The organism is Amycolatopsis sp. NPDC052450, assembly GCF_044547565.1.
Taxonomy (GTDB): domain Bacteria; phylum Actinomycetota; class Actinomycetes; order Mycobacteriales; family Pseudonocardiaceae; genus Amycolatopsis.
In genome coordinates, this window is sequence record NZ_JBIUAQ010000018.1 from 1 (window position 1) to 55,341 (window position 55,341).

Annotated in this window: 56 protein-coding genes (1 of these 56 only partly in view); 33 read left to right on the top strand and 23 right to left on the bottom strand. The window is 69.1% G+C overall.

Features of this window, described 5'->3' with window-relative positions; all coding sequences use genetic code 11:
* Positions 1-466 precede the first annotated feature (466 nt).
* From ACIHAO_RS26475 to ACIHAO_RS26525, 11 genes are all read left to right on the top strand, one after another.
* Positions 467-1,261, top strand: coding sequence for an ABC transporter permease (locus ACIHAO_RS26475; RefSeq protein ID WP_037311541.1), 795 nt, complete (start codon positions 467-469; stop codon positions 1,259-1,261).
* Positions 1,261-2,115 (top strand): MlaE family ABC transporter permease, encoded by an 855-nt coding sequence (locus tag ACIHAO_RS26480; RefSeq protein ID WP_396562140.1) that lies wholly within the window; start codon positions 1,261-1,263, stop codon positions 2,113-2,115. Before ACIHAO_RS26475 ends, ACIHAO_RS26480 begins: the two co-directional genes overlap by 1 nt.
* The gene (locus ACIHAO_RS26485) at positions 2,112-3,377 is read left to right on the top strand and encodes an MCE family protein (RefSeq protein WP_396562142.1); all 1,266 of its coding nucleotides are present in this window, start codon (positions 2,112-2,114) and stop codon (positions 3,375-3,377) included. Before ACIHAO_RS26480 ends, ACIHAO_RS26485 begins: the two co-directional genes overlap by 4 nt.
* Positions 3,374-4,381 carry an MCE family protein gene (locus ACIHAO_RS26490; protein WP_396562144.1) on the top strand — a complete coding sequence of 336 codons (1,008 nt, stop codon included), beginning with the start codon at positions 3,374-3,376 and terminating at the stop codon, positions 4,379-4,381. Before ACIHAO_RS26485 ends, ACIHAO_RS26490 begins: the two co-directional genes overlap by 4 nt.
* On the top strand, positions 4,378-5,367 hold the full coding sequence (locus tag ACIHAO_RS26495; RefSeq protein ID WP_396562146.1) for an MCE family protein: 990 nt from the start codon (positions 4,378-4,380) through the stop codon (positions 5,365-5,367). The genes ACIHAO_RS26490 and ACIHAO_RS26495 overlap by 4 nt, the downstream gene beginning before the upstream one ends.
* The gene (locus tag ACIHAO_RS26500) at positions 5,364-6,356 is read left to right on the top strand and encodes an MCE family protein (protein WP_396562148.1); all 993 of its coding nucleotides are present in this window, start codon (positions 5,364-5,366) and stop codon (positions 6,354-6,356) included. Before ACIHAO_RS26495 ends, ACIHAO_RS26500 begins: the two co-directional genes overlap by 4 nt.
* The gene (locus ACIHAO_RS26505; RefSeq protein ID WP_396562150.1) at positions 6,356-7,411 is read left to right on the top strand and encodes an MCE family protein; all 1,056 of its coding nucleotides are present in this window, start codon (positions 6,356-6,358) and stop codon (positions 7,409-7,411) included. Before ACIHAO_RS26500 ends, ACIHAO_RS26505 begins: the two co-directional genes overlap by 1 nt.
* A complete protein-coding gene (locus tag ACIHAO_RS26510) occupies positions 7,411-8,604 on the top strand; it encodes an MCE family protein (RefSeq protein ID WP_396562152.1) in 1,194 nt (397 codons plus the stop codon). The genes ACIHAO_RS26505 and ACIHAO_RS26510 overlap by 1 nt, the downstream gene beginning before the upstream one ends.
* Complete coding sequence (locus tag ACIHAO_RS26515; RefSeq protein ID WP_396562154.1) at positions 8,589-9,092, top strand: hypothetical protein; 504 nt, start codon at positions 8,589-8,591, stop codon at positions 9,090-9,092. Before ACIHAO_RS26510 ends, ACIHAO_RS26515 begins: the two co-directional genes overlap by 16 nt.
* Positions 9,089-9,661: a hypothetical protein gene (locus ACIHAO_RS26520; protein ID WP_396562156.1), complete on the top strand. Its 573-nt coding sequence runs from the start codon at positions 9,089-9,091 to the stop codon at positions 9,659-9,661. The genes ACIHAO_RS26515 and ACIHAO_RS26520 overlap by 4 nt, the downstream gene beginning before the upstream one ends.
* A 62-nt stretch (positions 9,662-9,723) precedes the next feature.
* Positions 9,724-10,380 (top strand): hypothetical protein, encoded by a 657-nt coding sequence (locus tag ACIHAO_RS26525; protein ID WP_125792580.1) that lies wholly within the window; start codon positions 9,724-9,726, stop codon positions 10,378-10,380.
* A 200-nt stretch (positions 10,381-10,580) separates the two neighbouring features.
* Here the strand turns inward: ACIHAO_RS26525 and ACIHAO_RS26530 are convergent, their stop codons facing one another.
* Positions 10,581-11,501, bottom strand: a complete 921-nt coding sequence (locus ACIHAO_RS26530) for an RCC1 domain-containing protein (protein ID WP_396562158.1) — start codon at positions 11,499-11,501, stop codon at positions 10,581-10,583.
* A 345-nt stretch (positions 11,502-11,846) separates the two neighbouring features.
* Between ACIHAO_RS26530 and ACIHAO_RS26535 the strand changes: the two genes are divergently transcribed.
* The 4 genes from ACIHAO_RS26535 (at position 11,847) to ACIHAO_RS26550 (ending at position 15,182) form a co-directional block, all read left to right on the top strand.
* Entirely contained in the window at positions 11,847-12,473 is a 627-nt protein-coding gene (locus ACIHAO_RS26535) for a DUF6801 domain-containing protein (RefSeq protein WP_125792578.1), read from the top strand.
* Positions 12,474-12,544: 71 nt separating this feature from the next.
* Positions 12,545-13,159 (top strand): DUF6801 domain-containing protein, encoded by a 615-nt coding sequence (locus ACIHAO_RS26540; RefSeq protein WP_396562161.1) that lies wholly within the window; start codon positions 12,545-12,547, stop codon positions 13,157-13,159.
* Between the two features lie 27 nt (positions 13,160-13,186).
* On the top strand, positions 13,187-13,807 hold the full coding sequence (locus tag ACIHAO_RS26545) for a DUF6801 domain-containing protein (protein WP_396562163.1): 621 nt from the start codon (positions 13,187-13,189) through the stop codon (positions 13,805-13,807).
* A 16-nt stretch (positions 13,808-13,823) separates the two neighbouring features.
* Positions 13,824-15,182, top strand: coding sequence for a DUF6801 domain-containing protein (locus ACIHAO_RS26550; protein ID WP_396562165.1), 1,359 nt, complete (start codon positions 13,824-13,826; stop codon positions 15,180-15,182).
* 76 nt (positions 15,183-15,258) lie between these two features.
* Here the strand turns inward: ACIHAO_RS26550 and ACIHAO_RS26555 are convergent, their stop codons facing one another.
* The 5 genes from ACIHAO_RS26555 to ACIHAO_RS26575 form a co-directional block, all read right to left on the bottom strand.
* Positions 15,259-16,542 (bottom strand): PucR family transcriptional regulator, encoded by a 1,284-nt coding sequence (locus ACIHAO_RS26555; protein WP_396562167.1) that lies wholly within the window; start codon positions 16,540-16,542, stop codon positions 15,259-15,261.
* 220 nt (positions 16,543-16,762) lie between these two features.
* On the bottom strand, positions 16,763-17,557 hold the full coding sequence (locus tag ACIHAO_RS26560) for an arginase family protein (RefSeq protein WP_396562169.1): 795 nt from the start codon (positions 17,555-17,557) through the stop codon (positions 16,763-16,765).
* Between the two features lie 92 nt (positions 17,558-17,649).
* Positions 17,650-21,027 (bottom strand): pyruvate carboxylase, encoded by a 3,378-nt coding sequence (locus tag ACIHAO_RS26565; RefSeq protein WP_396562171.1) that lies wholly within the window; start codon positions 21,025-21,027, stop codon positions 17,650-17,652.
* Positions 21,028-21,115: 88 nt separating this feature from the next.
* Positions 21,116-22,015 carry a S8 family peptidase gene (locus ACIHAO_RS26570; RefSeq protein WP_396562398.1) on the bottom strand — a complete coding sequence of 300 codons (900 nt, stop codon included), beginning with the start codon at positions 22,013-22,015 and terminating at the stop codon, positions 21,116-21,118.
* Positions 22,016-22,084: 69 nt separating this feature from the next.
* A complete protein-coding gene (locus tag ACIHAO_RS26575) occupies positions 22,085-23,245 on the bottom strand; it encodes an erythromycin esterase family protein (protein ID WP_396562173.1) in 1,161 nt (386 codons plus the stop codon).
* Positions 23,246-23,276: 31 nt separating this feature from the next.
* Here ACIHAO_RS26575 and ACIHAO_RS26580 point away from each other — a divergent pair, with 31 nt between their 5' ends.
* The 3 genes from ACIHAO_RS26580 to ACIHAO_RS26590 all read left to right on the top strand — a co-directional run bounded on the left by ACIHAO_RS26580 (position 23,277) and on the right by ACIHAO_RS26590 (position 25,098).
* The gene (locus ACIHAO_RS26580; protein ID WP_396562175.1) at positions 23,277-23,885 is read left to right on the top strand and encodes a TetR/AcrR family transcriptional regulator; all 609 of its coding nucleotides are present in this window, start codon (positions 23,277-23,279) and stop codon (positions 23,883-23,885) included.
* Positions 23,886-23,933: 48 nt separating this feature from the next.
* A complete protein-coding gene (locus tag ACIHAO_RS26585) occupies positions 23,934-24,212 on the top strand; it encodes a hypothetical protein (RefSeq protein ID WP_396562177.1) in 279 nt (92 codons plus the stop codon).
* Between the two features lie 478 nt (positions 24,213-24,690).
* Positions 24,691-25,098, top strand: coding sequence for a hypothetical protein (locus ACIHAO_RS26590; protein ID WP_396562179.1), 408 nt, complete (start codon positions 24,691-24,693; stop codon positions 25,096-25,098).
* Here ACIHAO_RS26590 and ACIHAO_RS26595 read toward each other — a convergent pair.
* From ACIHAO_RS26595 to ACIHAO_RS26615, 5 genes are all read right to left on the bottom strand, one after another.
* Positions 25,088-25,591, bottom strand: coding sequence for a GNAT family N-acetyltransferase (locus tag ACIHAO_RS26595; protein ID WP_396562181.1), 504 nt, complete (start codon positions 25,589-25,591; stop codon positions 25,088-25,090). The genes ACIHAO_RS26590 and ACIHAO_RS26595 overlap by 11 nt on opposite strands.
* Before the next feature lie 2 nt (positions 25,592-25,593).
* The gene (locus tag ACIHAO_RS26600; protein WP_396562183.1) at positions 25,594-27,687 is read right to left on the bottom strand and encodes a caspase family protein; all 2,094 of its coding nucleotides are present in this window, start codon (positions 27,685-27,687) and stop codon (positions 25,594-25,596) included.
* A complete protein-coding gene (locus ACIHAO_RS26605; protein WP_396562185.1) occupies positions 27,684-28,064 on the bottom strand; it encodes a hypothetical protein in 381 nt (126 codons plus the stop codon). The genes ACIHAO_RS26600 and ACIHAO_RS26605 overlap by 4 nt, the downstream gene beginning before the upstream one ends.
* 98 nt (positions 28,065-28,162) lie before the next feature.
* Positions 28,163-30,316 carry an ATP-dependent DNA helicase RecG gene (recG, locus tag ACIHAO_RS26610; RefSeq protein WP_396562187.1) on the bottom strand — a complete coding sequence of 718 codons (2,154 nt, stop codon included), beginning with the start codon at positions 30,314-30,316 and terminating at the stop codon, positions 28,163-28,165.
* A gap of 4 nt (positions 30,317-30,320) precedes the next feature.
* Positions 30,321-31,904, bottom strand: a complete 1,584-nt coding sequence (locus tag ACIHAO_RS26615) for a DAK2 domain-containing protein (protein ID WP_396562189.1) — start codon at positions 31,902-31,904, stop codon at positions 30,321-30,323.
* A 133-nt stretch (positions 31,905-32,037) separates the two neighbouring features.
* Between ACIHAO_RS26615 and rpmB the strand changes: the two genes are divergently transcribed.
* Positions 32,038-32,229: a 50S ribosomal protein L28 gene (gene rpmB / locus ACIHAO_RS26620; protein ID WP_007031450.1), complete on the top strand. Its 192-nt coding sequence runs from the start codon at positions 32,038-32,040 to the stop codon at positions 32,227-32,229.
* Positions 32,230-32,561: 332 nt separating this feature from the next.
* Here the strand turns inward: rpmB and ACIHAO_RS26625 are convergent, their stop codons facing one another.
* On the bottom strand, positions 32,562-33,239 hold the full coding sequence (locus tag ACIHAO_RS26625) for a uracil-DNA glycosylase (protein ID WP_396562191.1): 678 nt from the start codon (positions 33,237-33,239) through the stop codon (positions 32,562-32,564).
* A gap of 290 nt (positions 33,240-33,529) precedes the next feature.
* Here ACIHAO_RS26625 and ACIHAO_RS26630 point away from each other — a divergent pair, with 290 nt between their 5' ends.
* Positions 33,530-33,835, top strand: coding sequence for a hypothetical protein (locus tag ACIHAO_RS26630; protein ID WP_396562193.1), 306 nt, complete (start codon positions 33,530-33,532; stop codon positions 33,833-33,835).
* Here ACIHAO_RS26630 and ACIHAO_RS26635 read toward each other — a convergent pair.
* The gene (locus ACIHAO_RS26635) at positions 33,832-34,368 is read right to left on the bottom strand and encodes a gamma carbonic anhydrase family protein (RefSeq protein WP_396562195.1); all 537 of its coding nucleotides are present in this window, start codon (positions 34,366-34,368) and stop codon (positions 33,832-33,834) included. The two genes, ACIHAO_RS26630 and ACIHAO_RS26635, sit on opposite strands and share 4 nt — an antisense overlap.
* A gap of 8 nt (positions 34,369-34,376) precedes the next feature.
* Complete coding sequence (locus ACIHAO_RS26640; protein WP_396562197.1) at positions 34,377-34,847, bottom strand: GNAT family N-acetyltransferase; 471 nt, start codon at positions 34,845-34,847, stop codon at positions 34,377-34,379.
* Between the two features lie 51 nt (positions 34,848-34,898).
* On the opposite strand from ACIHAO_RS26640, the gene ACIHAO_RS26645 reads away from it, so the two are divergent.
* Positions 34,899-35,645 (top strand): GNAT family N-acetyltransferase, encoded by a 747-nt coding sequence (locus ACIHAO_RS26645; protein ID WP_396562199.1) that lies wholly within the window; start codon positions 34,899-34,901, stop codon positions 35,643-35,645.
* Here the strand turns inward: ACIHAO_RS26645 and ACIHAO_RS26650 are convergent.
* The gene (locus tag ACIHAO_RS26650) at positions 35,642-36,598 is read right to left on the bottom strand and encodes a thiamine-phosphate kinase (protein ID WP_396562201.1); all 957 of its coding nucleotides are present in this window, start codon (positions 36,596-36,598) and stop codon (positions 35,642-35,644) included. The genes ACIHAO_RS26645 and ACIHAO_RS26650 overlap by 4 nt on opposite strands.
* A gap of 133 nt (positions 36,599-36,731) precedes the next feature.
* Here ACIHAO_RS26650 and ACIHAO_RS26655 point away from each other — a divergent pair, with 133 nt between their 5' ends.
* On the top strand, positions 36,732-36,965 hold the full coding sequence (locus ACIHAO_RS26655; RefSeq protein ID WP_005160289.1) for an Lrp/AsnC ligand binding domain-containing protein: 234 nt from the start codon (positions 36,732-36,734) through the stop codon (positions 36,963-36,965).
* A gap of 194 nt (positions 36,966-37,159) precedes the next feature.
* Positions 37,160-37,702: a DUF3515 domain-containing protein gene (locus ACIHAO_RS26660; RefSeq protein WP_396562203.1), complete on the top strand. Its 543-nt coding sequence runs from the start codon at positions 37,160-37,162 to the stop codon at positions 37,700-37,702.
* Between the two features lie 4 nt (positions 37,703-37,706).
* On the opposite strand, the gene ACIHAO_RS26665 is transcribed toward ACIHAO_RS26660, so the two are convergent.
* Together ACIHAO_RS26665 and ACIHAO_RS26670 are read right to left on the bottom strand one after the other, a co-directional pair.
* Positions 37,707-38,675, bottom strand: coding sequence for a zinc-binding dehydrogenase (locus tag ACIHAO_RS26665; protein ID WP_396562205.1), 969 nt, complete (start codon positions 38,673-38,675; stop codon positions 37,707-37,709).
* Positions 38,676-38,708: 33 nt separating this feature from the next.
* Positions 38,709-40,067, bottom strand: coding sequence for a PLP-dependent aminotransferase family protein (locus ACIHAO_RS26670; RefSeq protein ID WP_396562207.1), 1,359 nt, complete (start codon positions 40,065-40,067; stop codon positions 38,709-38,711).
* Between the two features lie 89 nt (positions 40,068-40,156).
* Between ACIHAO_RS26670 and ACIHAO_RS26675 the strand changes: the two genes are divergently transcribed.
* On the top strand, positions 40,157-40,810 hold the full coding sequence (locus ACIHAO_RS26675) for a pyridoxamine 5'-phosphate oxidase family protein (RefSeq protein ID WP_396562209.1): 654 nt from the start codon (positions 40,157-40,159) through the stop codon (positions 40,808-40,810).
* 98 nt (positions 40,811-40,908) lie between these two features.
* Here the strand turns inward: ACIHAO_RS26675 and ACIHAO_RS26680 are convergent, their stop codons facing one another.
* Together ACIHAO_RS26680 and ACIHAO_RS26685 are read right to left on the bottom strand one after the other, a co-directional pair.
* Positions 40,909-42,345 carry a sensor histidine kinase gene (locus tag ACIHAO_RS26680; RefSeq protein WP_396562211.1) on the bottom strand — a complete coding sequence of 479 codons (1,437 nt, stop codon included), beginning with the start codon at positions 42,343-42,345 and terminating at the stop codon, positions 40,909-40,911.
* On the bottom strand, positions 42,342-43,037 hold the full coding sequence (locus ACIHAO_RS26685; protein WP_125792553.1) for a response regulator transcription factor: 696 nt from the start codon (positions 43,035-43,037) through the stop codon (positions 42,342-42,344). The genes ACIHAO_RS26680 and ACIHAO_RS26685 overlap by 4 nt, the downstream gene beginning before the upstream one ends.
* Before the next feature lie 136 nt (positions 43,038-43,173).
* Between ACIHAO_RS26685 and ACIHAO_RS26690 the strand changes: the two genes are divergently transcribed.
* From ACIHAO_RS26690 to ACIHAO_RS26715, 6 genes are all read left to right on the top strand, one after another.
* Complete coding sequence (locus tag ACIHAO_RS26690) at positions 43,174-44,529, top strand: ferric reductase-like transmembrane domain-containing protein (RefSeq protein WP_396562213.1); 1,356 nt, start codon at positions 43,174-43,176, stop codon at positions 44,527-44,529.
* Positions 44,530-44,546: 17 nt separating this feature from the next.
* Complete coding sequence (locus ACIHAO_RS26695) at positions 44,547-44,963, top strand: FMN-binding protein (RefSeq protein ID WP_396562215.1); 417 nt, start codon at positions 44,547-44,549, stop codon at positions 44,961-44,963.
* Positions 44,960-45,697, top strand: a complete 738-nt coding sequence (locus ACIHAO_RS26700; RefSeq protein ID WP_396562217.1) for an FAD:protein FMN transferase — start codon at positions 44,960-44,962, stop codon at positions 45,695-45,697. Before ACIHAO_RS26695 ends, ACIHAO_RS26700 begins: the two co-directional genes overlap by 4 nt.
* Before the next feature lie 42 nt (positions 45,698-45,739).
* The gene (locus ACIHAO_RS26705; protein ID WP_396562219.1) at positions 45,740-46,120 is read left to right on the top strand and encodes a VOC family protein; all 381 of its coding nucleotides are present in this window, start codon (positions 45,740-45,742) and stop codon (positions 46,118-46,120) included.
* A complete protein-coding gene (locus ACIHAO_RS26710; RefSeq protein ID WP_396562221.1) occupies positions 46,117-46,941 on the top strand; it encodes a class I SAM-dependent methyltransferase in 825 nt (274 codons plus the stop codon). Before ACIHAO_RS26705 ends, ACIHAO_RS26710 begins: the two co-directional genes overlap by 4 nt.
* A 99-nt stretch (positions 46,942-47,040) precedes the next feature.
* A complete protein-coding gene (locus ACIHAO_RS26715; RefSeq protein WP_396562223.1) occupies positions 47,041-48,054 on the top strand; it encodes an asparaginase in 1,014 nt (337 codons plus the stop codon).
* Between the two features lie 57 nt (positions 48,055-48,111).
* Here the strand turns inward: ACIHAO_RS26715 and ACIHAO_RS26720 are convergent, their stop codons facing one another.
* The 3 genes from ACIHAO_RS26720 to ACIHAO_RS26730 all read right to left on the bottom strand — a co-directional run bounded on the left by ACIHAO_RS26720 (position 48,112) and on the right by ACIHAO_RS26730 (position 50,610).
* Positions 48,112-48,591, bottom strand: a complete 480-nt coding sequence (locus ACIHAO_RS26720) for a cysteine dioxygenase family protein (RefSeq protein ID WP_125786696.1) — start codon at positions 48,589-48,591, stop codon at positions 48,112-48,114.
* A 262-nt stretch (positions 48,592-48,853) separates the two neighbouring features.
* Positions 48,854-49,867, bottom strand: coding sequence for an NAD(P)H-dependent glycerol-3-phosphate dehydrogenase (locus ACIHAO_RS26725; protein WP_396562226.1), 1,014 nt, complete (start codon positions 49,865-49,867; stop codon positions 48,854-48,856).
* On the bottom strand, positions 49,867-50,610 hold the full coding sequence (locus ACIHAO_RS26730) for a lysophospholipid acyltransferase family protein (RefSeq protein ID WP_396562228.1): 744 nt from the start codon (positions 50,608-50,610) through the stop codon (positions 49,867-49,869). Before ACIHAO_RS26730 ends, ACIHAO_RS26725 begins: the two co-directional genes overlap by 1 nt.
* A gap of 99 nt (positions 50,611-50,709) precedes the next feature.
* Between ACIHAO_RS26730 and cofC the strand changes: the two genes are divergently transcribed.
* The 3 genes from cofC to ACIHAO_RS26745 are packed head-to-tail and all read left to right on the top strand — an operon-like array spanning position 50,710 to position 54,615.
* Positions 50,710-51,315 (top strand): 2-phospho-L-lactate guanylyltransferase, encoded by a 606-nt coding sequence (gene cofC / locus ACIHAO_RS26735; RefSeq protein ID WP_396562401.1) that lies wholly within the window; start codon positions 50,710-50,712, stop codon positions 51,313-51,315.
* 58 nt (positions 51,316-51,373) lie between these two features.
* Positions 51,374-53,683 (top strand): RNA degradosome polyphosphate kinase, encoded by a 2,310-nt coding sequence (locus ACIHAO_RS26740; protein WP_396562230.1) that lies wholly within the window; start codon positions 51,374-51,376, stop codon positions 53,681-53,683.
* Positions 53,680-54,615: an NUDIX domain-containing protein gene (locus ACIHAO_RS26745; RefSeq protein WP_396562232.1), complete on the top strand. Its 936-nt coding sequence runs from the start codon at positions 53,680-53,682 to the stop codon at positions 54,613-54,615. The genes ACIHAO_RS26740 and ACIHAO_RS26745 overlap by 4 nt, the downstream gene beginning before the upstream one ends.
* 522 nt (positions 54,616-55,137) lie before the next feature.
* Here ACIHAO_RS26745 and ACIHAO_RS26750 read toward each other — a convergent pair.
* Positions 55,138-55,341: the 3' portion of an HU family DNA-binding protein gene (locus tag ACIHAO_RS26750; RefSeq protein ID WP_396562234.1), read on the bottom strand. Its footprint extends 465 nt past the window's final position; the window shows 204 of its 669 coding nt (coding positions 466-669); its start codon lies off the right edge, out of view — the gene reads right to left on this strand; it ends in the stop codon at positions 55,138-55,140.

Here is a 55,341-nt window from a genome sequence, read left to right on the forward strand (position 1 = left end):
CGCCATGAAAGGTCCTTTACTTGCAAATTTTGCAAGTAAAGGACCTTTCATGGCGTCCGCAGGCCTGTCGACGGCGCGTCGTGAGGACCTCCCTTGAGGTGGGGAAGGATGCCTTCACGGCCTTGCCCGCCCGGCCGCCGCGACCCCGAGACCCACTCGAGGACCGATCGAGAGCCACCCCCGCGCCACGAATGGACCAACGCGCCGCCGAGCACGAAAGAACGGACAAGATCCCCGTTCGCCTTTGTCAAAAAAGAACAAGAATTCACCGGTTACCAGGACGTGACGTCTTGATCACACCGAAGTTCTTGTCACCAGGCAGGCACGTGATTAGCGTACCGACCAGTAGCAAACAGCACGGTAACACCCCGTTGACCCTATTCAACGATTCCGTTCCGCCATTCGGAGCAAAGGAATTGCGCAAGCTGGGGTGTATTCGCCGTGCCCGGAAAACTGGAGGGTCGGCGTGGGCGTCCGGACTAACGCACCCTCATTCCCCGGCGCGGGTGCGCTCCGGGAGACCGGCAGGCTCTACTCACTCGGTCTCGACGTCGTCCGCCTGACCTTCCGGCGGCCGTTCCAGGCCCGCGAGCTGATCCAGCAGTTCTGGTTCATCGCGAGTGTGTCGATCCTGCCGACGGCGCTGGTCGCGATCCCGTTCGGCGCGGTGATCGCGTTGCACATCGGTTCGCTGACCGCGCAGATCGGCGCGCAGTCCTTCACCGGCGCGGCCAGTGTGCTGGCGATCATCCAGCAGGCCAGCCCGATCGTGACGGCGTTGCTGATCGCGGGCGCCGGCGGGTCGGCGATGTGCGCGGACCTCGGGTCCCGCACGATCCGCGAGGAGATCGACGCGATGGAGGTGCTCGGGGTCTCCCCGATCCAGCGCCTGATCGTGCCGAGGGTGCTCGCCGCGATGGGGGTCGCCGCATTCCTCAACGGAATGGTCAGTGTGGTCGGCGTCCTCGGCGGCTATTTTTTCAACGTCATCATGCAGAACGGGACACCGGGTGCGTATCTGGCCAGTTTCTCCGCTCTCGCGCAACTGCCGGACCTCTGGATCAGCGAGATCAAGGCGGTCATCTTCGGTTTCGTCGCGGCGATCGTCGCCTCTTATCGCGGGCTCAATCCGAAAGGCGGCCCGAAAGGCGTCGGTGACGCGGTGAACCAATCCGTGGTGATCACGTTCCTGCTCCTGTTCCTGTTGAACCTCGTGCTGACGACGCTTTACCTGCAGCTCGTCCCGGCGAAGGGCAGCTGATGGTCACGACGACTTCCCCCAAACGCGCGGAGCGGGTCCGCGAGGCCGTGGACCGCCGGTTCGGGTTCCTGGACACGCTCGGCGACCAGATCCTCTTCTTCCTCAAGGCGCTCGCCTGGGTGCCGCGCGCGGTGCGCCGCTACCTGCGCGAGATCACCCGTCTGCTGGCCGAAGTCAGCTTCGGCAGCGGCGCGCTGGCGGTCATCGGCGGCACGATCGGCGTGATGATCGGGATGACCGTGTTCACCGGCACGGTCGTCGGGCTCCAGGGTTACTCGGCGCTCAACCAGGTCGGCACGTCGGCGTTCGCCGGGTTCGTCTCCGCGTATTTCAACACCCGCGAGATCGCGCCGCTCGTGGCCGGGCTGGCGCTGTCGGCCACCGTGGGCTGCGGCTTCACCGCGCAGCTGGGCGCGATGCGCATCTCCGAGGAGATCGACGCGCTGGAAGTGATGGGCATCCCCAGCGTCCCGTACCTGGTGACCACCCGGATCATCGCGGGGTTCCTCGCGGTCATCCCGTTGTACGCGATCGGCCTGCTGACCTCGTATCTGGCGTCGCGCCAGATCACCGTCTGGTTCTACGGCCAGTCCGCGGGCACCTACGACCACTACTTCCTGCTGTTCCTGCCACCGGGCGACGTGCTCTGGTCGTTCGGCAAGGTGCTGGTGTTCAGTGTCGTGATCGTGCTCGCCCACTGCTATTACGGCTTCCGCGCGAGCGGCGGCCCGGCGGGCGTCGGTGTCGCCGTCGGGCGCGGGGTGCGGACCGCGATCGTGGCGGTCAGCGTGCTGGACTTCTTCCTCAGCCTCGCGATCTGGGGCGCGACCACGACGGTGCAGGTGGCCGGATGAGCCGGCGCGGGCTGCGCAAGGCCGGGGTCAGGACCGCCGGGGTGCTGTTCCTCGTGGTGATGTCCGCCCTCGTGCTGCTGTCGATCAAGATCTACCGGAAGGATTTCGTCGAATCCGTGCCGGTGACGCTGCAGGCGGACCGGGTCGGCAACCAGTTGCGCACGGGCGGTCAGGTCAAGGCACGCGGCGTGGTGGTCGGCGAGATCCGCGACGTCCGCGCGACGCCGGGCGGCGCGGAGATCGACCTGGCCATGGAGCCCGGCAAGGTTTCGCAGCTGCCGAAGAACGTGTCCGCGCTGCTCGTGCCGAAGACCCTGTTCGGTGAGCGGTACGTGCAACTGTCCATTCCGGACGGATCACCCGCCGGACCGTTGAGCGCGGGCGACGTGATCACGCAGGACCGCTCGGCCAACGCGATCGAACTCGAGCGGGTCTTCGACAATCTGTTGCCGCTGCTCAAGGCGGTGCAGCCGCAGAAGCTCGCCACCACGCTGACCACGGTCGCCACCGCGCTGGAGGGTCGCGGCGACCAGGTCGGCGACACGCTCGCCACCGCGGCCGCCTATCTGAAGGACTTCAACCCGAACCTCCCGAAGCTGAACGACAACATCCGTGACCTCGCCACGGTCACGAAGCTGTACGGCGACATCGCGCCGGATCTGCTCGACGCGCTGAGCGCCTCGGCGGTCACCCTCGACACCGTCAAGGAGAAACGTGACGCACTGGCGACGGTGTACCAGCAGGTGACGTCGTCCTCCCAGCACGTCACGACGTTCCTCCTCAACAACCGCGCCAACATCATCGCGCTCGCCGCCGACAGCAGGGCACCGCTGGAGGTCGGCGCGAAGTACTCGCCGAGTTTCGCCTGCACGCTGGACGCGCTCGCGAAGCTCAAGCCGCAGATGGACAAGGTGCTGGGCGCCGGCACGGACGAACCCGGGCTGCACGCGGAGATCATCGTCAGCCGGCCCCGGGGCAAGTACGTGCCGGGCAAGGACGACCCGGTCTACAACGCCACCGGCGAACCGCGCTGCTATCCGTCGAACGGCCTGATGGGCCAAGGGATCGTGGCGACCGGTGAGAAGACCGCGGCGCTCCCCGGCGAGCAGGGCGACCTCGGCCTGGCCAACTCGCCGCAGGAGCGGGAACTGATCTCCACGCTGGTCGCGCCCTCGATCGGTGTCCCGGCAGGCCAGGTCCCCGCGTGGGGCAGCGTGCTCGTCGGGCCGCTCTACCGGGGAACGGAGGTGACCGTGCGATGAGGAACTTCGTGAGCCCGTTGATCAAAGGGCTGATCTTCGTCGTCGTCACGACGCTGGCCACGGTGCTGCTGGCGGTGTCCATCACGAACACCGGCCTCGGCGACACCAAGACCTACAGCGCCAAATTCCTCGACGCGACGTCGCTGAACGTCGGCGACGACGTCCGGATCTCCGGGGTGCGGGTCGGCCAGATCGAGGAACTCGAAATCGCCGACCACAGCCTGGCCCTCGTCCGGTTCTCCCTCGACTCGCAGCGCAGGCTGCCCGCCGACGTGAACGCGGTGATCAAGTACCGCAACATGGTCGGCCAGCGCTACATCGCGCTCGAACGCGGCAAGGGCACCCGCGAACTCCTGGAGCCCGGAGCGGAGATCCCGCTGGAGCGCACGACGCCCGCGCTGGATCTCACGGAACTGTTCAACGGCTTCAAACCACTGTTCCAGGCCCTGTCCCCCAAGGACGTCAACCAGCTCTCCGGCGAGATCGTCCAGGTGCTGCAGGGCGAAGGCGGCACGGTGGAAAGCCTGCTGGCGCACACCGGTTCGCTCACCACCACGCTCGCCGGCCGCGACAAGGTGATCGGCGACGTGATCACGAACTTGGACACCGTGCTGAAGAGCATCAACGGCAAGGGCGACGCACTGTCCACTTTGGTCTCCACGCTGAAGGAGCTGGTGTCCGGCCTCGCCGGTGACCGCACCGAGATCGGGGAGGCCGTCTCCGGGCTCGCGGATCTCACCACCGCCACGGCCGGCCTGCTCGAACAGGGCAGGAAACCGCTCAAGGACAGCATCGAGGGGCTCGGCCTGCTGGCCGGTCAGCTGACGACCGACGAGGCCAAGGCCGAAGTGGACCGCGTCCTGACCGTGCTCCCGGGGAAACTGAACGAACTGGGCCGGATCGGCTCCTACGGATCGTGGATGAACTTCTACCTGTGCTCGTCCGTCCTGCAGACCAAACCTCCGCGCGGGGTCCCGGCGACGGCGGAGAGGTGCACGGCGTGAAACCCTTCAAGGAGCGGAACCCGATCGTCATCGGTGTCGTCGGCAGCGTCATCGCCGCCGGGCTGCTGACCGCGACGCTCAACTACGAGGCCCTGCCGATCATCGGCTCGGGGACCACCTACCAGGCCGAATTCTCCGAAGCGGCCGGCTTGCAAGCCGACGACGAGGTCCGCATCGCCGGGATCAAGGTCGGCACGGTGAGCGACGTCCGGCTCGCCGAAGACCACGTGGTGGTCAGCTTCCGGGTCAAGGACGCCTGGGTCGGCGACAAGACCGCCGCCGAGATCAAGATCAAGACCTTGCTCGGCCGGAAGTTCCTCGCGCTGCGCCCGACCGGTGAGACGGTGCAGAACCCGAAGCAGGTCATCCCGCGCACCCGGACCGTGACGCCTTACGACGTCACCGAGGCGTTCAACGGGCTGGCCGACACCGCGGGCGCGATCGACACGGATCAGCTCGCGGAAAGCTTCACCACCCTCAGCGACACGTTCAAGAACTCGCCCGAGCACATCAAGAAGGCGCTCGAAGGGCTGACGTCGCTGTCGAAGACCGTGTCCTCCAGGGACAACGAGCTCGCCAGCCTGCTGTCGAACGCGCACGGGCTCACCACGACACTCGCGAACTCGAACGACGACTTCGCCAAGCTCCTTTCGGACGGCAACCTGCTGCTGACCGAACTGGACAACCGGCGACAGGCGATCCACGACCTGCTGACCGGCTCGCAGGAGCTCGCCACCCAGCTTTCGGGCCTGGTGAGAGACAACAAGGACCAGCTCGGCGGCGCGCTCGCCCGGCTCGGAGAGGTGACCGACATCCTGCAGCGGCAGAACGACAATCTCGCCAAGAGCCTCGACCTCGCCGCGCCGTACTTCCGTGTGGTGAACAACTCGCTCGGCAACGGACGCTGGGTGGACAGCTACCTGTGCGGGCTGGTCCCGGAGAACCGGGACCCGTGCCTGCCGAAGATCCCGGGAGGTGGCCGGTGACCAGCCGCTTCGTCACCCTCGCGCTGGTACTCGCGCTGGCCGTCGTCGGCGGTCTCTGGTGGATCTTCTCCGGCAACGGGCTCGACCGCGTCACCGTGTACTTCTCGCGGGCCGTCGGTGTCTACAGTGGATCGGACGTGCGGGTGCTCGGCGTCCGGGTCGGCCAGGTCGAATCGGTGACCCCGGAAGGGGAACAGGTCAAGGTCGTCCTGACCGTCGAGGGGTCGACGCCGATCGCCGCCGACACGAACGTGCTGGTCGTGGCGCCGAGCGTGGTGGCCGACCGGTACGTCCAGTTCACCAAGCTCACCCGCGCCGGGAACCGGCTGGACGACGGCGCGGTGATCCCGGTGGAGCGCACCGGCACGCCGGTGGAGCTCGACCAGCTCTACTCCAGCCTCGACACCCTCGCCAAGGCACTCGGCCCCAAGGGCGCGAACGCCGACGGCGCGCTTTCGGAACTGCTGCGCACCGGCGCGAAGAACCTGCAGGGCAACGGCAAGCCGTTCAACGAGTCGGTGCGCAACTTCGCCGACCTCGCGAGGACCTTGTCCGGCAACTCGCAGAACCTGTTCGCCACCGTCGACGAACTGCAGCGGTTCACCTCGATGCTGGCGACCAACGACCGGAACGTCAGCGAGGTCAACAAACAGCTCGCGTCGGTGACCGGCACGCTCGCGCGGAACAAGGACGAACTCGCCCGCGCGCTCAACGGCCTCGGCGGCGCGCTCGCGGAGATCCAGCAGTTCATCCGGGACAACCGCGCGCTGATCAAGTCCAATGTGGACAAGCTGGCGGTGACAACCGGGACGCTGGTCGACAAACGCGCCGCGCTGGCCGAAACCCTCGACACGATCCCGCTGGCGGTGACGAACGTGCTCGGTGCCGTCGACCCGAAGACCGGGAAGCTGCAGAGCCGCGGCAACATGCTCGAATACGCCCCGCTCCCGCTGCCGGTCGCCGGCGACACCTACACCGGGGGGCGCTGATGGCCACGAAACGGTCGATCGCCGTACTCGCCGCGTGTTGTGTCGCGCTCACCGCCTGTTCCTCCGATTTCAAGGGCGTCTACGACCTGCCGCTGCCCGGCGGCGCGGACATCGGCGACCATCCGTACCGGGTGACCGTGCAGTTCGCCGACGTACTCGACCTGGTCCCGCAGGCCGCGGTGAAGGTGGGCGACGTGCCGGTCGGCCGGGTCGAGAAGATCCGGCTCGGCGAGGACGGCTGGACGGCCGAGACCGTCTTGGCCCTCAACGGCGACGTCCACCTGCCCGCCAACGCCATCGCGCGGCTGCGGCAGTCCAGCCTGCTCGGCGAGAAGTTCATCGAGCTCGCCCCGGGCGCGGCGAAGGCCGAAGGCAGGCTGGGCGACGGCGGGATTGTCCCGGTCGCGAGCACGAACCGCAACCCGGAGTTCGAAGAGGTCTTCGGCGCGCTGTCCCTGCTGCTCAACGGCGGCGGGATCGGCCAGTTGCAGACCATCAACCGCGAGCTGTCGAAGGTGATGGACGGCAACGAGGAGGAGATCCGCTCGTTCCTGTCCACTGTGGAACAGCTCGTGTCCAATCTGGACTCGCATCGTTCGGAGATCACCTCGGCGCTCGACGGGCTCAACCAGCTCTCGGCGACACTGGCCAACCGGAAAAAGCAGGTCGAAGGCGCGCTCACCGACCTCACCCCCGGCCTCAAGAGCCTTTCCGACCAGCGCACGCAGCTCGTCTCGATGCTGCAGGCGCTCGACCGGCTTTCCGGGGTCGGCGTCGATGTGATCAAGAAGAGCAAGGCCGACCTCGTCGCGGACCTCACCGCGCTCGCGCCGATCCTCAAGCGGCTGGCCGACGCCGGTGAGAACCTGCCCAAATCGCTGGAGATCCTGCCGACGTTCCCGTTCACCGACGCCGTCCGCGACGGGATCAAGGGCGACTACCTGAACGTCTACGCCTCGATGATCCCCGCACCGGGCGCCGAACTCCCGCCACCGGGCGAAGGCGTCCCGCCGGACCTTCCGACCCTGCCGCTGCCGTCCTCCGGAGGTAGCTGATGCTCACCGCCCGTATCCGGATCCAGGTGATCGCGTTCGTCGTCCTCGCGCTGGCGACGACGGCGTTCGTCGGCGCCAACTACGCGGGGCTCGACCGGCTCTTCGGGGCGAGCGGGTACACCGTGAAGCTCGCGCTGACCGACGGCGGCGGCCTGTTCACCAACGGCGAGGTGACCTATCGCGGCGTCGCCGTCGGCCGGGTCGGCGAACTGCGGCTCACCGCCGGTGGCATGGAAGCGGATCTCCTGATCGACGACGACGCGCCGCGGATCCCGGCGAACTCGCGGGCGGTCGTGGCGAACCGGTCCGCGGTCGGCGAGCAGTTCGTCGACCTGCAGCCGCGGACCGGCGACGGGCCGTTCCTCGCCGAAGGTTCCGTCATCCCGCGTGAGGCGACGAGTGTGCCGCTGCCGGTGCAGCATCTGCTGACCGACCTGGACTCGCTTACCGCGTCCGTGCCGACCGAGGATCTGCGGACCGTGGTCGACGAACTCGACAACGCCCTGCGCGGTTCCGGCGCGAACCTCCAAGTGCTGCTGGATTCCACCACCGACTTCACCAAACAGGCCGCCGATCACCTGCCGCAGACGGAGAGCCTGCTCACCGACGGCTCGACCGTGCTGAAGACCCAGGTGGACTCGTCACAGGCTTGGCGGCAGTTCAGCGGCAACGCCAAGCAGTTCGCCGAACAGCTGGCCCGTTCGGACGGTGACCTGCGACGGCTGATCACGACCGCGCCCGAAGCGGCGACCCAGCTCTCCGGGCTGTTGCGGGACAACGAGCCGGGCCTGCCGATCCTGCTGGCGAACCTGCTCACCACGTCGCAGGTGTTCTCCGCGCGCACCGACGGCCTCCGCCAGCTGCTGATCAACACCCCGAAGGCGGTGTCCGCCGTCGACGCCTCCGTCGACGAGCAGTCCGGGAAGATCGAACTGGTACTGACCTTCTTCGACCCGATGCCCTGCACCAAGGGCTACGGGGGCACGAAGATCCGCAGCAGCGCGGACCTCTCGCCGCTGCCGTTCAACACCGGTGCCGCGTGCACGCTCGACAAGGGCAACCCGAGTTCGGTCCGCGGCTCGCAGAACGCGCCGAAGGGCGGCGTCCCGCCCGCCGCGATCCCCGGCGGCTTCGGCGCCGACGGCCAGCCGACGTCCACCAGCCTCGAGGAGATGTTGTGGCTGCGCAACTGAAGATCGCGATCGCCGTGTTCACCGCGGCCTGCGCGTTCGCGGGATGGGCCGGGTACACCTGGTTCACCGCGACGGGTTCGGCGGCGGTGGCCTACGGGAACTCGCGCGACGAAGCGCTGAAGAGCGGACGTGAACTCGTCGCCCGGCTGACCAGCCTCGATCACCATCGGGTCGACCAGGGCATCGCCGACTGGCTCGCCGCGTCCACCGGCCCGCTGCGCGACCAGCTGGGCAAGACCGACGACGCGACCAAGCAGACGCTCACCAAGGACGCGACGGTCTCGACGGGCAAGGTGCTGGACGCGGCCATCAGCGAACTCGACGACCACGCCGGAACGGCCAAGATGCTGGCATCGGTGGAGATCACGATGGCGAAGGAAGGCGCGGCGCCGACGACGAAGCGCAACCGGTTCGCCGCCGGGCTGACCAGGACCGGCGAGGGCTGGAAGCTCAGCGCGCTCGACCAGCTCCCGGTGGGTGCGCGATGACCGCCACGGCCGACACCGAGACCGAGACCGAACCCGAAGCCGAGGTCGTCACCGAAACGCCGTCCCGCCGGCCCAAGTTGCCGTTGATCCTGCTGGTCGCGGCGGCGGTGCTGGTGGCGGCGGGCGCGTGGTTCACGCTGGAGGCGAGGTCGATCTCGGCGGCGCCGTCGGCGGCCAACACCGCGCTCACCGACGTCGGCGCGACGGCCGAGGTGAACTCCGCGGTGACGGTGGCGCTCAACAAGGTCTTCTCCTATTCCTACGACCGGACCGACGTCACCGAAAAGGCGGCCGCTTCGGCGCTGAGAGGTAAGGCGCTGGAGTCGTACAACCAGCTGTTCGCCCAAGTCCGGGAAAAGGCGCCGGCACAGAAACTCGTCCTCACGACCCGCGTCTCCTCATCCGCCGTCCAGGAACTCGGCGGCGGTAAAGCGAGGCTGCTGGTATTCCTCGATCAAGCGGCGACGAGGGCCGACAACAATTCGTCGACGACGGCTGCCGCACAGCTTTCGGTCACCGCTGAACGCGAAGGCGACAACTGGGTCATCACCGACCTTGTACCCCGGTGACAAACCGGTCATTCCCCCTTTCGTCCGCTTTGTAAAACAGGAGAGAAAACGAGGAGAATCCCATGTTCGGTCGAACGCGCCCGAAAACCGCCCGTCGCCGTCTCGGCACGGTCGTCGCGCTCACTTCCGCGATCGCCGTGGCCGGCAGCCTCGCCGCGTCGCCCGCCCTCGCGGACGACCCGGTGGAGATCCCGGTGTCCTACACCGTCACCGGGAAGACCACGGTCAAGAAGACGGGCGGCACCCTCGACCTCGGCCCCGGCCAGCTCGACGGTGCCCTCGTCATCGACGGTGACAACGTCGGGATCCGGGGAAACCTTTCCCTGCCGCCCTCGACGGCGAACATCTCGCTGGTCTCGGGGGTCTTCAAGATCAAGGCCCGCGTGCGGATCGAGCCGACCGGCCCGGTCACCGGCACCCTCGCCAACGGCGATCTGACCACCCATTCGCAGGCGAACATGCTGATCGACAACATCGTGGTCGGCCTGTTCTGGCCGGTCATCCCGCTCCCGACGGTGCCGAACGCCTGCAAGACCGTCAAGCCGCTGGACCTGACGCTGGTGTCGAAGAACGTCGACCTGTTCGCCCCTTCGATCCCGTCTTCGGGGACGTTCACCATCCCGGAGTTCAAGGACTGCTTCATCAACGACCTCGCGCTGGGAGCGTTGATCTCCGGTCCGGACAACACCATCACCCTGAACATGAAGTCCAACGTCTGAGGCTCAAGTCCGGTCCGTGAAGGCCTCCTTGAGGGACTCTGGGTCCCTCAAGGAGGCCTTCACGGACTCGCGAGAGTGGTCGCTGGCCGTGGGGATGTCGTGAAGGGCTCCTTCCCTACCCTCAAGGTAGGCAAGGAGCCCTTCACGGACCTGCGATCACGACCCACCCGCCGTAGGTACCCAGAACCCACCACGCAGGTTCAGCAGAACTGCGGCGCGGCAGGGTCGACCAACGCGACGCCGGTGCCGTCACCTGCGGAAACGGCGTAGACCGGAGCACAGACACCCGAGAACTTCCACATGTCCATCGGCGGTTCCGAGCTGGTGTCCCGGCTCTCCTGTTTCAGGTTGCTGCCCCAGGCGAAGACACTTCCGTCCGCCTTCAGGGCCACGTTGTGGTTGTAGCCGGCGTCGATGGCGACGACGTCCGATTGCGCCTCGGGCGGCACGGAAGCCTGGCCGTAGGTGTTGTCGCCCCAGGCGAGGACGCCGCCGTTCTTCAGCGCGATGCTGTGGCGGAACCCGCCCGAGATCGCCGTCACCCCGGAGGTCGCCGCCGACGGCACGGTGATCTGGCCCTTCGAGTTGCTGCCCCATCCGATCACGCCGCCGTTCTTGAGCGCGAGGCCGTGGTCGACACCCGCCGAAATCGCGGTGACCCCCGAAGAGACCGTCGCGGGGACGGCGGTCCGCGAACCCCAGCTCAGCACGCTGCCGTTCGTCTTGAGCGCGAGGTTGAAGTAGGCGCTGGTGGAGATGGCCTTGACGCCGGAGGTGGCGGCGGCGGGCACGACGTTCTGGCCGTAGAAACCGTTGCCCCAGGCGATCACACCGCCGTTCTTGAGGGCCAGTTCGTGCGCCCAGCCCGAGGCGATCGCCGACACACCCGACGTGGCCGCGGCCGGAACGGTGGCCTGGCCGTAGTTGTCGTTGCCCCAGGCGACCACACCTCCGTCCTTCAGGGCCAGATGGGTGAGCCCGCCCGCGGAGACCGCGCTCGCGCCGAACGCCGAAGCGGGCACGGTGCCCTGCCCCTGCCCGTAGTCGTTGCTCCCCCACGGCCGCGGTTCGCCGGCGGGCGCGGCGTCGGCGATACCGGAAAGGGAAACCGTGGCGATCATTGCGGCTATCGTGGATGTCGTCACGCGCCGTGTCGTGGATCGTCGATTGACTGAAGCCATGCGGGAAATGTTAACCCGGTTCCGCCGATCGGCCCCGTCTTTGTCATCGGCGGACAAACTTCATAATCGCATTCAGCGCGGACTGACAAGAAAGAACGGTTTTCGCACCCACTCCGAAACCTGTCGACATGGATACTTGTTACGTACATAACTCGCGGGTAACCTCGGTTTACCCCACCACCGAGAAAGCCGCTCAAGTCGAGCATATTTGATCAGAAAAACTCGCCGAAAGGCGCATGGGGAAAGCCGTCCGAGACGTAAACTGGATCAAAGGAGATGACAGGTATGTCCCGCAGACTTGGCAAGTTGTCAGCCGGTGTCGCCACCACCGCCGTCGTGATGGGCGCCGTCGCCGTGCTCACCGCCGGCACCGCTGCCGCCGCGACCACCTACGCCACCGGCACGGTCGCGTACATGTGCAATTTCCCCGCTATCGGCCAGCAGCAGCTGGACGTGAAGGCCCAGTTCACCGGCCCCGATTCGGTCGCCTCGGGCGGAACCTTCACGCCGTCGAGCATCAGTGGCACCGCGACGATCAGCGCCACCATCAACGCGCTGCTCAACAGCGCCAACTACGACGGTGTCCGCGGCAAGGTGAACATGCCGGTCACCGTCACCAACGCCACCCCGGCCTCGGCGTCGGTGACGAACCTCGACGTCCCGACCCAGATCAACCCGTACGTGCCGGGGCCGCGGACGTTCAACATCCTCCAGGACGCGGGCACCGGCGTTCCCACGTTCACCGCGGGCACGCCCGGCTCCGCGACCGCCTCCCTCGGCACCACGATCAGCGCGCCGCTGGAGTTCCACAAGAAGGACGGTTCCTGGACCAAGTGGAGCTTCAACTGCACGGTTAAGAACACCAACCCGGCGCAGAACCGCGCGTTCAGCCCGGCCGTCCCCATCACCTGATGAACCATCCGTGCGGGGCGGGGACGCCCGCCCCGCACGGTCCCCATCACCGGCCACGAGAGGAAACCCTTATGGGACAGCAGGTCCGCCGGATAGGCGCGGTCTCCGCCATCGTGCTCGGCGCGGCCTCCCTGCTCGCGGCCGCACCTGCCATGGCCGACACGTCCTTCGCGACGGGGGCCATCACCTACTTGTGCGGCACTCCGTTCGGCCAGCAACCGCTCGAGGTCAGGATGAGCTTCACCGGTCCCGCTTCGGTGACCGCGGGCGGCACGATCACACCGACCGGGATCGCCGGGAGCCTCGTCTTCGACGAAAGGCTCAACCTCGTGCTCTACGCCTCGAACCGGGATGGCCTCCGGGGTACGGTGAGCACACCGGTGGCCGGGACGAACGTCGCTCCCGCTTCGGCGGCCGTGACGAATCTGAGGATTCCCGAACAGGTCCCGCCGTATGTTCCGGGGCCGCGCACGGTCCAGTTCATCCAGGACGCGAACACTCTCGTTCCCACCTTCGGGACGAGCACGCCCGGTCAGGCGGTCATCGCACTCGGCCCCACGCTCCGCATCGACGGCGAGTTCCACATGCGGGACGGGTCGTGGAGCCCCTGGACGGGCAACTGCACGGTGAAGAACACCAACCCGGCACAGAACCGCGCGTTCGCCCCGGCGATCCCGATCGGCTGACGATCACCGGCCATGAGAGGAACCCTTATGGGACAGCAGGTTCGCCGGATAGGCGCGGTCTCCGTCATCGTGCTGGGCGCGGCCTCCCTGCTCACCGTCGGGCAGGCGTCGGCCGCCACTTCTCACACGACCAGCACCGTCACGTACCTGTGCGGTTTCCCCATGATCGGGCAGCAACCGCTCGACATCACGGCGAAGTTCGACAGCCCGGGCCCGGTGTCCGCGGGCGGCAGCTTCACCCCGGCCGCGATCGCCGGCACCGCGGCCTTCAGCGCCCTCCACAACGCGACGATCTTCAGCGCCGCCAACTACGACGGCCTCCGCTGCAAGGTGAAGGCGCCGGTGACCGCGACGAACGCCACCCCGGCTTCGGCGACCGTCACCGGGCTGGACCTGCCCGCGCAGATCACCCCGTACGTACCCGGGCCGCGCACGGTCGGCTTCAGCCAGGACGCGGCCACCGCCGTTCCCGTTTTCACCGCGGGTGCCCCTGGCCAGGCGACCTTCGCGCTCGGCACCACGTTCGAACTCGAAGTCGAATTCCACAAGCGGGACAACACGTGGACCCCGTGGACACTCGGCTGTACGGTCAAAAACACCAACCCGGCACAGAACCGCGCGTTCGCCCCGGCGATCCCCGTCGTTTGACGCGAGAGGAAACCAGATGACGCAGCAGGTTCGCCGGACACTCGGGAGGCTTCCCGTACTGGCGGGCGTGATCCTGCTCGCGGGAGTGAACGGCGCCTTGGCCTCCTCCGCGGCGACCGATCCGGCGTCCCCGCCGAAAGCGCCCTTGCAGGGGGCTTCCCCCGCGCGCCAGACCCTGGCGAACACCTGCGTCTTCCCGGATCCCGTCGGCGAACGTCCGGTCACCATGGACGTCCAGGCCACCCTGCCCAAGGTCGTCCAAACCGGGAAACCGGTGCAGGTCAAGGATTTCTCTGTCACCTTCACCCTCGGCGAGGGAACGCTGGGCGCGCTGACCGAGGTGGCGGGCGAGGCGAAGATCGAACTCATGGCCACGCGCGAGGACAAGAAGGCCCAGATCCCGGTGACCCTCGAGATCCCGGCGACCAAGGTGCCCGCCACCGGTGAGCTGAAACTGGTCGCGACGGGCAAGGTTCCCGACATCATGGCGACCCGCCCCGGCGAACTCCGGCTCACCACCGGCGTGCCGTCCCTCGCGCTGACCGCGGCACAGCCGGAGGCGCCGCGGAATCCGATCACCTGCAAGCAGGCGCCGGATCAGGACACCAAGCTGGGCAGCGTCACGATGCTCGAGATGGGCATCGCCAAACCGAAGACCGCCAAGCCCGGGCAGAAACCCGGCGCCGGAACGCACGCCACGAACGAAGACCCGCCGCCGGACGCCGTGTTCCCCTTGCAGCCCTTCGAATCGCAAGGCACGTCGTCGGTGAAGAAGCTCGGTGCCTTCGTCCGGTTGACCCCGTCGTTCATCTTCAACGCCTTCTACTACCTCTACCCGGCGCCTCCCCACCGCAGTACCGGCTCCACCATTTTGCCGCCGAGCAAGATGACGATCCTCGGCTTCGGTTTCGTCCCGATCAACGGGACGATGGAGCTTCTGCCCGCCGACTACAAAACGGGCAACACCGTCATCGACGTCGAGACCATGCTGCACGGGGACACCACGACGACGGCCACCTTGCGGCTCGAACTGTTCGGCAAACTGAAGGATCTCACCATCAACGGTGTCCCCCTCGACGTCGGCGACAACTGCATGACCAGCGAGCCGATCGTGCTGAACCTGCGCGGGCCGAACTGGAACGCGTTCACCGGCGGCGTGCTGCGGACCGATCCGAACGACCCGGAAGCCGCCTACCAGGGCTTCACCCTGCCCAAGTTCTCCGGCTGCGGGGTCAAGGAGAACCTCGACTCCCTGCTGAGCGGCATGGGGTCAGGGCCGGACAACCAGGCGTGTATCGGGGTCAACCAGGTGGGCTTGCCCTGGGAAGCGGAACGCAAATGCCCGAACACGGACCCGCCCGTGGGACGCCGCTGATCGCTTCCGGAGTGTCATGAAAGGGTCGTTCAGGACGAAAAATGTCCTGAACGACCCTTTCCTGACATCCAGGTGGCTAAGATCCGCTCGGCGTCCACTGTGGACTCTTGCGCGGCGACGGCAGCACCTCCGGCAGCGCGAACCCCGATGACGCCGAAGAAGGACTGACACCGGCCCGCAGCGCGAGCTCCATTTCGAACCGCGCCCCCGGGTCGCGCAGGTGCTCGCCGAAGGTCGCCTGCAACTGCCGCATGCGGTACCGGACGGTCTGCGGGTGCACCTGGAGACGTTCGGCGATGTCGACGACGTTGCCCTGGCTGTCGAGCCAGGCGCGAAGGGTTTCGAGCAGCCGTTCCTGCTGTTTACCGGTCATCTCGGCGAGCGGGGCGAACAGGCGGTCACGCAGACGGCAGGTGAGCGCCGCGTCGGCGTTCACGAGCAGGGTGGCGAGATGGTCTTCGGCGCGGATCACCCGCCGGGCCTGGATGATGCCGCGTTCGGAGAGGTGCAGGGCGTCGCGCGCCCAGCGGAGGGAATCGGCGACGGAGTCCAGCGGACGGCACGGGCCGATCGACAGCCGGTAGTCGGGCAGCGCGGCCTGCAAGGTGGCCAGGCGGGCGCCGGAGATCTCGCCGGGGACGAGCAGACGCGGCTCAGCGGAGTCGAGTTCGGCGAGGACGTCCGAATCGACGGCGTTGTGCCGCCGGGGTCTGGCGTTGTCGCCGAGCGGGTGCAGCACCACCGGCGTCGCTCGCTCGGGCACCGTCCAGCCGGTCAGCTGCGCGAGTTCCGCGATCGCCTTCGACGGCGCCGGCGGCGTTTCCAGCACGAGGTGCAGCAGTTTGCGGCGCCACGTGTCCAGCGCCCCCGCGGTGCGCGCCTTCGCTTCGAGGTACCCGTCCAGCGCGACGGACGCCAGTTCGTCCATGAACGCGAGCATCGCGTCGGCGAGTTGCGACATCACCGCGGACGAAAGCCCGCTGCGGCGGCCGACGCGCATGATGCGCCGCCACGAGACACGGGCGCCGACCCGGTACGCCGACTGGAGGGTGTCGAGGCTGCGGCCTTCCCGCATCTCGTTCTGCCCGAGCCGATGGTGGACCTCGTGCGACTGTTCCTTGGAGACGCTCGGATCCGCGATCTGCGCGACGAACAACGTGATCGCGTATTCGACGCCCGCCCGGATGGACTTGCCGTAGGGCCCGTCGAGCGGGCGCGCGTACGCGGGGATGGTCGCCCGGATCTCGTCGACGATCTCGTTGGCGAGACTGCCCAGTTCCGGTCGCAAAATGTCGGCGAGCTTACGCGGCAGTGCTGCAGGAGGCTGCGCAGCGTGTTCGATCCCGCGCTCCACCGACATCGCAGCTCCTTTGCTCCGCCCAGCGTCCTGACATCCCACGATCGTCGTGAGGTGACAACGAACACATCGCGCGGTCGCTCGTGAATGTGTCACCTTTCGCAGAAGAAACCGATTTCTTGTCATCATCGTGACAAAATCACGGGTCGTCCCTGAATTTTGATGACAAGTGCCCGGCAAACGCCTCGCGCGGTACGTACGAACGGCCGATGAATACGGAGCGTCACTGCTTTCCGGTGAGCAATTCCCCGAGTGCTTCGAGCACGGGCTCCAGCACGCGGACCTCGGTGCCGGCGCATTCGGTGATTCCCGCGCCGACGACTTCGAAGCCGCTCAGCCCGCGAAGCATCGCCACCAGACGCTCGATCGTCAAGCCACCCGGCTCCGGATAGTTCAGTCCGTCGAACTCCGCCGGGTCGAGCACGTCGAGGTCGAGATGGACGTAGACCTTGTCCGCGCCGGCCAGCCCGGCGGCGACGTCGGCCGTCTCGACGACGAGCCCGCGGTCGACCACGGCCCGCTCGGCGTCGTCGAAAGCCCTTGTCCCGGCGAGGACGACGCGTCCGGGTTCGATCGGCGGGTTCGCGGCGAACTCCGGGTCGCCCTCGCCGAGCAGCGACCGCAGCACCATGCCGTGGAACGCGCCGGACGGTGACGTCTCCGCGGTGTTGAGGTCGGAATGCGCGTCGAACCAGGCGACGCCGAGGCCGGGACCGAAGCGGTAGCGCGCGACCCCGATCGGGATCAGCTCGACGCCGCAGTCCCCGCCGATGGTGAGCACCGGCCCGCCCGGCGCCTCCAGCGCGGCGAGCTGTGCGGCGCGGTTCACGCCGGTGAGCACCGCGCGGTTGGCGATCCCGTCGACCGCGGACGACGTCTCGCGGGTCTGCCGGATGTGGTGCACCGGCACGCCCAGCACGTGGCCGGCCAGCTCGGCGAGCGCGACGCAGCCTTCGGGCAACTCGGACGCGCGCTCGGTCAGAGCGCCCTGGAACTGGGGTACGGCGTTGATCAGCACCGGTCCACGTTAGCGGCGGCCGCAAGTCCGTGAAGGCCTCCTTGAGGGACTCTGGGTCCCTCAAGGAGGCCTTCACGGCACTCCAGGGAAGGTCATTCCAGGACGAGCAGCAGGTCTCCGCCTTCCACCTGCTGGACGGCGTTGATCGCGCGCCGCGACACCTTGCCGCCGGTCGACGCCGTGATCGACGCCTCCATCTTCATCGCCTCGATGGTCGCGACCGTCGCACCGGCCTCGACCTTGTCGCCCTCGGACACCTGCAGCGTGACCACGCCCGCGAACGGCGCGGCGATCTGCTTCGGGTCGCCCTTGGCGGCCTTCTCCGTCGCCGGGATGTCCGACGCGATCGAGGTGTCGCGCACCTGGATCGGGCGCAGCTGGCCGTTGAGCGTGGACATCACCGTGCGCAGCCCGCGTTCGTCGGCCTCGCCGATGGCCTCCAGCTCGATCAGCAGCCGGACACCCTGTTCCAGGTCGACCGAATACTCCTCGCCAGGCCGCAGGCCGTAGAAGAAGTCCTTGGACGGCAGGACCGAGGTGTCACCGTACTGCTCGCGGTGTGCCTCGAAGTCCTTCGTGGGCCCCGGGAACAGCAGCCGGTTCAGCGTCGCGCGCCGGTTCTCTGCCAGCCCCTCGCGGTCCTCTTCGGACAGTTCCTGCACCGGCTTCGGCTGCGCGCGGCCTTCGAGGGCCTTGGTGCGGAACGGCTCCGGCCAGCCGCCGGGCGGGTCGCCCAGTTCGCCGCGCAGGAAGCCGATCACCGAGTCGGGGATGTCGAACTTGTTCGGCTCCGCCTCGAAGTCGGACGGCGAGACACCCGCGCCGACGAGGTGCAGCGCGAGGTCACCGACCACTTTGGACGAAGGCGTGACCTTGACCAAATGCCCGAGGATCTTGTCCGCGGCCGCGTACATCGCCTCGATGTCCTCGAACCGCTCCCCGAGACCGAGCGAGATCGCCTGCGTGCGCAGGTTCGACAGCTGACCGCCCGGGATCTCGTGGTGGTACACCCGCCCGGTCGGCGACGAGAGCCCCGCCTCGAACGGCGCGTAGATCTTGCGCACGCTCTCCCAGTACGGCTCCAGGTCGCCGATGGCCTGGAGATCCAGCCCGGTCGGCCGGTCCGAGTGGTCGGTGGCGGCGACGAGCGCCGAAAGCGACGGCTGCGACGTCGTGCCCGCCATGGACGCGACGGCACCGTCGACGGCGTCCGCCCCGGCCTGGATCGCGGCCAGGTACGTCGCCAGCTGGCCACCCGCGGTGTCATGCGTGTGGATGTGCACCGGGAGGTCGAACTCCTTGCGCAGCGCGGAAACCAGCCGCGCCGCCGCCGGCGCCCGCAGCAGGCCCGCCATGTCCTTGATGGCGAGGACGTGCGCCCCCGCGCCGACGATCTGCTCCGCCAGCTTGAGGTAGTAGTCCAGCGTGTACAGCTTCTCGGCCGGGTCCGACAGGTCCGAGGTGTAGCAGAGCGCCACCTCGGCGACCGCGGATCCGGTCTCGCGGACGGCTTCGATCGCCGGGCGCATCTGCTCGACGTCGTTGAGCGCGTCGAAGATCCGGAAGATGTCGATGCCGGTGGCCGTCGCCTCCTCGACGAAGGCGTGGGTCACCTCGGTGGGGTACGGCGTGTAGCCGACGGTGTTGCGGCCGCGCAGCAGCATCTGCAGGCAGATGTTCGGCACCGCTTCCCGCAGCTTCGCCAGCCGCTCCCACGGATCCTCCGCCAGGAACCTCAGCGCGACGTCGTAGGTCGCGCCGCCCCAGCATTCCAGCGAGAGCAGCTGCGGCGTGGTCCGCGCGACGACCGGCGCGACCGCGAGCAGGTCCTTCGTCCGCACGCGGGTCGCGAGCAGCGACTGGTGCGCGTCACGGAAGGTGGTGTCGGTGACGCCGATGGTCGGCGACTCCCGCAGCCAGCGGGCGAAGCCTTCCGGGCCGAGTTCGGTGAGCTTCTGCTTCGAGCCGGGCGCCGGTTCGAGACCCTTGGGCAGCTTCGGCAGTTTGACCTGCGGGTCGAGGGTGCGCGGACGCTCGCCGTGCGGTTTGTTGACCGTCTTGTCGGCGAGGTAGGTCAGCAGCCTGGTCCCGCGGTCGGCCGAATGGCGCGCGGTGAGCAGATGCGGGCGCTCCTCGATGAACGACGTCGTGACGCGGCCTTCGCGGAAGTCCGGGTCGTCGAGAACGGCCTGCAGGAACGGGATGTTCGTGGCCACACCACGGATCCGGAACTCTGCGACGGCGCGGCGGGCGCGGCCGACGGCGGTCTTGAAGTCGCGGCCGCGGCAGCTGAGCTTCACCAGCAGCGAGTCGAAGTGCGCGCTGATCTCGGTGCCGGCGAACGCCGTCCCGCCGTCGAGGCGGATGCCGGAGCCGCCGGGCGAGCGGTACGCGCTGATCATCCCGGTGTCCGGGCGGAAGCCGTTGGCGGGATCCTCGGTGGTGATGCGGCACTGCAGGGCGGCACCGCGCAGGTACACCTTGTCCTGCGACAGCCCGAGGTCGTCGAGGGTCTCGCCGGAGGCGATGCGCAGCTGCGACTGGACGAGGTCGACGTCGGTGACCTCCTCGGTCACCGTGTGCTCGACCTGGATGCGCGGGTTCATTTCGATGAAGACGTGGTTGCCGTCCTTGTCGAGCAGGAACTCGACGGTGCCGGCGTTGCGGTAGCCGATCTGGCGGGCGAACTTCACCGCGTCGGCGCAGATCCGGTCTCGCAGTTCCGGCGCCAGGTTCGGCGCGGGGGCCAGCTCGATGACCTTCTGGTGCCGCCGCTGGACCGAACAGTCGCGCTCGTAGAGGTGGATCACGTTGCCCTCGCCGTCGGCGAGGATCTGGACCTCGATGTGGCGCGGCTCGACGACGGCCTTCTCGATGAACACCGTCGGGTCGCCGAAGGCCGACTCGGCCTCGCGCGCGGCGGCCTCGATGGACTCGCGCAGCTGTGCGGGGTCCTGGACGCGGCGCATACCGCGTCCGCCACCACCGGCGACGGCCTTGACGAAGACCGGGAAGCCGATCTCCTCGGCCGCGGCGACCAGCGCGTCGATGTCGGAGGACGGTTCGGAGGAGCCCAGCACCGGCACGCCCGCCTCGCGCGCGGCCTTGACCGCGCGGGCCTTGTTGCCGGTCAGCTCGAGGATGTCCGCGCTCGGCCCGACGAAGGTGATGCCTTCGTCCTCGCACGCGCGCGCCAGGTCCGGGTTCTCGGAGAGGAAGCCGTAGCCGGGGTAAACGGCGTCCGCGCCCGCCTTCTTGGCGGCCGCGACGATCTCCTCGACCGACAGATAGGCCCGCACCGGGTGACCGGGTTCGCCGATCTCATAGGCCTCGTCGGCCTTCAGCCGGTGGAGCGAATTGCGGTCTTCGTGCGGGAACACAGCCACCGTGCCCGCGCCGAGCTCGAATCCGGCGCGGAACGCGCGGATGGCGATCTCACCCCGGTTGGCGACCAGTACCTTGCGGAACATGCCGGTCCTTCCCATCATCGGATCGGTAGGTGAGGCACGTTACCTGTTCGGTCCCGCAGGGCGGGAGTTGTTGCCCAGGTGATGGACATCATCCCCGCTTGAGTTGCGCGCCAGGGCCCTGGAGCACCCGGTTCGCGGTGCCCTCGTGGACACCGGTCAGCACGTCGACCGCGGCGAGGTCCACGAGCGCCTTCGCGACGTCCGGCGCGGAGACCGCGGGATGCAGCGACCGGTACAGCGCGGCCACCCCGGCGACGTGCGCGGCGGCCGACGACGTTCCGCTGAGCACCCTGCCGCCGCTGCCCCCGGCGTTGGGTCCCGGCACGTCCACCCCGGGTGCGAACAGGTCGACGACCTCGCCGTAGTTCGACGTCGACCCGACCTGGTCGCTCGCGTCGGTCGAGCCGACGGTGAGCGCCTCGGTGACCCGGCCGGGTGAGAACTTCCCCGCGTCGGCGGCCTCGCCGCCCGCCGGCAGGGCGATCGGGACGACCGCCGCGAGCGCGCGGACGGCGGCGTCGAGCTGATCGTTGGCCGTGCCGCCGATGCCGAGGACGGCGACGGCGGGCTGCTGTGCGTTCTGCGTCACCCAGTCGATCCCGGCGATGATCTTGTCCGTCGCGCCGCCGCCCTGTGCGTCGATCACCCGGACCGGGACGATCTGCGCGCCCTTGGCGACACCGAAGGTCCTCGACGCGGCGACACCGGCCAAGTACGTGCCGTGACCGTTGGTGTCGGCGGTGTCCGTGCCGCCGTTGAGGAAGTCCTTACCCGGCTTCACCCGGCCGCCGAAGTCCGGATGCGCCGCGTCGACCCCGCTGTCGATCACGTAGACCGTGACGTCCTTCGCTTCGGTCTCGTAGTGGTAGAGCTGGTCGAGGCCCGTTCGCTGGTCGATCCGGTCCAGTCCCCAGTTCGGCGGGTTCTGCTGGACTTCCGTCGCGGAGGCGGGCTGCGCCACGAAAACCAGGAGCGCGAGCGCGGCCATGACCCGTACCAGTCGAATGATCATGCCTTGGCTCTACGCCTGTACTCCGGGAGCGGCAACCCCGGAGTGTCACCCGTTCGGCTGGTTTGGCCCGATGTGGCCGCTGACCGTCGACTTCGGGAAGCAGACCAGCGCGTCGAAGGCGTTGACGACGTCGACGGGGTTGAACAAATGCGCGTGCCGGATGCTCTGGGGTCCCGCGGTTCCGCGTCGCGGGCGGAGATCCACCAGCCCGGGGCCTTCGGCTTCGACGCTGCCTTCCGCCGGTGCGTCCAGTTCCTGGCGGTACACGGTGAACCCGAGCCGCGCGGCCGGATCCGGCTTGAGCCCGGTGGTCTCACCCTCGACCGCGGTGAGGCCCAGCGCGAAGTAGTCGTCGCCGAACTCGGCCGCCAGATGCGTGCCGGCCGAAGGTGAGGTGAGGCCGGGGAACGGCGAGAACGGCACGCGCTGAAGGTGTCCGTTGTGGAGCATCACGACGATCTTCGTGTCGTCGCCGTGCAGCCGCCGGATCAACCGGACGGTCTCGGCCATGTACGCGTCGCGCGAACCACTCTGCAGGGCGGGCGCGTCGCCGGCCATCATCGCGGCGACCTCGGCGAGGTAGGCGTCGACACGCGAAGCGCCTTCGACGTGGTGCTCCGCGACGGCGGTGTCCCCGTAGACGGGACGCAACGAGGCGAGGTGCGTCTTGAGCCGGGTGAGCGCGGCGGTCGCCTTGTCCTTGGCCGCGTCGTCGAGCGCGGCGTACTTGGCGGGCGCCTCCGCGCTGCTGACCGACGCGTACCCCTTGGTCGCCTCGATCGCCGCGTCGACAAGGCCCACCGCGGCCTCGTCCACAGTGGACAGGTACACGCGGACCGCGTCGAGCGACGGCACGGGCGAGCCCGCCGAACTCGGCACGTCGAGACCGAAGTACCGGACGTCGCCCCGTTCGCGGAGCCACGTCAGCATTTCGTGCGCCTCGGGCGACTCCCCGAGCGAGAACGTGAAGCCGTCCCGGCCGATGTCGGCGACGTCGCCCGGGGCACCGTTGAGCCAGTCCTCGACGAGCTTTCCCTCGGCGAAGCCGGATTCGAAGGCCACCACCCGGAAGCCGTGCTGCTCGACGAGGTGCCGGAGCAAACGATTGCGCAGGTCGCCGAACTCGTGGATGTGGTGGTTGTTCTCACCGACGGCGACGATCTTCGCGTCCCCGATGAGTTCGGCGATCTCCGCTGGGTCTGACATACTGGCCACACTAACGCAACAGGAGTAGCAATTGGCAACCTCCGGTACCCAACGGCCCGGCGGCCGGACGGAACGCACCCGCCAGGCCGTCCTGCACGCCACCCTCGACCTGCTGGCCGAACGCGGTTTCGGCGAACTGACCGTGGACGCGGTCGCCGAACGGTCCGGCGTGCACAAGACCACGGTGTACCGGCGCTGGTCCTCGCCCGACGGCCTCGTCGCCGCCGCGCTCCAGATGGGCGCCGAGGACGACTGGACGGCACCCGACACCGGGTCGCTCGAGGACGATCTGTACGAGGTGGCGGCGGAGGTCGTGCGGTACTTCACCGAGCCCTCACTGAAGGAACTGCCCACGGCGTCGGTGCTGGCGGCCTTCCAGTCGCCGCCGGCGGCCGAGGCACTGCACGACTTCTACGCCGACCGGCACGTGCGCATGGCGCCGATCGCGGAGCGCGCCGTCGCGCGGGGCGAGATCCCTTCCGGCACGGACGGGGACGAACTGGTGCGGGCGGTGTGCGGGCCGATGTTCTACCGGCTCTTTCTGTCGCGGGAAAGCCTCACGGTGGCGGAGGCGCGAGTCACGGCGCGGGCGGTGGCTGTCGCGGCGCGTGAAGGTGCTTTCGTGCGGTCGCGTGATTAGTCGCGGGTGGTGTGGCAACCTGCCGTGGCCCGCGGGCGTATTCCGGGCATGACCAGGGATGAGCTGCCGCGGCCGATGAACCGCAGGCAACGGTACGCCGCGCGGGAAGCCCGTCAGGACAGGACCGCGGTCCACGCCGTCATGATCGTTCTCGGCTCCTTCGCCGCGGTGATCTTCGTCGCGGTCGGAATCGCTGGCCTGGCAAAGGTGGCGGAAGCGGCGGATCGGGAGGATGCGCTCGAAACGGTGTTCTACTGCTTCGTCCTCGCGGCCATCGGTGTGGGGTTTGTCTTCGATGGGCTCAGAAGGCGTAAGAAGCGGGGTTGAGCCTTCGACGAGGCTTCAGTGTCCACAAGGGACGCCGCCGGGCGGTTGAGTGTCCGATTGATGCCGCTATATACGGTTCTGCCGGGGGTCGTGAGTGGCAATGAGCGTTAGAACAACAAAAATCACTCACGACCCCCTCGTGAAAACGAGCAATTCGAACAAATCGGGCACATTTGTCTTGACAAATGTCCTTTGTGGACAGTCAAGAGCCGGGTGAGCTTCCTTGCGGGAGCCCGCTCCCGCCGGATCCCCCACGACACGTTCACCTAGCGGTGGAGTCGACCAGCAGTTATGCGACTTTGCCGGGACCCTGAAGGTAGGGAAGAAGGCCCTCACTGAAGGACCCCTTCCTGTACTCGGCAAGCGCGTGAAGGCCCGTCACCGAGGCGGGATCTTCGTGACGAGGACAGTTTTACCGTCAACACCAACGACTTCCAGGCCCCACACTGGCATCTCCATGTCAAGAGAGGGAGCCGTCATGACCGAAGAGGTCCGGAACCGGCCGCTGGAGATGCCGCGCCAGCTCAAGTTCGTCCGTGTTTTCCTTTGGGTGCAGGCGGTCCTCAACATCCTCGTCAGCGCGCTGGTGACGGCGCTCGCGCTCAACGAGCTCGACCACGGCAATGAGGAAGCGGGGCTCGCCCTGGCGTTGGCGCTCCTCGGTTTCGTCGGCGCCGTCGTGCTGATCGCTTGCGCGATAAGGATTTCCCGCGGTTCGGCCTGGGTGCGGCCGACGGTGATCGCCGTCGAGGCGCTGGCCGTGGTGATGGGGGTGATCAGCCTGGTCAACGGCGGGGCGATCACGCAGCTGATCGGGATGGGCATCGCCATCGGCGTCATCGTCACCCTCAACAAACCCGAGGAACGTGCCTGGTTCACCCGCTGACGAGGTCGATCCGGTAGCGCACTTCGGAGAGCAGGATGTCTTCGCCGGGCATGGTGTCGGTCTTCGTCGCCCCGTCCGGCTGCCATCCCGCCGCCGCGTAGAAGCGCTGGGCGCGATCGTTGGTGTCGAGCACCCAGAGTGTCGCCTCGCGGTGCCCCGAATCGCGCAGCGCGGCGACGGCGGTGTCGAGCAGCTGTCTGCCCAGTCCTGTGCCCCAGCGCTCGGGTTCGAGGTAGATCGCGCGCAGTTCCCCGCGGATCCGGTCGACGGCGGTGAAGCCGAGGAGCGAGCCGTTCTCGACGAGGACCAGGATGTCGCCCTGGTTGGCGGGATCGGCGAGGGTCCGCTGCCAGCGGGCGGCGCGGCCTTCGACCGAAAGATCGCGCAGGTACAGCTCGGGCAGCAGGCCTTGGTACGCCGCCTGCCACGACCGGACGTTCACCTCGGCGATGGGCCAGGCGTCATCGACGGTCGCGGGTCGGATCGTGGCCATCGTCAGCCGTTCACCTTGCGGGCGGCGAGACCGGTCACGACGGCGAGCGCGAGCACCATCGCGAGCGCGATCCCCCAGCCCGCGCCGGTCACGCTCGAACTGCTCGGCATCGCGTAGAAGAGCATGCACACCATGACGATGCCGCCTCCGGCCACACCGCCGAGGAACGCGACCCCGAACGCCGCCGGCCGCAGGGACACGCCAAGCAGCGTCCCGATGAGGAGGGTCACCGAGACGACGAGGTAGACCGCGCCCTCGTCGGCCCGGCTCGACGAGTAGCCGACGAGTTCGATCGCCTCCACCACGAGTCCGACGGCGCCGCAGGTTCCGGAAACGAGCGCCGCCACGGTGAGGGCGCCTCGCGGTTTCCCCAGCCCGAGCCGGAAACTCCGGTCACGCCGCACCGACACCAGCGCGCAGACGGCCGCGGCCAGCAGACAGCCGTCGGCGAGGACGAGGACGACCGGCCCGGACGGCATCACCGAGAGCAGCGCCAGCCCGCACAGCGTTCCCGGCCCCGCCATCCGGCGCGTTTTCGGCAGGAACATCGCGATCCCCGCCCCGATCGCGAAGACGACGAGCGGCAAGACCGTCCAACCGCCGTCCTCGAAGAAATCCTCCACGCTGGTACTGAACTGGGACGCGATGACCACCAGGTACACCGCGGCCGCGAAGGCGAGCAGCCCGGCGGCGACGGCGAAAGGGCCGGGCTTCGTGCGCGCGGGCACGGCCGGTCCTGGTTCCGGGAGCACGGGCACGGCCGGTTCTGGCTTCGTGAGTACGGGCGGCTCGGGGCTCCTGGAGGGCTCCGGAGTCGGCGCGGGCGCGTGCACCGGCCGCGGCTCGGGCTCCGGTTCCTGGATGACCTGCCCCTCGACCCGCACCTCCACCTCGCCGGTCGGTCCGGTCACGGTGATCCGCCCGTCGAACGCCCCGGGTTCCGCGAAGTCCAGGGAGATCTCGGCCCCGTCGCCGCTCTCGGTCACCCGCAACCAGGAATGCGACGACGCGAACCGGCAGGCCCGCGCGATCGGCGGCCCTTCCAACCTGATCCGCGCCACCGGCGCCGATCCCCGGACGACCTCGCCGAACCGCACCACGCCGGGCTCGGTCCGCACGCGCGCTTCCCGCCGCGCCAGGTCGGCGGCCTCGGCGATGTGCTGGATGTCGGTCTGCGCCATCGTGGTGAGGACTTCGTGCGCGCCGATGGCGACGGAGAGGTTCTCGCTCGTCAGCCGTCGCCGGAGTTCGGTTACCGCGCCGAGGCGGGTGAACATGTTCGGATCCTCGCTCGCGGCGCGCAGGTCGGCCGGCACCGGCGACGGTTTGATCCGGCGGCGTCTGCTCCTGGCGAGGTACAGCTCGCCCTGCATCTCGATGTCGCGGCTGGGCGTCTGGTTCGGGTTCCGTTCGCGGACGCTGTCGAACAGGTAGTCGTAGAGCTCGCTGAGCGCGATCCAGCCGTCTTCGTCGCGATCCGCGTCCCCAGTCCGGAGGCCGTCGACCAGAGCCGAGGTGAACACCGACGGCCGGGCGTGGTCGTCGGCGAGGTGATCGCCCTCGAAGGCGTATTCGATGGAGTTCGACGCGGTGATCACCGCACGGCCGCGGCCGCCGAAACCGCCGCCGGGGAACGCGTCGAGCACGTTGGCCTCACCGGAGGCGCGCACCGCGACCCCCTGGCTGAAAGCGCCGCCGTAGCAGCAGTCCAGCAGGAGGACGATGCTCCGCGACCGGCTCATCCGCATACAGCGCTGGACGAAATCGGCGGGAACGGCACTCGACGCCAGCCGCTCCGGCCGGGTGTTGCGGGCGGCGAAGAACAGCTCGCCCGACTCGCTTTTCAAGCCGTGACAAGAGAAATGCACCAGCAGGACGTCGTCCGGCGCACTGTCGGCGAACAGGTCCTCGACCCGGCTCGCGATCACGTGCGCGGTCTCGTCGCGCACCACCTGGACGTCGAACTCGCTGATGTTGCGATCGGCGAGGACCTCGGCGAGCGCTTCGGCGTCCGCGGCCGGGGACCGCAGCGCGCTCAGCCCGGGGTTGTCGTACTCCCCGTTGGCGATGATCAAGGCACGCCGCTCGCCGGTCATGACGCCGAATGCCTGCTCACGAAGAGGTCGACGAGCTTGTCCTGATCGGTGAGGCTCGCTTGGGACAGCTCCAGCACGTCGCCGTCGATCTCCAGCCGCACGGTGCGTTTGACCCGGCCGCCGCGCGAAAGCCATTCCCGCACGGCCGTGACGACCGAGCGCAGGCCTTCGGCGGACTGCCCCAGCGTGACCAGCAGTCCGCCCACCGTCGCGACGTCGAAGGCACGTGAGCCGGGCGGCGCCGGACCGGCGGGCAGCGCCTTGACCTCGGCGGCCCCGCGATCGATCAGTTCGGTTCGGAGGTACCCGGTGAGCTGGTCGACGCGCTCGGCGTCGGCCCCGTCCTCACCGAGCTGGACACGAACCGCTGACGTCATCGCCGGCCTCCCTCGCCCGCACAGAACGAGGCTGTGCAGAACAAGGGAACCCCTCGGCCCGCCCGGCGGCAAGGTCCGATCGGGCAGAGATGTCCAGGTCAGCTTTTTTCCAGATACTCCACGCGATCTTCGTCGACGACGTCGGCGATCATATGCGCCAGCCCCAAGTAATTCCCCAAAGCCGGGTCCTTCTCGACGATTTCCAACGCGCGGGCCCTCGCCTCGGCGATGACGTCCTCGTCGCGCAGCAGCGACAGCAGTTTCAGGGTCGACTTCTTCCCCGACTGCGCGGCACCGAGGATGTCGCCCTCGCGCCGCAGTTCCAAGTCCATTCTGGACAGTTCGAAACCGTCCGTCGTGGACTCGACGGCGGCCAGCCGCTCGCGGGTCGTCGTCCCGTCCAGGGTTTCGGTGACCAGCAGGCAAAGCCCGGGCACGCTGCCTCGGCCGACCCGGCCGCGCAGCTGGTGCAGCTGGCTGATGCCGAACCGGTCGGCGTCCATGATCACCATCGCGGTCGCGTTCGGCACGTTCACGCCGACCTCGATCACGGTGGTGGCGACGAGTACGTCCAGCTCACCCCTGGAGAACGCCTGCATCACGGCGTCCTTGTCGTCACTGGGCATCCGGCCGTGCAGGACGCCGATCTTCAGCCCCTTCAACTGTCCTTCGGCCAGTTCGGGCGCCACATCGAGGACGGCGAGCGCGGGCCGCTTGTCGCCCTTGTCCGACGCCGGTTCGTCGCCGATGCGCGGGCAGACGATGTAGGCCTGGTGGCCCTTGCCGCATTCCTCCCGGACCCGTTGCCACGCCCTGTCCAGCCAAGCGGGCCGCTCCGCGACCGGCACCACCGACGTCTTGATCGGCGACCGGCCGACCGGCATCTCGCGCAGCGCGGAGATCTCCAGATCGCCGTAGACGGTCATCGCGACCGTGCGCGGGATGGGTGTCGCGGTCATGACGAGCACGTGCGGGCTGGTCTCGTCGGAGCCGCGGGAGCGCAGCGCGTCCCGCTGCTCCACCCCGAACCGGTGCTGTTCGTCGACCACGACCAGGCCCAGATCCGCGAAGGAAACCGTGTCCTGGATGAGCGCGTGCGTGCCGACGATGATCCCGGCCTCGCCGCTGACCGTCTCCAGCAACGCCTTCTTGCGTTCCTTGGCGCCCATCGAACCGGTCAGCAGGGTCACACGCGTCGCGTTCTCCGCGGCGCCGAGCTCGCCCGCCTGCCCGAGGTCGCCGAGCATTTCGCGCAGCGACCGGGCGTGCTGCGCGGCGAGGACCTCCGTCGGCGCGAGCATCGCCGCCTGCCGCCCGGAATCGACGACCTGCAGCATGGCACGCAGCGCGACCACGGTCTTGCCGGAACCGACCTCACCCTGCAGCAGCCGGTTCATCGGATGTTCGGTGGACAGGTCTCCGGCGATCTCCTCGCCGATCTCCTGCTGGCCCGAGGTCAGCGCGAACGGGAGCCGTTTGTCGAACGCGTCGAGGATGCCGCCCTCGGTGTGCGGACAGGCTTTCGCGGGCCGCGAGACCAGGGAATGCCGTCGCTGCGCGAAAATCAGCTGCACCGCCATGGCTTCGTCCCATTTGAGCCTGTCCCGCGCGGAGTTCAGCGCCTGCCAGCTCGACGGCCGGTGGATACCGCGCAGCGCGCTTTCCAGGCTGGGCAGGCCGTACCGGGCCAGCAGCTCGATCGGCATCGGGTCCTCGTCGACCTCCAGCACGTCCAGCACCTGCCGGACGGCCTTGGCGATCACCCAGGTCGGGATCCCCTGCGCGGCCGGGTACACCGGGATGATCTCGGCGAGGAAGTCGTCCATCGCCTCGGCCTGGCGCTCGGCGTCGAAGAGTTCGTACTCGGGGTTCGCCAGTTGCAGGACGTCGCGGAACGCGGTGACCTTGCCCGCGAAGAGGCCGTTCTTGCCGGGCACGAGTTCCTTTTCGCGCCAGGCCTGGTTGAAGAAGGTGCACTGGAGACGACGTTTGCCGTCGGTGATCACCATTTCGAGCAGCGTGCCGCTGCGTGCCTTCATCCGGCGTTTGCTGACCCGCTCGATCCGCGCCATCACGGTCGCGTGCTCGCCGAGTTCGAGCCCGGCGATGTCGGTGAGCTGGCCGCGTTCGGCGTAGCGGCGCGGGTAGTGGCGCAGGAGGTCGCTGACCGTCTCGATCTTGAGGCCCTTGGCGAGTGCCTTCGCCGTCGCCGCGCCCACGACCAGTTTGAGGTCCGCGCGCAGGTTGGTCATGCGGTCACTCCACCCCCATCAGCAGCACGGCGTCGGATTGGCCGCCGGCGTAACTCGTCAGTTCGACCTCGGGATGTTCCAGGCGCAGCTGATCGGCCAGCTCACCGGGCAACCGGACCGGCACGTCCACCCCGGTCAGCACGGTGACCAGTTCGCCGCCGAGGGCCAGCATCCGGTTCAGCACGCCGACCGCGGCCGCGACCAGGCTCGTCTCCGAGGCGGGCGCGGGCTCGATCAGGACGACCTCGCCGTCGACGAGGCCGACGACGTCACCGGCCTGCGCCCGGCCCACCCAGGTTAGCGACTCCTCCTGCGCGATCCGCAGTTCGCCACGCCTGGTGGCGGCGGCCGCTTCGGCCATCGCGACCACGTCGTCGTTGGTGCGGCGGTCCTTGTCGTGGACGGCCAGCGCGGCGAGCACCTGGACGGGTGACACACACGGGATGACCACGACGTCGCGATCCGCGGCCATCGCGTGGCTCGCCGCCGCGTCGGCCGCCGCGGTCAGCTCCTGGCCGCCCGGCAGGACGGTGACGTGATGCCCGGCCGCCTCGTTGATCAGGCCCAGCATCTCCTCGACCGTCGGCGCGACACCCGGCGGCACGGACAGCACCGCGACCCCCTCCGCCCGCAGCAGTTCGGCCAGCGGCCCGCCGTGGACCACGGCGACCACCGAACGGTCGATACCGCCGCCGACCTCGACCGGCGTGGGCGTGATCAGCGGCTCGACCCGGACCCGGCGGGGACGGCCGAGCTCGATCCCGGCCTCCAGCGCCGCGCCGATGTCCGCGCAGTGCACGTGGACGGCGTACGCGCCGGCGCCGTCCCCGGCGACCGTGACGCTGTCGCCGAGGCCGCTGAGGGTTTTGCGAAGCCCGGGGAGACTGCCTTCGTCGACGTCGTCGAGCAGGTACATGACCTCCCAGGCCGTCGGCGCGTCGACCGTGTGCTGGTGATGTGCCTCGAGCGGGTGTTCCGGCTCGACGAGGCTGCCGGAGATGACGCCGGAAAGGGCGTCGAGGACCGCGACCAGGCCGCGGGCACCCGCGTCGACCACACCGGCCACAGCAAGGACGGGCAGCTGCTTCGGGGTCTCTTCGAGGGCTTCGGCGGCGACGCTCGCCGCCGCGGCGGCCACCTCTTCGAGCGACCCCGTCGCGTCACGGACGGACGCGGCGACGGTGTGCAGCACCGTCAGGATGGTCCCGGCCACCGGACGGCTCACCGCCCCCGTCGCGGCCCTGTCCGCGCACCCGAGCGCCTCCGCGAGCCCGGGCCCGTCGATTTCCCTGGCCGCCGCCGACTCGGCGATCCCGCGCACGACCTGCGACATGATCACGCCCGAGTTGCCCTTGGCCGCCGCGACCGCACCCTTGGCGAACACCGCCAGCGCCTCGGCGGCCGTCGCCGGCTCGGCCTCCGCCAGCGCGTCACGGGCCGCGGTCAGCGTGAACAGCAGGTTGGAGCCGGTGTCGGAGTCGGCGACCGGGTAGACGTTGATGCCGTCGATCGCCGGCCGCAGCACAGACAGGCTGTGCACACAGGCCGCCGACCAGGCCGACACCGCCGCCACGTCCAGCACCCGCACGCCGTAACCTCCTAGCTGTTCCAGCGAGGGTATCGACCCGGTGCCGGAGGGCTCTGAGCCACTGGTTACTATGGTCGAGTTGCCCAGCATGCTGGGCGCGTCATTCTTTGTCCCAGATCCAGAGGAGTTCGACGTGGCTGCCGTGTGCGACGTCTGTGGCAAGGGACCGGGCTTTGGCAAGTCGGTCTCGCACTCCCACCGGCGTACCAACCGCCGGTGGAACCCGAACATCCAGACCGTTCACGCCAAGATCGGTCTGTCCCAGCGCAAGCGCCTGAACGCCTGCACCTCGTGCATCAAGGCGGGCAAGGTCGTTCGCGGCTGAGCCAGGTTTTTGGGGAATGGCGGGTGCTCTTCGGAGCACCCGCCATTTTTTATGGGCAGGTTCGGTGGGGTTTCGCGGGACTGGGGGCTTTCCGTGGGTCGGCCGGGTTCCGTGAAGGCCTCCTTGAGGGACTCTGGGTCCCTCAAGGAGGCCTTCACGGAACGGGAGCATCCCCACGCGCCTCAGTAGCACCACCAGTCACGGCCCCCAGCCCAAGACGTAGTGAGGGCCTCTTTCCCTACCCTCAAGGTAGTGAAGGAGGCCTTCACGGACTTCGACGTCGCCTCAGGCGTCACACCCGTCACTGCTGCGACAGAAGAGGCGCGTGAAGGTCAGGGGAGTTTCCAGTCCACGGGACCGGCGCCCTGCTGCTCCAGCAGCTCGTTCGCCCGGCTGAAGGGGCGCGAGCCGAAGAAGCCGGCGTGCGCCGAAAGCGGGCTCGGGTGCGCCGACTCGATGCACGGCACCTTCCCCAGCATCGGCTTCAGGTTCCGCGCGTTGCGGCCCCACAGGATCGCCACCATCGGCTCATCCCGCGCGGCGAGGGCCTTGATGGCCTGCTCGGTGACCGCTTCCCAGCCTTTACCCTGGTGCGAGTTCGACTTCCCGGGCTGCACGGTCAGCGACCTGTTGAGCAGCAGCACACCCTGGTCGGCCCACGGCGTCAGGTCGCCGTTCGACGGCAACGGGTGCCCGAGGTCTTCGCAGTACTCCTTGTAGATGTTGATCAGGCTCTTCGGGATCGGCCGGACGTCCGGCGCCACCGAGAAGCTCAGCCCGACGGCGTGCCCGGGCGTCGGGTACGGGTCCTGGCCGACGATCAGCACCCGCACGTCGTGGAACGGCTGCTGGAACGCCCGCAGCACGTGTTCACCCGCCGGTAGATAGGTCCGGCTGGCGGCGATCTCCGCGCGGAGGAACTCTCCCATCGCGGCGACCTGCGGCGCCACCGGTTCGAGGGCTTGCGCCCAGCCTGCTTCGACGATGTCCTGCAGCGGTCGTGCGGTCACGGCGTGCGAGCTTACTCACGCGGGTCGGAGCACCTTTTTCCGGTCGGCTGAGACACCCGTCACAAGGTAGAGCGACTTGTCGTATCCTGGTCCCAGCGGAGAACGACGTCGCGCGGGAAGGGCGATGTCGCGAACCTCCCGCCGGCCGCCTGCCCGGTCGAGCAGGTCTGCTGATCGTGCTTTGCCGCTTCAGGGGAGGCGGCGAGGCCTACAGGCGTTCCGCCTGGCCCGCTCGAAAGAGAGCGAACGGGTCACCCGGGGCCGGGACGTCCACGCACCACGAGCCGGTCATGACCGGCACGCACCACCCGCACACCAACCCTGACCGGCTGGTGGGGAAGCCCTGGGACTCGTCGGCAGGTGAGGGCTGGGCTGTGCCGTTCGAGAGCTTTTTCGTCCGTCTGCTCGGGATGTCCGTTCCCGCGCTGCTGGTGACGGCGGGCATCCTCCTGCTGATCTTCCTCGCGGGGTGGCTGACCCAGCGCCAGCAACTGCACAACGGCAAAGGCGCCCCGTTCAAGATCAGGCTGCCCTTTTACCACGTCGAGTCGGGCAAGCCCGACGAGCCGGAACCACCGGAGAAACCCGGCGCCTAGTCCAGTCGCCGGAGTTCGACCCGACGGAGTTCTCTACGAAAAAGGGCCGCACGCTCGACATACCCGTCGACGACGAGCTTGATCATGTCCGGCCCGAAAGAAGTGTTCGGCCGCGTCTTCGCCGGGACGCCGAGCGCGATGTGCCCACTGTCCACATGGGACCCATAGGAGAGGACCGCGCCCGCGCCGACCATCCCGCCGTCCTCGACGACGGTTCCGTTCAGCACCACCGATCCCGACGCGATCAGGCAGCCTTCGCCGATCCGCGCGCCCTCGATGTGCACGGAATGCCCGACGGCGGAGGACTTCCCGATGATCGTCGGCTCCTTGCGGGTGCAGTGCAGGACGCAGCCGTCCTGGACGTTGGACCGCTCACCGATCTCGATGTGGCCGTGGTCGCCGCGCAGCACCGTCTGCGGCCACACCGACGCGAACGCCGCGATCCGGACGTCGCCGATCACGGTCGCGTCGGGGTGGACGTAGGCGTCGGGGTGGATCGACGGTTCGAGGTCACCCAGTGCGTAGATCGGCATGCGTTCTCCTAGACCAGCGGCTTGCCGAAGCAGATGCTCTCCGGTTCGTCCTTGTAGTACCCGAAACCCGGGATTTCCCGGTACCCGGCCGACAGGTACAGCGCGATGGCTTCCGGCTGTTTGTCACCGGTCTCCAGCACCATACGCAGCCGTCCGGCCTCGGTGGCCGTCCGTTCCAGGTCGGCGAGGATCGCCCTCGCGAAGCCTCGTCCGCGCGCCGAAGCCAGCACGAACATGCGCTTGATCTCGGCGTCACCGGGCAGCAGGGGATCCGGCCCGTCGTGCGCCCGCCAGGCACCGCACGCGACCGGGGCGTCGTCCAGGTACGCGGCCAGGAACAGTCCCCTCGGCGAGGCGAACTGCGCCGCGTCCATCGGCGTCTCGTCTTCGCCGCCGTACCGGGCGGCCAGTTCGAGCTGGGCTTCGGCCAGCAGCTTCACCGCGTCGGGGTGGTCGTAGGGCAGCACGCGAAGGTCCATGAGCGCGAGATTAGCGAGTGCACGAGCCGTTCCCCACCGTAGATTGCGTTCATGTCGATCGAGACGTCCATCACCGGCCTCGCCGAAGCTCCGCTGCGCCAGGCCCGCAACTCCGCCGCGTTCTGGGCCGCGACCGGCCGTTCCCGCGGCCACGAAGTGATCCGCCGTCGTGGCTTTCTCGCCGTCGCCGGTGACGAACGCGCCGGACTGCGCGTCCTGATCCAGGAGCCCGACCTCACCGCGGAGGAACTGGCGGAGATCACCGAGCTCGCGGCACGGTCGAAGGGGCCGGTGGAGGCCGAGGATCCCTTCAGCGTCACCGATCTGAGCCATCTCGGAGACATGCGCAGCTGGCAGATGCCCGTCATGCTGCGCCCGCCGGCCCCGGTCGCCGAACCCGCCATGGAGGTGGTCCGGGTGCACGAGGAGGCGGAGCTGCGGGCGGCCGAACGCGCGGTGATCGAAGGTTTCGAACTCACGCGGTTCCGGCCGGGTGAGATGTTCCCGACGGCCATCCTCGAACAGCCCGGGGTCGCCGTGTTCGTCGCGCGGCTCGACGGCGAGGTCGCCGGGGCGTGCGTCACGGTCGTCGAAGACGGCTTCGGCAGCCACTACTGGGTCGGCACGCCGGATGCCTTCCGCTCTCGCGGCGTCGGACGGGCGGTGATGCTCGGCTCCCTCGCCCCGCTGGCGGAGCTGCCGGTCACCCTCACCGCGTCCCGCCTCGGCAGGCCGCTGTACGAATCGCTCGGTTTCACCGCCGCCACGGAGTCGACCTGGTGGGCCCCACGCTCCTAGCGCCAGTGCTGCCAGCCGCTGTCGTGCCCGTACCGCTTCCCGTCCACCGTCACCCCCGAATCCGGCATGGTGACGACGCCGATCTCGGTCCAGCCCTCCGGCAGGTCGGCGAACGAGGGGAAGGTCGCCGCGAACGCGTGGTCCTCGCCGCCGGTGAGGACCCATTTCAGCGGGTCGGCGCCGAGCGCGGTGCCGACTTCGGTCAGCCTGCTCGACACGTCGAGATCCGCCGTGCGCACGTCGATCCCGACGCCGGAGGCCGCGGCGATGTGGCCGAGGTCGGACAGGAGCCCGTCGGACACGTCGATCATGGACGTCGCGCCGCCGTCGGCCGCCCGGATACCGGCCTCGTAATCCGGTTCGGGGCAGCGTTGCGCGTTGACCACGCTGACCGGTGAGCGGAAACCCCGCCCGAGCACGGCGAGCCCGGCGGCGGCCCAGCCGAGCCGTCCGCAGACCGCGACGACGTCGCCGGGGCGGGCGCCGGAGCGTGTCACCGGTTCCCGGCCGCCGAGGTCGCCGAGGGCGGTGACACTGATCACGATCTGATCGGCGCGCACCATGTCGCCGCCGACGATCCCGACGCCCGCGCGGTCGGCTTCGATCCACATGCCCCGCGTGAGTTCGGTGACGAGTGCCGTCTCGGTGTCCGGCGGGCAGGCGAATCCCATGAGGACGGACGTCGGGCGCGCACCCATGGCGGCGATGTCGGTGAGGTTCACCGCGACCGCCTTGCGCCCCACCTGTTCGGCGCTGGACCAGTCGAGCCGGAAGTGGACGCCCTGCACGAGGACGTCGGTGGACGCCACCGTCCGCCCGTCGGGGCTGGCCACGACGGCCGCGTCGTCCCCCGGTCCGAGCAGTGTCGTCTCCGGCTGTTTCCGGTCGGCGGTCACCGCCTCGATCAACCGGAATTCACCGGTCCCGGCGACCGTGCCGTCTTTCGGTGACACCCGTCACCTCCACTTTCCCTTGTCCGGACAAATGTCGATCACCGATAGTCGGATGCCCTAGGTTTTTCCCGGGGCTGGCGATACGTTGCTACAACGTTCCTACCTTGAGCCGACTTTTACGAAGGGGCGCGCCGTGGTCCACGCATACATCCTCATCCAGACCGAGGTCGGCAAAGCCGCCGCGGTCGCCGCGGAGATCTCCACCATCTCCGGTGTCACCAGTTCGGAGGATGTCACCGGCCCTTACGACGTCATCGTCAAGGCCGCCGCCGACACCGTCGACCAGCTCGGTCAGCTCGTGGTCGCCAAGGTGCAGAACGTGGAGGGCATCACGCGGACGCTGACCTGCCCGGTCGTGCATCTCTGAGTGCCTGTCGGCGGAGCTGAGGATGCACTCACAAAGTGCCCATACGCGTGAACCCGCCCTGGCCGAAGGCCCCGCTATCGCGGTGGCAGGACGCCGTCTCCACATCGGCGACGTGAACGACCAGATAGCGTCCTGCCGACGTCGATCGCGGACGCGGGTTCACCACGGAAACTCAGAAGTGGTGTAGTGGTCCGGTGGCTGACACGGACACCGGCGCTCCCCCGAAACCCCTGCTGATCGCGGCCGCCTGCCTGGCGGTGCTGCTCGTCGCGGGCGTGGCCGTCTTCGGGCTGACCCGCGGCGCGGATCCCGTCGCCCCGGCCGCCGACGGCCCGCTCCCGCTCGTCCCGGTCCCGGCGCCGCAGTCGGGGTCGCCCGAGTGCGCGAAGCTCGTCGGCGCGCTCCCGCACGAGCTCACGTCGTCCGGGAACACGCTGGTCCGCCGGAAGCTGGCCGATCCCGCCCCCGAGGCGACGGTCGGCTGGGGCACCGGCGACCCGGTGGTCCTGCGATGCGGGCTCGGCAAGCCGCCGGAGCTCACGCGGACCTCGCAGCTGCGGACGATCAACGGCGTCCAGTGGCTGCAGGTCGAGGGCGAGGGCACCGCGACGTGGTTCGTGGTGGACCGTCCCGTCTACACGGCGCTCACCGTGCCGGACACCGCGGGGACCGGGCCGCTCCAGACCGTTTCCGAGGTCATCGCCGCCAACCTCCCCGCGGTGCCGCTGCGGTTCTGAGCGCTCAGGGCAGGAGCAGGCTCTTGCCGGTGTACCGCCGCGCCTCGATGTCGGAGTGCGCGGCGGACGCCTCTGCCAGCGGATACGTCCGGCCGATGATCGGCGTCAGCTTCCCGTCGGCCGCCTGCCGCAGCACTTCCCGCACCCGGCGCGGGTTGTCGGGCCAGAACCCGACCAGCTGCGCCATGTCCACAACGGACAGCCGGGCGCGGTCGGCGTCGCCGATCACGGTCTCCGCACCGCTGGACATGCCGTAGCCGGAGAAGCGGCCGCCGTTCTTCAGCAGTGCCAACGAGGCGGCGCCGAGTTCGCCGCCGACGCCGTCGAAGACCACGTCCAGGCGGTGACCGCCGGTGCGGGCGAGAGCTTCTCCCGTCCAGTCCGCCGCCGAGTAGTCGACCGGTTCGGCCCCCAGTTTCCGTGCGATCGCCGCCTTTTCGTCGCCGCGGACCGCCGCGACGACCGTCGCGCCCGCCGCGCGGGCGAGTTGCACCAGCACGCTGCCGAGCCCGCCGACGCCGGGCGCCACCAGGATCCGCTCCCCTGCCTTGACCGGAGTCTTCTCCAGCAACGCCAGCGCGGTGCTGCCGTCGTCGAAAAGCGCCACCGCGTGCCGGGGATCCAGCCCGTCCGGGATCGGGAAGGTGTCGTCCGGCAGCGCGACGACCGTGTCCGCGTATCCCCCACCGTAGCCGCCGGGCGCGTGACTGAGGACCTGCTGCCCCAGCCAGGTTTCGTCGACTCCGGCACCCACGGCGTCGACGGTGCCCGCCACCGACCCGCCCGGTACGTACGGCGGCTCGATCGCGAACACCTCGGGTCCGTCGCCTCGTCTGATGAGGGCGTCGAGCCAGCCGACTCCGGCCGCTGTCACCGCGACGCGGAGCTCACCCTCCGCCGGTTCGGGGGTCGGCACTTCGACCTGTTCGAGAACGCCGGGATCGCCGAATCGGGACACTCTGATCTCACGCATGATCGCAAGCTATGACCTCCAGTTCGCTGGAGGTCAACCGAACACGGCGATCAGCGGTTTGAGCGCGGATCGCAGCGCCTCCCGCGAGCAGCCCGCGTAGCCGATGAGGTTCCCGAACACCGTCGGCGTCCCGGCGAAATGCCGGGCCAGCCCGTCGAGCCGGATCCCGGCGCGTTCGGCCGCCGCCATCCGCGCCGCCTCGTCGGCGGCCGAGCCGCACGGGACGACCAGATGCGCGCCCGCGTCGTCGCCGAGCACCGGGATCCCCGCCGACGTCAGCGCGGCCGAAACCAGGGACCGGCGCTCCGACAGTTCCCGCCGGAGTTTCCGCAGATGCCGCCCCAGATCGCCGTGCCGCGCCAGCTCGGCGAGCACCCGCTGCCCTGCGGGCGAAGGACGCGTCCCGGTCGCTTCGCGGTACTCCAGCACCGCGGCCGCGACCGGGGACGGCGCGACCATCCAGCCGGCGCCCAGCGCCGGGGTGAGGATCTTGCTCGTGGTGCCGAGATGCGCGACGACGTCGGGTGCGAGCGCGGCCAGCAGCGGCAGCGGCGCGACGTCGAACCGCAGCTCGCCGTCGTAGTCGTCCTCGATCACCAGCATGCCCTCGGCGCGGGCGAGTTCGACGAGGTCGACCCGGCGGGACGCGCTCATCCGGCTGCCGAGCGGGTACTGGTGCGCGGGCGAGCAGTACACGGCGCGCACGTCGGCGGGGACGGCGTCCGGGCGCAGTCCCTCTTCGTCCACCGGGACGGGCACGACCGCCATCCCCGCGCGCCGGAACGCCTGCACCGCGCGCTGGTAACCCGGCTCCTCGATCGCGACCCGGTCGCCGCGCGAGAGCACCGCTCCCGCGAGTTCGATCACCGCCGCCGTCGTCCCTCCGGTGGCCAGCACCGTCCCGGCGGCGAGACCGCGGTGGCGCAGGAGATGTTCGGACACGGCGTCCCGGTACGCGGGCAGGCCCGCCCTGTCCTCGCGATAGGTCGGGCGCGGATCGGCGGCGGCCCGCCACGCCCGGCGCCAGGCGGCTTTCTCGATGCCGTCGGCCCACGGGACACCCGGGGTGAGGTCGACCAGCGTGGGCGGTGCGGCGGGGGTGCCGGGCGCGGGACCTTTCGACGGCCTGTCCGCGGGCGGTGTGGTGGTGACGTACGTGCCGGAGCCGTGGCGGCCGGCGATCCAGCCCTCCGCGTGAAGCTGCTCGTACGCCGCCGACGTCACCGTGCGGCTGACGCCGAGCCTGCTCGCGAGCGCCCTGGTCGAGGGCAGCCGGTCGCCACCGCGCAGATGCCCGTCACCGGCGGCCGCGCGCAACGCGTCGGCCAGCTGGACCGCGAGCGGGACGAGCGAATCGCGGTCGAGGCTGACCGGCAGGGCGGTGTCGGACATGCTGTACTCCACACTTCCAGAAGTGGCCTTCTCAAGTATAGGAGAATTGGCCGTTATTACAGGCCACTCTGGTGGGTGAGACTACTCGCATGTCCACGCCGCTCTCACCCACCGACAGGACCACTCTCGGCCGCAAGAAGAACCGCGCGCTCAGCGACCGCTCGGCGCTGTACGCGGTGCTCGACGAAGGCCTGATCTGCCACCTCGGCGTCGTGCGCGACGGCGCCCCGGTGGTCATCCCGACCGGCTACGGCCGCGACGGGAACACGCTCTACCTGCACGGATCCACCGGGGCGAGGAGTATGCGCGATTCCGACGGCGTCGAGATCTGCGTCACGGTCACCCTGCTCGACGGCATCGTCTACGCGCGCTCGATCAACAACCACTCGATGAACTACCGCAGCGCCGTGATCCTGGGCAAGGCCGCCGCCGTCACCGACGCCGACCGGAAGATGCACGCCCTCCACGTGCTGACCGACCACCTCGCGCCCGGTTCGTGGGAGCACGCGCGGGACGTCAACGCGAAGGAGTTCGCGTCGGTTTCGGTGCTGGAACTGGACCTCACCGAGGCGTCGGTGAAGATGCGCGGCGAGGGTCCCGACGACCCCGAGGACGAGGTCGCGGCCGATCTCTCGTGGGCGGGAGTGCTGCCGGTGCGGACCGTGTTCGGGGAACCGGAGCCGTCGGTGGACCTGGTTTCGGAGTGGACGGTGCCGGAGCATGTGAAGGGGCGGGTCGGGTAGCGCTCACCGGCCTGCGATGAAGGACGCTTTAATAGCAAATTTTGCAATGAAAGCGTCCTTCATTGCACGCGCGAGAGGGGGTCACGCGCGGGAGGGGGTCATGGGCGGTGGCGCGGCAGCCGCACCGTGAACGTCGTCGCCCCCGGCACGCTCTCCACCTCGATCGTCCCGCCGTGCGCGGAGACCAGCGAAAGCACCACCGAAAGCCCGAGCCCGGTCCCGCCGTTGCCACGGGTACGGGTGGTGTCGACGCGGTAGAACCGGTCGAAGATCCGCTCCCGCGCTTCCGGCGGGATCCCGGGCCCGGCATCGCTCACCCGCAGCACGACCTCCGAGTCCGAAGCCGAAGCCGACAAAGCGACCGCCGTCCCGGGCGGCGTGTGCACCGCGGCGTTGGCGAGCAGGTTGTCGAGCACCTGCCGCAGGCGCACCGGATCCGCTTGCAGGACAACACCTTCCGGTAGCGCGCCGAGGCTCAGCGGATGCTCCGGGCGACCGGCGGCGAAGGCCTCCCCCGCGTCGGTGATCAGTTCGGCGATGTCGACGTCGACCAGCCGCAGCGGCGCCTCGGTCTCCGGCGCGTCGAGGCGCGCGAGGAGCAGGAGGTCGTCGACGAGCACGCTCATCCGCTCGGTCTCTTCCCGGATCTTCGACAGATGCGCGTCGCGTTCGGCGGGTTCGTTCGCCGCGGCGTAGCGGAAAAGCTCGGCGTAGCCCCGGATCGACGTCAACGGGGTGCGCAGTTCGTGGGAGGCGTCGGCGATGAACCGCCGCAGCCGCTCGTTCGCCTCCCGGCGCGCGACCAGTGAGGAATCGAGGTGCGCCAGCATCAGGTTGAACGCCGTCCGCAGCTCCTCGACCTCCGCGCCGCCGCCGTTCGCCCGCGCGCGCACCGGCAGATCGGCGTTCGTGGTGAGGTCGTGCGACGCGATGTCGTGTGCCGTCCCGGCCATGTCGCTCAGCGGCCGCAGCCCGCGCCGCAGCACCAGCCGTCCCGCGATCACCAGCACCGCCAGCGCCAGCAGGAACGCGACGACCTCGACCATCACCAGCTGGCTCACCGTCCGGTCCAAATCGGCCTGCGGGGCGGCGCTGACCAGCACGATGTTGCGGTCCGGTTCGATCGGGCAGGCCCGGACCCGGTAAGTGCCCTTGTCCTCGATGTAGACGGTGCGCAGCACTTCGGTCCGCGTCGCGTCCTCGGCGACCTTTTCGAGCGCCTTCGTGTCCGGCGGCAGGGAACCGCCCGCCTGCGGCAGCGCGTCGCCGTCCCGCACCGCGAACACCGCGGAGAACCAGCCGTAGGCCTGCTGCGGTTTCCCACCGTGCGTGGTGCGCAGCGACGGCACCTGGCTGATCTGGGTCTTGGCGAGCTGTTCGTCGAGCCGGTCGTTCAGATAGCCCTTCATGATGCCGACCATCACGGTGCCGACGACGGCGAACACGACCAGCGCCAGCACCCCGAGCCCGAGCGCCAGCCGGGTCCCGAGCCTCGATCGGCGCCAGGCGTCGTACCACCGGCGCAGCATGGTCATCTCGCCGCCTGCCGGACGACGTAGCCGACGCCGCGCACGGTGTGTATCAGCGGTTCGTTGCCCGCGTCGAGTTTGCGGCGCAGATGCGAGATGACGAGTTCGACCACATTGGACCGGCCGCCGAAGTCGTACTCCCAGACGTGGTCGAGGATCTGCGCCTTGGTCAGCACCGACGGCGAACGCCGCATGAGGTAGCGCAGCAGTTCGTACTCCGTCGGGGTCAGCTCCGCGGGTTCGCCGTCGCGGACGACCTCGCGGGTGTCCTCGTTCAGGGTCAGGTCGCCGACCCGCAGCACCGCCGCCTTGGCCTGGTTGGTGCTCCGCCGCAGGACCGCGCGCAGGCGCGCCATCAGTTCCTCGACGGAGAACGGCTTGACGAGGTAGTCGTCGCCGCCCCGGGTGAGCCCGGCGACACGATCGGCCGTCGCGTCCTTCGCGGTGAGGAAGACGACGGGCACCGCCGTCCCGGATTCGCGCAGCTTGTCCAGCACGGTGAACCCGTCGATCCCCGGCAGCATCAGGTCGAGCACGACGATGTCGGGCGCGAATTCGGCGGCACGTTCGAGCGCGGCCTCGCCCGATCCGGCGGTGACGGCCTGCCAGCCCTCGTAGCGGGCGACGGTGGCCACGAGGTCGGCGATATGCGGCTCGTCGTCCACCACCAGCAGGCGGACGGGGTTCTCGGTGTTCACCACGCCATCCTCCGTGAACGCGCGCGCGAGGGCGAGGCGGGAGCGCATACGACAGGAAGCCGACAGCTTCCGCCAAGAAAGGTCACAGGTTGGCGCAGGAGGCTCGGTTCTTGAACCGGACCGGAAGGAACCACGTGTGACCACCATGACGAAGACCGCCGTGAGGCCGCGCCCGGCGATCCGTCCCAGGATCGCCGCACGCGCCGGGCTCTTTCTCTTCCTCGGGGCCAACGTGGCCACCGTCACCCTGCTCTTCTTCGCCGCCGGGCCCTCGGACAACGTGCTCATCAGCATCGGGCGGCTCGCCGGGCTGTACGGGGCGTTGACGATGGCGTTCCAGTTGCTGCTGGTCGCGCGCCTGCCGTGGTTCGATCGCCGTCTCGGTATGGACAAGCTCACCGGCTGGCACCGCTGGACCGGGTTCAGCCTGCTGTGGACGCTGCTCGCGCATTTCGTCTTCATCGTCTTCGGCTACGCGCAGGTCGAGGACAGCGGCGTCGTGGACGAGTTCGTCACGATGGTGACCGAACTGGAGGGGATCCTGCGCGCTGTCGTCGCACTCGCGCTGATCTTGCTCGTCGGCGCCGTTTCCGCCCGCTTCGCGCGCCGCCGGCTGGCGTACGAGACCTGGCATTTCCTCCATCTCTACACCTATGCCGCGGTCGTGCTGGCGTTCAGCCATCAGATCGCGCTCGGCGGATCGTTCGCGTCGTCGCCGGGGGCCCAGGTCTACTGGTGGGCGGTGTGGGGTGTCGCGCTCGGCTCGGTCTTCGCCGGCCGGGTGGCGCTGCCGCTGGCGCGGAACCTGCGTCACCGCTTGAGGGTCGTCGCCGTGGTCCCGGAATCCGACGACGTCGTCTCGGTGTACATCTCCGGCGAGCACCTCGACAGGATGCCCGCGAGGGCTGGCCAATTCTTCCTGTGGCGCTTCATGACCAGGGATCGCTGGTGGCAAGGCAATCCGTTCTCGCTGTCGGCCGCGCCGGACGGCCGCACCCTGCGGCTGACCGCGAAAGCCGCCGGTGACGGCAGCGCGTCCTTGCGGTCGCTGAAGGTCGGCACGCGTGTGTTCGCCGAAGGCCCGTACGGCGCGTTCACCACGATGCACCAACAGAAGCCGGACGCGTTGCTGGTCGCGGGCGGCGTCGGGATCACCCCGATCCGCGCGCTGCTGGAGGAGATCTCCGGCCACGTCGTCGTCCTCTACCGGGTCCGCACCCAGTTCGACGCCGTCCTGCTGCCGGAGCTGATCGGGCTGGCACGGGCACGCGGCGCGGTCGTCCGGGTCCTCAGTGGACCGTCCGATCAGGCCGGTCCGCACGGTCCGGTGCTCGGCGCGCGCAGTCTGCGGCAGTTGGTGCCGGACATCCGGGAACGGGACGTCTTCGTCTGCGGCCCGCCCGGGATGACGTCGGCGACGCTGCGCAGCCTCCGGGAACTGCGGGTGCCGAATCAGCAGGTCCACGCCGAACGCTTCAGCCTCGCCGCCTGAGTCAGGGAGTCCCGATCATGAAGAAGACCATCGTCGCCGCCACGGTCGCCCTTTCGGCCGCGGGCTTCCTCGGTGTCTGGCTGTACGAACCGGGCCCGCTCGGATCGGAGACCGTCGCCGTCGCCGCGCCTGCCCCGTCATCGTCTACTTCGGACGGTGGCGCGTCCGAAGGCGCCGAACGCACCATCGACGGTTCGGTCGAAAGCAACCGCTACGGCACCGTGCAGGTGCGGCTGGTGATCTCGGCCGAGGACAAGATCTCCGAAGTCCGCCTGCTGCGACGGCCGATCAGCGGCCGCGGGGTCGACGCGCTCCCGATCCTGCAGGAAGAGACGCTGACCGCGCAGAGCGCCGACATCGACACCGTCTCCGGGGCGACGTCGACGAGCGAGTCGTACGTCAAATCGCTGCAGGCGGCGCTGGACGCCAGATGAACCGCGTCGAACAGGTGATGGGACTGCCGGTCTCGGTCGACGTCCGGGCGGGCGGCGCGCTGGCCGAGGGCGCCATCGACGGCGTCTTCGGCTGGCTGCGGGAGGTCGACGCCCGGTTCAGCCCGTTCAAGGCCGGCAGCGAGGTGTGCCGTTACGACCGCGGCGAACTCGCGCCTTCGGAGCTGAGCGACGACCTCCTGGAAGTGCTCTCGCTGTGCGACCACTACGAACGGCTGTCCGGCGGGGCGTTCACCGCCCGGCTCCCCGGACGGCGACTCGACCCGAACGCGGTGGTCAAGGGCTGGGCGGTGCAGCGGGCGGCGTCCCTCCTGCTGGCCGAAGGCCTCGACGTCTTCTGCCTCAACGCGGGCGGGGACGTCGTCACCGCCGGCGAACCGGAACCCGGCCGCGCCTGGCGGGTCGGCATCCGGCATCCCGAACAGCCCGGCGCGGTGTGCGCCGTGGTGGAATCGTCCGGCGGCGCCGTCGCGACTTCGGCGGAATACGAGCGTGGCGCGCACATCCTGGACGGGCGGACCGGGCGCCCGCCCACCGGGCTGCTGAGCGTCACGGTCGCGGCCGGCGACCTCGTCACCGCGGATTCCCTGGCCACGGCCGCTTTCGCGATGGGAACCGAAGGAATCGCGTGGGTCGCGTCACAACCGGGATGCCAGGTGCTGGTCATCGACGCGGAACGGCAGGTGCATCGGTCGCCCGGGCTTCGGCTCGCTTAAACCGTTGGCCGGGCTTCGCGGGCTCGGGCAGACTGCGGCGTCATGACCTCTGTCGTACAGAACTTCTTCTTCGACTGCACCAACGCCTACGAACTGGGGCGATTTTGGAGTGGCGTCGTCGGCAAACCGATGCACGACGACGATCAGCCCGGTGACCCCGAAGCGATCATCGAGATGGACAACGGTGTCACCCTGTTCTTCGGGGAGGTCCCGGAGCCGAAGACGGTGAAGAACCGGATCCACCTCTGCCTCACGCCGGACATCCCGCGCGACGAGGAAACGGAGCGTCTGCTGAAACTCGGCGCGACCCTCGTGCACGACCGGCGCAACCCGGACGGCACCGGCTGGGTCGTCCTCGGTGACCCCGAAGCCAACGAATTCTGCGTGCTGCGCAGTGCCGCCGAAAAGGCCGCCACTTCATGACGGACTACGTCACCGTCAACCGCGCGAACTGGGACGAACGCGCCCCCGCGCACGCGGCGTCGGCGGATTACGGCTACGAGAAGTTCGTCGCGGACCCCACGCACCTCAGCGGCGTGGTCACCTTCGACCGGCCGCTGCTCGGCGACGTCTCCGGCGCGCGCGGAGTGCACCTGCAGTGCCATATCGGCACGGACACGCTTTCCCTGTCCCGCCTCGGCGCGCGGATGACCGGCCTCGACTTCTCCGCGCCCGCGCTGGAGATCGCGCGACGGCTGGCCGCCGAGACCGGCGCGGAGATCGACTACCACGAGTCCGATGTGTACGGTGCCGCCGACGTACTGGGCGCCGGGGAATTCGACCTCGTCTACACGGGAATCGGCGCGCTCTGCTGGCTGCCCGACATCGCCCGCTGGGGACAGGTCGTCGGCGCGTTGCTGCGGCCGGGCGGGCGGCTGTTCATCCGGGACATGCATCCGATGCTGGGCACCCTCGACGAGACCCAGCCGCTGATCACGTCACGCTATCCGTACTTCGAGCAGGCCGAACCGCTGGTGTTCGACGAACCGGGGACCTATGTGGACACCGACGTCTCGTTCCAGCACAACCGGACACACGAGTGGAACCACGGTCTGGGCGAGATCGTCACGTCGCTGCTCGACGCGGGGCTGACGCTGACGCGGCTCGTGGAGCACGACAGCGTGCCGTGGAACGCGTTGCCCGGGTTGATGACCCTGAACGAGGCGACCGAGGAATGGCGGCTGACGGAGGATCCGCAGCGGCTGGCGGCCAGTTTCACCCTCGAAGCCGTGAAGGCGCGGTGAGCGGTGGCGAAGGTGGCGGTGGGCGTCGGTACAGGTGGTCGTGAGTGGTAAGTGTCGTTAGAACGACACTTACCACTCACGAGTTTCTAGACTCTCCGTATGAGCGTCTCTCCCGTGAATCGGCCCCTTGTCGCCGTCGCCGCACTGGGCGGCACCATCTCCATGGTCCCCGGCGACGGTGAAGACCACGCCGTCCCCCGCCTCACCGCCGCCGACCTGCTCGGCGACCTTGGCGACGACCTCGAGATGGACGTCCGCGCGGAGACGCTCGCGGGGATTTCCAGCGCGTCGATGGACTTCGCGACCCTGATCCGGACACGGGACTGGGCCGCGAAAGCCGTCGACGAAGGCGCTCAAGGTGTCGTCGTGATCCAGGGCACGGACACGCTCGAAGAGACGGCCTACTTCTTCGAACTGACGTGGGCTTCCGAAGCACCGATCGTGATCACCGGCGCGATGCGCAATCCCAGTCTGCCCAGCGCCGACGGCGCGGGGAACGTACTCGCCGCGTTGACCGTGGCGGCCGATCCCCGCAGCCGGGGCCGCGGCTCGCTGGTCGTGTTCAACGACGACGTCCACGCCGCGCGCTGGGTCCGCAAGACACATTCGAGCCATGTCGAGGCCTTCTCCTCGAATCCCGCCGGGCCGCTCGCGCTCGTCAGCGAGGGCTTGGTCCACTACTTCCACCCGGTCGCCGCCCGCCCGGCGGCGTTGCCGCTGGGGGACGCGGACTTCTCCGGGCTGGTGCCGATCGTCGAGAGCGGCGTCGAGGACACCGGCGAACTCCTGGAAACGCTGGTCAAGGCCGGGGTCAAGGGAGTGGTGCTCGCCGCGAACGGCGCCGGGCACGTTTCGGCGGGGTCCGCCGACGTGATCGAGCGGGTGCTGCCGGAGGTGCCGATCGTGGTCGCCGGCCGCACCGGCGCCGGGCCGACGTTCCGCGGTACCTATGGCTTCCGCGGTTCCGAATCGGATCTGATCGCGATGGGCGCGACCATGGCGGGCTGGCTGGATCCGCGTAAATCCCGGCTCCTGCTGCACACTCTGCTCGCCACCGGCACCCCGCGAGACCGCATCGAAGCCGAATTCCGGCTCCGGGGCGACCTCACCTGACGCTCCCCCCACGCAATTCGTCACCTACTTGCGCCGGAGGGCCACGCAAGTAGGTGACTAAATGCGGGACGGGCCTGAGATGGGGTCCAGGTGGTACGGGCGCATGGTGCGCGTCTGGTGCCGGTAGACGTGCACGCTGACGGCCGGGTCCGGGCCGTCGTTGCGTACTTCGTGGACGTACCCGGGGCCGAAGACGCGAGACTGGCCCTCCGACAGCGAATGCAGCTCCGTCACCGCCCGCCCGTCGACGGCGCGCCGGGCGACGGTCTCGCTCAGCTGCCCGCTGACCACGGTGAACGCGCCCGCGGCGAATTCGTGGTCGTGCAGGTCGGTGCGCTGGCCGGGCAGCCAGCTCATCAGCCAGATCTCCTGGAGTTCGTCGGCGTCGACGAGGGCGGAGAAGCGTTCCTCGGGGTCGTAGCGGAGCAGGTGGCGCCAGCGGTCACGGTCCGCGGCGAACTCGAGCGCGACGCGCACCGGGTGGCGCAGGGCGGGGTTTTCGGGGATGACGAGCGTGTTGTCCGGGACGGCGAACATGGAGAAGTCCTCGCAAAGGAAAGAAGGTGTCGAGCTGGGCCGGGGCTGAGTTCACCGACAACAGCGACACGACGCACACGAGACGGCGCCAAGACCCGAGAGGCCCCGCGACACAGTCATCTCACATGCGAACATGCCCTCAGCGAACCAGGGCGGAACCCGGCGGTCAACCGATCTCATACCGTGGACCGTGAGTCCCTCACCTGGCTCCCATGCTCGCAGCACGGATCCGCCCTGGTCTGTCGCGATAGTGCGGTCTTCCTCAGGACCACTCGTGCTTCTGCGACCGGCCGAGCAGTTCGGCCCCGGCACGACGGGGGTCGACCCCTTCATGGCAGACGCGGTGCATCGCGTCGGTGATCGGCATGTCGACGCCGAGGCTCTGCGCGAGTTCCCGGATCGACGTGCAGGACTTGACGCCCTCGGCGACCTGGCCGCCGGTGGCCGCCAGCGCCTGCTCCAGCGTCTCGCCCCGGCCGAGCCGCTCGCCGAACGTCCGGTTGCGCGACAACGGCGACGAACAGGTCGCCACCAGGTCGCCGACGCCGGCCAGCCCGGCGAAGGTCAGCGGGTCGGCGCCGAGTTTCGCGCCGAGCCTGGCCATCTCGGCCAGTCCGCGGGTGATCAGCGTGGCCACGGTGTTGGCGCCAAGGCCGAGCCCTGCCGCCATCCCGCAGCTGAGCGCGATGACGTTCTTGCACGCCCCGCCCAGTTCACAGCCGACGACGTCGGTGTTGGTGTACGGCCGGAAGTACTGGTTGAAGCTCGCCTGCTGGATCGCCTTGGCGTTGTCGTGGTCGGTGCAGGCCAGCACTGCCGCCGCCGGCTGCCCCAGTGCGATCTCCTTCGCCAGGTTCGGCCCGGACACGACCACGATCTGCCCGGCGTCGACGCGGGCGATCTCGGCGATGACCTCGCTCATCCGCTTGAGCGTGCCCAGTTCGACGCCTTTCGCGAGGCTCACCAGGATCGCGTCGGACGGCAGCAGACCGGACCACTCCGACAGGTTGGTCCGCAGCGTCTGGCTCGGCACCGCGAGGACCACGGCCTGCGCGCCGTCGAGGGCTTCGGCCGGATCCGCCGTCGCGGTGATCCGCTCCGGCAAGTCGATACCGGGTAAATAGGACGAATTGAGATGCCGCTCCCGGATCTCTTCCGCGACCTCGGGCCGCCGCGCCCAGATGGTCACATCCCGTCCCGCGTCGCCGAGCACCTTCGCGAACGCCGTGCCCCACGATCCGGCGCCGAGCACGGTCACCCGCTGGACCGGGGCCATCAGGCGTCGTCCTCCGGCTTCTTCGCGGGCGGTTCCTCCTGGCGGATCTCCGCGAGCAGGGCGGTGATCTCGGTCATCATCAGGTCGGTGACCTCGCGCAGCTTGGAGGCGCTGCGGGTGGAACCGTTCTTGTACGGCGAAAGATCCAACGGCTCGCCGACCAGGTGCGTGATCGTCTTGCGCGGGAACGGCCTGAACTTCTTCGTGTAGCCGTCGAAGATGTGGTTCGTGCCCCAGCGCGCGATCGGGATCACCGGCACGTCGGTCTCCAGTGCGAGCCGCGCGGCCCCGGTGAACGGCTTCTTCGGCCAGCCGTCCGGATCCTTGGTGATCGTCCCCTCCGGATAGATCACCACGACCTTGCCGTCACGCAACGCCTGGTGGGCGGCCTTGAGGCTGTCGCCGGCGGCGGCCGAACCGCGGGAGACCGGGATCTGGCCCGCGCCCACGAAGATCTTGCCGAAGACGGGTGTCCTGGTCAGGCTCTCCTTGCCGAGGAAACGGGGCACCCGCCGCTGGCGGTGCACGAACACCGCGTCCACCGCCGGATCCATGTGGGACACGTGGTTGAGCAGGAGCAGCGCGCCGCCTTCGCGGGGGATCCGCCCGGCGTTGCGGTAGACCCGCTTGCCGATGGCCGTCGCCGGGTAGAACAGTGCGGCGGCGATGCCCACCCAGATGCCGCCCTTCTCACGCCGGGCCAATTCGTCCTCCTCGAAGTCACACGTGTCGTCCCAGGCCACTGATCCTGCCGCGCGCACGCGAGCGCGGTCCAGGGAGGGTCGGGTAAGAAGAGAGATGTGGACAGTTCAGGCAGTGCGGGCGTCGACCTGATCGTGCCGATGAAACGCCCCGCCGAGGGCAAGTCGCGGCTTCGTGGCGCGGTCGTGCCCGGACGGCACGCCGAGCTGGTGCTGGCGCTGGCCTTCGACACGCTGGCCGCGGCGACCTCGGCGGACGGCGTCCGCCGGGTGCTGGTGGTCGCCGCCGACCCGGCGTCGGTGGCGGAGCTGGCCGAACTGGGCGTCGAAATCGTCACCGAGCCGTCACGCGGCGGGTTGAACGCGGCCCTGCGTCACGGCGAAGAGCTGCTGCGCCGGGACACGCCGGCCGGTCTCGTCGGCGCCCTGCAGGCCGACCTGCCCGCGCTGCGCACCGAAGACCTCACCGCCGCCCTCGCCGAGGCCGCCGGGCGACGGGCGTTCGTCGCGGACCGGCAGGGAACGGGGACGACCCTGTTGCTCGCGGGAGCGGGCCGTCGCCTGGAACCCCGGTTCGGCGAGGGTTCCGCGCGGGCGCACACCGCCTCCGGTGCGACCCCGCTCACGATCGCCGCGGAATCGCTCCGCGCCGACGTCGACACCGCGGATGATCTCGCTCACGTTCGCACCCTGGGTGCCGGAAAGCGCACTTCAACGCTGTTGGGGACACCCTGCGTGGCGATGTGACGAGAGTTCACCCCGGCGTCCCGCGCGCGGCGCACATAATCGCGCCGAGTGGTGAACAATGAAGTCCGTGAGCACAAATGACGGCGGCACCCCGAACTCGGCAAGGAAGCGGAAGACCTCCGCCGCGAAACCGGAACCGGACCACGGCACGGCGAAACCCGTCCGGGCGAGGAAGACCTCTCCCGCGGTGAAGACCGCCCGTCCGTCCCCGCGCGCGACGCGCGGCGGTTCGGCGAGCCGTCCAGCACAGGAGTTCCGCGCGCTGCCCGCCGCGCCTCCCGCGGTGACGTCGGCGCCCACCGCCGTCGAAACCCTGCCCGACGACCGGTACTTCAACCGTGAGCTGTCATGGCAGGACTTCAACGCGCGCGTGCTCGCGCTGGCCGAGGACGAGTCGCAGCCACTGCTGGAGCGGGCCAAGTTCCTGGCGATCTTCGCGTCCAATTTGGACGAGTTCTACATGGTGCGGGTCGCCGGGCTCAAACGCCGCGACGAGACCGGCCTCCCGGTGCGCAGCGCGGACGGGCTCACCCCGCGCGAGCAGCTGGCCTACATCGCCAAACGCAACCAGGACCTGGTCGAGCGGCACACCAACGCCTTCGAACTGCACCTGCGACCGCAGCTGGCCGACGAGGACATCCTCATCGTCGGCTGGAACGACCTCACCGGCGCCGACCAGCTCCGGCTGTCGAACTACTTCAGCGAGCAGATCTTCCCGGTGCTCACACCGCTGGCAGTGGATCCGGCACACCCGTTCCCCTACATCTCCGGTCTTTCGCTCAACCTGGCCATCACCGTCCGGGACCCCGAAGCGGGCACGGAGCGGTTCGCGCGCGTCAAGGTGCCGAGCAACGTGCCGCGCCTGATGCGGATCGAGCAGCAGCCGCGGGAGAGCCACACCGCGACGTTCCTTCCGTTGGAGGAGTTGATCGCCGCCCACCTCGGCGAGCTGTTCACCGGGATGGAGGTCACCGAGCACCACGCGTTCCGGGTCACCCGCAACGCGGACTTCGAAGTCGAAGAGGACCGGGACGAAGACCTTCTCCAGGCGCTGGAACGGGAACTGGCGCAGCGCCGGTTCGGCCCGCCGGTGCGGCTGGAGGTGGCGCAGGACATGAGCGAGCACATGCTCGAACTGCTGCTGCGCGAACTGGAGGTCGACCCGCGCGACGTCGTCGAGGTCCCCGGCCTGCTGGATCTGACCTGCCTGCACCAGTTGTCCGGTGTCGACCGGAAGGAACTCAAGGACCGCCCTTTCGTTCCCGCCACGCATCCGGCGTTCGGTGAGCGCGAGACGCCGAAGTCGGTGTTCGCGACGCTGCGCGAGGGCGACGTCCTCGTGCACCACCCGTACGACTCGTTCTCCACCAGCGTCCAGCGGTTCATCGAACAGGCCGCCGCGGACGACAAGGTGCTGGCGATCAAGCAGACGCTGTACCGCACCTCCGGCGACTCCCCGATCGTCGACGCGCTGATCGACGCCGCCGAGGCGGGCAAGCAGGTCGTCGCGCTGGTCGAGATCAAGGCACGGTTCGACGAACAGGCCAACATCACCTGGGCCCGCACCCTGGAACGCGCCGGCGTGCACGTGGTCTACGGGCTCGTCGGGCTCAAAACGCACTGCAAGGTGTCGATGGTGGTGCGCCAGGAGGGTTCGACCATCCGCCGCTACTGCCACATCGGCACCGGCAACTACAACCCGAAGACCGCGCGCCTGTACGAGGACCTCGGCATCCTGACCGCCGACCCGACGATCGGCGCGGATCTGACGGATCTGTTCAACGTGCTCACCGGGTACTCCCGTCAGGACACCTACCGCAACATCCTCACGTCGCCGCACGGGATCCGCCGCGGCATCGTGCGCGCGATCGGCGAGGAGATCGAACTCGCCCGCGCCGGCCAGACCGCCGGGATCCGGATCAAATGCAACTCGCTCGTCGACGAGCAGGTGATCGACGCGCTGTACCACGCCTCGCAGGCGGGAGTGCCGGTCGACATCGTGGTGCGCGGGATCTGCTCGCTGAAACCGGGTGTGGAGGGACTGAGCGAGAACATCCACGTGCGGTCCATCCTCGGCCGTTTCCTGGAGCACTCGCGCGTCTTCACCTTCCGCGCGGGCGGCACCCGGTGGATCGGCAGCGCGGACATGATGCACCGCAACCTGGACCGCCGGATCGAGGCGCTGGTGCGGGTCAAGGATCCGAAGCTGACGGCGCAGCTGGACTACATCTTCGAATCCGCACTGCATCCGTCGACCCGGTGCTGGGTGCTGAACTCGACCGGCGAGTGGACCCCGTTCCCGGCTTCCGGCGACGACGTCCGCGACCACCAGGTCGAGCTGGCGAAGCGGCACGGGGCCGCGGGATGAGCGGGACCATCCGGGCGGCGGGAGCCGTTCTCTGGCGTCGTGACGGAGACCGGGTCGAGGTCGCGCTGGTCCACCGGCCGCGCTACGACGATTGGTCGCTGCCGAAGGGAAAGCTGGATCCGGGCGAGACCCTCGCGCGGGCGGCGGTCCGGGAGATCGAAGAGGAGACCGGATTCGAGGCCGTGCTCGGCCGGTATCTGGTCCGGACCGAATACACCGTGGCTGGACTGCCGAAGACCGTCGACTACTTCTCCGCGCACGCGGTTTCCGGCGCCTTCGCGCCGAACGAGGAAGTCGACGAGCTGCGCTGGCTCGACCCGGAAACGGCGGAGAAACTGCTGACGCGGACGGAGGACGTGCGGGTGCTGCGCGAGTTCTCCGCGCTGCCGCCCGAACTCACCACGGTGATCCTGGTGCGGCACGCCAAAGCGGGTAAACGCGACGAGTGGAACGGCGACGACGACCTGCGGCCGCTGTCGGACGCGGGTCAGCGTCAGGCCGAAGCACTGCGTTCGCTGCTGCGGCACTACGCGCCCGGCAGGGTGCTCTCGGCGCCGCGGCTTCGTTGCGTCCAGACGGTGAACGGGCTCGCCGAGGATCTCGGCGTCGAGATCCGGCACGAGCCACTGCTGTCGGAAGAGGGCTACTGGCCGGACCCGGTGCTCGGCGTGGCCCGGCTGCTGGCCATCGCCGGAGACGGCGGGACACCGGTGATCTCCAGCCAGGGTGGGGTGATCCCGGACGTCGTCAGCGCGCTGGCCGACCGCGACGGTGTCGACCTGCCCGCCGCCCGCGGCGGCGTGGTGCCGTCGAAGAAGGGTTCGTTCTGGGTGCTGTCCTTCCGGCCCCCGACCGAAGAGAACGGGCCGGTGCTGGTGGCCGCGGACTATTTCGCGTCGCCTTTGCCCACCCCGGCTCCCGCACATCCCTGACGCTCCGCCTGCGCTTGTTCCCCGAACTCGCGTGTCTGGAGACGGAACTCGCGTGTCTGGAGCCGTATCACGCGTGCTTGAAGCCGTAACTCACGAGTTACGGCTTCAAGCACGCGAGTTACGTCTTTGAGCACGCGAGTTACGTCTTTGAGCACGCGAGTTCGGAGTCTGGACACGGGAAAAGTCGTGCGGCACTCCCCCACGTGGGTGACGTGAGCTACTCCGGCAGTGTTCGTACCGTCGCTCCACTGTGGAGGGCGGCGCCGGGAAAGCGCGGCGATGCGTCCATCGGGGTGACCGTCGAAGCGGATTCTTTTCCGCGACTTCGCCCACCGGCACAAGAATCGCGGCACATCCGGCCCTGAGCCGCCGCGGATCCCTTCCGGGACCGTGATCCCCCGGACATCGCGCGCGGGCGCGTCGGGCGAAACCAGGCGGCCGCACGGCGGACGGCCGAAAAATGCGGCAGGGCCCCGCGCGATGCGCGGGGCCCTGCCGTTGGCTCTCTCGTGAAGAGGGAGCTTACTTCTTCTTCGCCGCGGCCGAAGTCCGCTTGGCCGGAGCCTTCTTCGCGGGGGCCTTGGCAGCCGTCGCCTTGGCGGCCGGCTTCGCGGCGGCCTTGGTGGCGGTCGCCTTCTTGGCCGTGGTGGCGCGAGTCGTGGCCTTGGCCGCGGTCTTCGGCGCCGCCTTGGCAGCGGTCGTCTTGGCGGCGGCCTTGGTCGCGGT

Excerpts from the sequence above, each read along its gene's own strand:
- ACIHAO_RS26480 (WP_396562140.1), top strand. The coding sequence starts at position 1,261 with ATGGTCACGACGACTTCCCCCAAACGCGCGGAGCGGGTCCGCGAGGCC.
- ACIHAO_RS26485 (WP_396562142.1), top strand. The coding sequence starts at position 2,112 with ATGAGCCGGCGCGGGCTGCGCAAGGCCGGGGTCAGGACCGCCGGGGTG.
- ACIHAO_RS26490 (WP_396562144.1), top strand. The coding sequence starts at position 3,374 with ATGAGGAACTTCGTGAGCCCGTTGATCAAAGGGCTGATCTTCGTCGTC.
- ACIHAO_RS26505 (WP_396562150.1), top strand. The coding sequence starts at position 6,356 with ATGGCCACGAAACGGTCGATCGCCGTACTCGCCGCGTGTTGTGTCGCG.
- ACIHAO_RS26510 (WP_396562152.1), top strand. The coding sequence starts at position 7,411 with ATGCTCACCGCCCGTATCCGGATCCAGGTGATCGCGTTCGTCGTCCTC.
- ACIHAO_RS26520 (WP_396562156.1), top strand. The coding sequence starts at position 9,089 with ATGACCGCCACGGCCGACACCGAGACCGAGACCGAACCCGAAGCCGAG.
- ACIHAO_RS26525 (WP_125792580.1), top strand. The coding sequence starts at position 9,724 with ATGTTCGGTCGAACGCGCCCGAAAACCGCCCGTCGCCGTCTCGGCACG.
- ACIHAO_RS26530 (WP_396562158.1), bottom strand. The coding sequence starts at position 11,501 with ATGATCGCCACGGTTTCCCTTTCCGGTATCGCCGACGCCGCGCCCGCC.
- ACIHAO_RS26535 (WP_125792578.1), top strand. The coding sequence starts at position 11,847 with ATGTCCCGCAGACTTGGCAAGTTGTCAGCCGGTGTCGCCACCACCGCC.
- ACIHAO_RS26540 (WP_396562161.1), top strand. The coding sequence starts at position 12,545 with ATGGGACAGCAGGTCCGCCGGATAGGCGCGGTCTCCGCCATCGTGCTC.
- ACIHAO_RS26545 (WP_396562163.1), top strand. The coding sequence starts at position 13,187 with ATGGGACAGCAGGTTCGCCGGATAGGCGCGGTCTCCGTCATCGTGCTG.
- ACIHAO_RS26550 (WP_396562165.1), top strand. The coding sequence starts at position 13,824 with ATGACGCAGCAGGTTCGCCGGACACTCGGGAGGCTTCCCGTACTGGCG.
- ACIHAO_RS26555 (WP_396562167.1), bottom strand. The coding sequence starts at position 16,542 with ATGTCGGTGGAGCGCGGGATCGAACACGCTGCGCAGCCTCCTGCAGCA.
- ACIHAO_RS26565 (WP_396562171.1), bottom strand. The coding sequence starts at position 21,027 with ATGTTCCGCAAGGTACTGGTCGCCAACCGGGGTGAGATCGCCATCCGC.
- ACIHAO_RS26570 (WP_396562398.1), bottom strand. The coding sequence starts at position 22,015 with ATGGCCGCGCTCGCGCTCCTGGTTTTCGTGGCGCAGCCCGCCTCCGCG.
- ACIHAO_RS26575 (WP_396562173.1), bottom strand. The coding sequence starts at position 23,245 with ATGTCAGACCCAGCGGAGATCGCCGAACTCATCGGGGACGCGAAGATC.
- ACIHAO_RS26585 (WP_396562177.1), top strand. The coding sequence starts at position 23,934 with ATGACCAGGGATGAGCTGCCGCGGCCGATGAACCGCAGGCAACGGTAC.
- ACIHAO_RS26590 (WP_396562179.1), top strand. The coding sequence starts at position 24,691 with ATGACCGAAGAGGTCCGGAACCGGCCGCTGGAGATGCCGCGCCAGCTC.
- ACIHAO_RS26595 (WP_396562181.1), bottom strand. The coding sequence starts at position 25,591 with ATGGCCACGATCCGACCCGCGACCGTCGATGACGCCTGGCCCATCGCC.
- ACIHAO_RS26600 (WP_396562183.1), bottom strand. The coding sequence starts at position 27,687 with ATGACCGGCGAGCGGCGTGCCTTGATCATCGCCAACGGGGAGTACGAC.
- ACIHAO_RS26605 (WP_396562185.1), bottom strand. The coding sequence starts at position 28,064 with ATGACGTCAGCGGTTCGTGTCCAGCTCGGTGAGGACGGGGCCGACGCC.
- recG (WP_396562187.1), bottom strand. The coding sequence starts at position 30,316 with ATGACCAACCTGCGCGCGGACCTCAAACTGGTCGTGGGCGCGGCGACG.
- ACIHAO_RS26630 (WP_396562193.1), top strand. The coding sequence starts at position 33,530 with ATGACCGGCACGCACCACCCGCACACCAACCCTGACCGGCTGGTGGGG.
- ACIHAO_RS26635 (WP_396562195.1), bottom strand. The coding sequence starts at position 34,368 with ATGCCGATCTACGCACTGGGTGACCTCGAACCGTCGATCCACCCCGAC.
- ACIHAO_RS26640 (WP_396562197.1), bottom strand. The coding sequence starts at position 34,847 with ATGGACCTTCGCGTGCTGCCCTACGACCACCCCGACGCGGTGAAGCTG.
- ACIHAO_RS26645 (WP_396562199.1), top strand. The coding sequence starts at position 34,899 with ATGTCGATCGAGACGTCCATCACCGGCCTCGCCGAAGCTCCGCTGCGC.
- ACIHAO_RS26665 (WP_396562205.1), bottom strand. The coding sequence starts at position 38,675 with ATGCGTGAGATCAGAGTGTCCCGATTCGGCGATCCCGGCGTTCTCGAA.
- ACIHAO_RS26670 (WP_396562207.1), bottom strand. The coding sequence starts at position 40,067 with ATGTCCGACACCGCCCTGCCGGTCAGCCTCGACCGCGATTCGCTCGTC.
- ACIHAO_RS26675 (WP_396562209.1), top strand. The coding sequence starts at position 40,157 with ATGTCCACGCCGCTCTCACCCACCGACAGGACCACTCTCGGCCGCAAG.
- ACIHAO_RS26680 (WP_396562211.1), bottom strand. The coding sequence starts at position 42,345 with ATGACCATGCTGCGCCGGTGGTACGACGCCTGGCGCCGATCGAGGCTC.
- ACIHAO_RS26695 (WP_396562215.1), top strand. The coding sequence starts at position 44,547 with ATGAAGAAGACCATCGTCGCCGCCACGGTCGCCCTTTCGGCCGCGGGC.
- ACIHAO_RS26700 (WP_396562217.1), top strand. The coding sequence starts at position 44,960 with ATGAACCGCGTCGAACAGGTGATGGGACTGCCGGTCTCGGTCGACGTC.
- ACIHAO_RS26705 (WP_396562219.1), top strand. The coding sequence starts at position 45,740 with ATGACCTCTGTCGTACAGAACTTCTTCTTCGACTGCACCAACGCCTAC.
- ACIHAO_RS26710 (WP_396562221.1), top strand. The coding sequence starts at position 46,117 with ATGACGGACTACGTCACCGTCAACCGCGCGAACTGGGACGAACGCGCC.
- ACIHAO_RS26715 (WP_396562223.1), top strand. The coding sequence starts at position 47,041 with ATGAGCGTCTCTCCCGTGAATCGGCCCCTTGTCGCCGTCGCCGCACTG.
- ACIHAO_RS26720 (WP_125786696.1), bottom strand. The coding sequence starts at position 48,591 with ATGTTCGCCGTCCCGGACAACACGCTCGTCATCCCCGAAAACCCCGCC.
- ACIHAO_RS26725 (WP_396562226.1), bottom strand. The coding sequence starts at position 49,867 with ATGGCCCCGGTCCAGCGGGTGACCGTGCTCGGCGCCGGATCGTGGGGC.
- cofC (WP_396562401.1), top strand. The coding sequence starts at position 50,710 with ATGAAACGCCCCGCCGAGGGCAAGTCGCGGCTTCGTGGCGCGGTCGTG.
- ACIHAO_RS26740 (WP_396562230.1), top strand. The coding sequence starts at position 51,374 with ATGAAGTCCGTGAGCACAAATGACGGCGGCACCCCGAACTCGGCAAGG.
- ACIHAO_RS26745 (WP_396562232.1), top strand. The coding sequence starts at position 53,680 with ATGAGCGGGACCATCCGGGCGGCGGGAGCCGTTCTCTGGCGTCGTGAC.